The sequence below is a fragment of the Streptomyces cucumeris genome, from assembly GCF_024295805.1.
Classification (GTDB): domain Bacteria; phylum Actinomycetota; class Actinomycetes; order Streptomycetales; family Streptomycetaceae; genus Streptomyces; species Streptomyces cucumeris.
On record NZ_JANCLX010000022.1, the window covers coordinates 1 to 56,954 of the forward strand.

The 56,954-nt window shown below is 73.3% G+C and carries 48 protein-coding genes, 2 pseudogenes and 1 riboswitch (1 of these 51 running past the window's edge); of the genes and pseudogenes, 20 read left to right on the forward strand and 30 right to left on the reverse strand.

Annotated features, from left to right (window positions below):
- Positions 1–386: 386 nt before the first annotated feature.
- The gene (locus NMK44_RS27445; protein ID WP_254747929.1) at positions 387–857 is read right to left on the reverse strand and encodes a MarR family winged helix-turn-helix transcriptional regulator; all 471 of its coding nucleotides are present in this window, start codon (positions 855–857) and stop codon (positions 387–389) included.
- A 96-nt stretch (positions 858–953) separates the two neighbouring features.
- Here NMK44_RS27445 and NMK44_RS27450 point away from each other — a divergent pair, with 96 nt between their 5' ends.
- Positions 954–1,367 (forward strand): DUF1398 family protein, encoded by a 414-nt coding sequence (locus tag NMK44_RS27450; protein ID WP_254747931.1) that lies wholly within the window; start codon positions 954–956, stop codon positions 1,365–1,367.
- Positions 1,368–1,387: 20 nt separating this feature from the next.
- On the opposite strand, the gene NMK44_RS27455 is transcribed toward NMK44_RS27450, so the two are convergent.
- Together NMK44_RS27455 and NMK44_RS27460 are read right to left on the reverse strand one after the other, a co-directional pair.
- Positions 1,388–2,431, reverse strand: a complete 1,044-nt coding sequence (locus NMK44_RS27455) for a hypothetical protein (RefSeq protein ID WP_254747933.1) — start codon at positions 2,429–2,431, stop codon at positions 1,388–1,390.
- Positions 2,432–2,773: 342 nt separating this feature from the next.
- Complete coding sequence (locus NMK44_RS27460; protein ID WP_254747935.1) at positions 2,774–3,616, reverse strand: hypothetical protein; 843 nt, start codon at positions 3,614–3,616, stop codon at positions 2,774–2,776.
- Positions 3,617–4,272: 656 nt separating this feature from the next.
- Between NMK44_RS27460 and NMK44_RS27465 the strand changes: the two genes are divergently transcribed.
- Positions 4,273–5,604: a phosphatase PAP2 family protein gene (locus tag NMK44_RS27465; protein WP_254748135.1), complete on the forward strand. Its 1,332-nt coding sequence runs from the start codon at positions 4,273–4,275 to the stop codon at positions 5,602–5,604.
- 77 nt (positions 5,605–5,681) lie between these two features.
- On the opposite strand, the gene NMK44_RS27470 is transcribed toward NMK44_RS27465, so the two are convergent.
- From NMK44_RS27470 to NMK44_RS27490, 5 genes are all read right to left on the reverse strand, one after another.
- A complete protein-coding gene (locus NMK44_RS27470; protein ID WP_254747937.1) occupies positions 5,682–6,296 on the reverse strand; it encodes a hypothetical protein in 615 nt (204 codons plus the stop codon).
- 91 nt (positions 6,297–6,387) lie between these two features.
- Positions 6,388–6,993 (reverse strand): hypothetical protein, encoded by a 606-nt coding sequence (locus tag NMK44_RS27475; RefSeq protein ID WP_254747939.1) that lies wholly within the window; start codon positions 6,991–6,993, stop codon positions 6,388–6,390.
- A gap of 72 nt (positions 6,994–7,065) precedes the next feature.
- Positions 7,066–7,677, reverse strand: coding sequence for a hypothetical protein (locus NMK44_RS27480; RefSeq protein ID WP_254747941.1), 612 nt, complete (start codon positions 7,675–7,677; stop codon positions 7,066–7,068).
- A 298-nt stretch (positions 7,678–7,975) separates the two neighbouring features.
- Positions 7,976–8,914 (reverse strand): transketolase C-terminal domain-containing protein, encoded by a 939-nt coding sequence (locus NMK44_RS42460; protein ID WP_254747943.1) that lies wholly within the window; start codon positions 8,912–8,914, stop codon positions 7,976–7,978.
- Between the two features lie 14 nt (positions 8,915–8,928).
- Positions 8,929–9,939, reverse strand: coding sequence for a thiamine pyrophosphate-dependent enzyme (locus NMK44_RS27490; RefSeq protein ID WP_254747945.1), 1,011 nt, complete (start codon positions 9,937–9,939; stop codon positions 8,929–8,931).
- A gap of 251 nt (positions 9,940–10,190) precedes the next feature.
- On the opposite strand from NMK44_RS27490, the gene NMK44_RS27495 reads away from it, so the two are divergent.
- Positions 10,191–11,357 (forward strand): ROK family transcriptional regulator, encoded by a 1,167-nt coding sequence (locus NMK44_RS27495; RefSeq protein ID WP_254747948.1) that lies wholly within the window; start codon positions 10,191–10,193, stop codon positions 11,355–11,357.
- A 180-nt stretch (positions 11,358–11,537) separates the two neighbouring features.
- Complete coding sequence (locus NMK44_RS27500) at positions 11,538–12,887, forward strand: diacylglycerol/lipid kinase family protein (RefSeq protein ID WP_254747950.1); 1,350 nt, start codon at positions 11,538–11,540, stop codon at positions 12,885–12,887.
- Positions 12,888–12,950: 63 nt separating this feature from the next.
- Here the strand turns inward: NMK44_RS27500 and NMK44_RS27505 are convergent, their stop codons facing one another.
- Together NMK44_RS27505 and NMK44_RS27510 are read right to left on the reverse strand one after the other, a co-directional pair.
- On the reverse strand, positions 12,951–13,931 hold the full coding sequence (locus NMK44_RS27505) for an ADP-ribosylation family protein (protein WP_254747952.1): 981 nt from the start codon (positions 13,929–13,931) through the stop codon (positions 12,951–12,953).
- A 114-nt stretch (positions 13,932–14,045) separates the two neighbouring features.
- On the reverse strand, positions 14,046–15,080 hold the full coding sequence (locus tag NMK44_RS27510; RefSeq protein ID WP_254747954.1) for an aldo/keto reductase: 1,035 nt from the start codon (positions 15,078–15,080) through the stop codon (positions 14,046–14,048).
- A 148-nt stretch (positions 15,081–15,228) separates the two neighbouring features.
- On the opposite strand from NMK44_RS27510, the gene NMK44_RS27515 reads away from it, so the two are divergent.
- Both NMK44_RS27515 and NMK44_RS27520 read left to right on the forward strand, forming a co-directional pair.
- Entirely contained in the window at positions 15,229–16,110 is an 882-nt protein-coding gene (locus NMK44_RS27515) for a LysR family transcriptional regulator (RefSeq protein ID WP_254747956.1), read from the forward strand.
- Positions 16,111–16,192: 82 nt separating this feature from the next.
- Positions 16,193–16,672: a hypothetical protein gene (locus NMK44_RS27520; protein ID WP_254747958.1), complete on the forward strand. Its 480-nt coding sequence runs from the start codon at positions 16,193–16,195 to the stop codon at positions 16,670–16,672.
- Between the two features lie 21 nt (positions 16,673–16,693).
- Here NMK44_RS27520 and NMK44_RS27525 read toward each other — a convergent pair whose 3' ends face one another.
- From NMK44_RS27525 to NMK44_RS27540, 4 genes are all read right to left on the reverse strand, one after another.
- Positions 16,694–18,925: an ATP-binding SpoIIE family protein phosphatase gene (locus NMK44_RS27525; RefSeq protein WP_254747960.1), complete on the reverse strand. Its 2,232-nt coding sequence runs from the start codon at positions 18,923–18,925 to the stop codon at positions 16,694–16,696.
- A gap of 84 nt (positions 18,926–19,009) precedes the next feature.
- Entirely contained in the window at positions 19,010–19,549 is a 540-nt protein-coding gene (locus NMK44_RS27530) for a (2Fe-2S)-binding protein (protein ID WP_254747962.1), read from the reverse strand.
- Complete coding sequence (locus NMK44_RS27535; RefSeq protein WP_254747964.1) at positions 19,546–20,445, reverse strand: FAD binding domain-containing protein; 900 nt, start codon at positions 20,443–20,445, stop codon at positions 19,546–19,548. Before NMK44_RS27535 ends, NMK44_RS27530 begins: the two co-directional genes overlap by 4 nt.
- Complete coding sequence (locus NMK44_RS27540; protein ID WP_254747966.1) at positions 20,442–22,835, reverse strand: xanthine dehydrogenase family protein molybdopterin-binding subunit; 2,394 nt, start codon at positions 22,833–22,835, stop codon at positions 20,442–20,444. Before NMK44_RS27540 ends, NMK44_RS27535 begins: the two co-directional genes overlap by 4 nt.
- 325 nt (positions 22,836–23,160) lie before the next feature.
- On the opposite strand from NMK44_RS27540, the gene NMK44_RS27545 reads away from it, so the two are divergent.
- Positions 23,161–24,123: a DUF6194 family protein gene (locus NMK44_RS27545; protein ID WP_254747968.1), complete on the forward strand. Its 963-nt coding sequence runs from the start codon at positions 23,161–23,163 to the stop codon at positions 24,121–24,123.
- A gap of 20 nt (positions 24,124–24,143) precedes the next feature.
- On the opposite strand, the gene NMK44_RS27550 is transcribed toward NMK44_RS27545, so the two are convergent.
- The gene (locus NMK44_RS27550) at positions 24,144–24,374 is read right to left on the reverse strand and encodes a DUF5133 domain-containing protein (protein WP_254747970.1); all 231 of its coding nucleotides are present in this window, start codon (positions 24,372–24,374) and stop codon (positions 24,144–24,146) included.
- Between the two features lie 260 nt (positions 24,375–24,634).
- Here NMK44_RS27550 and NMK44_RS27555 point away from each other — a divergent pair, with 260 nt between their 5' ends.
- A complete protein-coding gene (locus NMK44_RS27555) occupies positions 24,635–25,441 on the forward strand; it encodes a crotonase/enoyl-CoA hydratase family protein (RefSeq protein WP_254747972.1) in 807 nt (268 codons plus the stop codon).
- A 57-nt stretch (positions 25,442–25,498) separates the two neighbouring features.
- Here the strand turns inward: NMK44_RS27555 and NMK44_RS27560 are convergent, their stop codons facing one another.
- Positions 25,499–27,061 (reverse strand): FAD-binding oxidoreductase, encoded by a 1,563-nt coding sequence (locus NMK44_RS27560; protein WP_308358582.1) that lies wholly within the window; start codon positions 27,059–27,061, stop codon positions 25,499–25,501.
- A 58-nt stretch (positions 27,062–27,119) separates the two neighbouring features.
- Between NMK44_RS27560 and NMK44_RS27565 the strand changes: the two genes are divergently transcribed.
- Complete coding sequence (locus NMK44_RS27565) at positions 27,120–27,794, forward strand: TetR/AcrR family transcriptional regulator (protein ID WP_254747975.1); 675 nt, start codon at positions 27,120–27,122, stop codon at positions 27,792–27,794.
- On the opposite strand, the gene NMK44_RS27570 is transcribed toward NMK44_RS27565, so the two are convergent.
- The gene (locus NMK44_RS27570) at positions 27,791–29,308 is read right to left on the reverse strand and encodes a sensor histidine kinase (protein WP_254747977.1); all 1,518 of its coding nucleotides are present in this window, start codon (positions 29,306–29,308) and stop codon (positions 27,791–27,793) included. The genes NMK44_RS27565 and NMK44_RS27570 overlap by 4 nt on opposite strands.
- Positions 29,305–30,090: a response regulator transcription factor gene (locus NMK44_RS27575; protein ID WP_302888715.1), complete on the reverse strand. Its 786-nt coding sequence runs from the start codon at positions 30,088–30,090 to the stop codon at positions 29,305–29,307. The genes NMK44_RS27570 and NMK44_RS27575 overlap by 4 nt, the downstream gene beginning before the upstream one ends.
- Positions 30,091–30,271: 181 nt before the next feature.
- Here NMK44_RS27575 and NMK44_RS27580 point away from each other — a divergent pair, with 181 nt between their 5' ends.
- The 3 genes from NMK44_RS27580 to NMK44_RS27590 are packed head-to-tail and all read left to right on the forward strand — an operon-like array spanning position 30,272 to position 32,910.
- On the forward strand, positions 30,272–31,639 hold the full coding sequence (locus tag NMK44_RS27580) for a ferredoxin reductase family protein (RefSeq protein WP_374215351.1): 1,368 nt from the start codon (positions 30,272–30,274) through the stop codon (positions 31,637–31,639).
- A 52-nt stretch (positions 31,640–31,691) separates the two neighbouring features.
- Positions 31,692–32,126, forward strand: a complete 435-nt coding sequence (locus tag NMK44_RS27585) for an FMN-binding protein (protein WP_254747978.1) — start codon at positions 31,692–31,694, stop codon at positions 32,124–32,126.
- Entirely contained in the window at positions 32,119–32,910 is a 792-nt protein-coding gene (locus NMK44_RS27590; RefSeq protein WP_254747979.1) for an FAD:protein FMN transferase, read from the forward strand. Before NMK44_RS27585 ends, NMK44_RS27590 begins: the two co-directional genes overlap by 8 nt.
- Here the strand turns inward: NMK44_RS27590 and NMK44_RS27595 are convergent.
- Entirely contained in the window at positions 32,882–34,096 is a 1,215-nt protein-coding gene (locus NMK44_RS27595) for a CaiB/BaiF CoA transferase family protein (RefSeq protein ID WP_254747981.1), read from the reverse strand. The genes NMK44_RS27590 and NMK44_RS27595 overlap by 29 nt on opposite strands.
- 232 nt (positions 34,097–34,328) lie before the next feature.
- Here NMK44_RS27595 and NMK44_RS27600 point away from each other — a divergent pair, with 232 nt between their 5' ends.
- The 3 genes and pseudogenes from NMK44_RS27600 to NMK44_RS42910 all read left to right on the forward strand — a co-directional run.
- The gene (locus NMK44_RS27600) at positions 34,329–36,470 is read left to right on the forward strand and encodes a SpoIIE family protein phosphatase (RefSeq protein WP_254747983.1); all 2,142 of its coding nucleotides are present in this window, start codon (positions 34,329–34,331) and stop codon (positions 36,468–36,470) included.
- Positions 36,471–36,742: 272 nt separating this feature from the next.
- Positions 36,743–37,354: pseudogene (locus NMK44_RS42905) on the forward strand (ATP-binding cassette domain-containing protein); the annotation flags it as partial.
- Between the two features lie 483 nt (positions 37,355–37,837).
- A pseudogene (locus NMK44_RS42910) lies at positions 37,838–38,219 on the forward strand (ATP-binding cassette domain-containing protein); the annotation flags it as partial.
- A gap of 181 nt (positions 38,220–38,400) precedes the next feature.
- Here NMK44_RS42910 and NMK44_RS27610 read toward each other — a convergent pair.
- From NMK44_RS27610 to NMK44_RS27625, 4 genes are all read right to left on the reverse strand, one after another.
- Positions 38,401–39,507 carry a PP2C family protein-serine/threonine phosphatase gene (locus NMK44_RS27610; RefSeq protein WP_254747987.1) on the reverse strand — a complete coding sequence of 369 codons (1,107 nt, stop codon included), beginning with the start codon at positions 39,505–39,507 and terminating at the stop codon, positions 38,401–38,403.
- A gap of 57 nt (positions 39,508–39,564) precedes the next feature.
- On the reverse strand, positions 39,565–41,361 hold the full coding sequence (locus tag NMK44_RS27615; protein ID WP_254747989.1) for a carbohydrate-binding protein: 1,797 nt from the start codon (positions 41,359–41,361) through the stop codon (positions 39,565–39,567).
- A gap of 213 nt (positions 41,362–41,574) precedes the next feature.
- Positions 41,575–42,198 carry a GOLPH3/VPS74 family protein gene (locus tag NMK44_RS27620; RefSeq protein ID WP_254747991.1) on the reverse strand — a complete coding sequence of 208 codons (624 nt, stop codon included), beginning with the start codon at positions 42,196–42,198 and terminating at the stop codon, positions 41,575–41,577.
- A 154-nt stretch (positions 42,199–42,352) separates the two neighbouring features.
- Positions 42,353–42,829, reverse strand: coding sequence for a hypothetical protein (locus tag NMK44_RS27625; RefSeq protein WP_254747992.1), 477 nt, complete (start codon positions 42,827–42,829; stop codon positions 42,353–42,355).
- Between the two features lie 155 nt (positions 42,830–42,984).
- Here NMK44_RS27625 and NMK44_RS27630 point away from each other — a divergent pair, with 155 nt between their 5' ends.
- From NMK44_RS27630 to NMK44_RS27645, 4 genes are all read left to right on the forward strand, one after another.
- Positions 42,985–43,341, forward strand: a complete 357-nt coding sequence (locus NMK44_RS27630) for a hypothetical protein (protein WP_254747994.1) — start codon at positions 42,985–42,987, stop codon at positions 43,339–43,341.
- Between the two features lie 181 nt (positions 43,342–43,522).
- Positions 43,523–44,737 (forward strand): lycopene cyclase family protein, encoded by a 1,215-nt coding sequence (locus NMK44_RS27635; protein WP_254747996.1) that lies wholly within the window; start codon positions 43,523–43,525, stop codon positions 44,735–44,737.
- Positions 44,734–45,489 (forward strand): class I SAM-dependent methyltransferase, encoded by a 756-nt coding sequence (locus NMK44_RS27640; protein ID WP_254747998.1) that lies wholly within the window; start codon positions 44,734–44,736, stop codon positions 45,487–45,489. Before NMK44_RS27635 ends, NMK44_RS27640 begins: the two co-directional genes overlap by 4 nt.
- Positions 45,486–47,057 (forward strand): FAD-dependent oxidoreductase, encoded by a 1,572-nt coding sequence (locus NMK44_RS27645; protein ID WP_254748000.1) that lies wholly within the window; start codon positions 45,486–45,488, stop codon positions 47,055–47,057. Before NMK44_RS27640 ends, NMK44_RS27645 begins: the two co-directional genes overlap by 4 nt.
- 50 nt (positions 47,058–47,107) lie before the next feature.
- Here the strand turns inward: NMK44_RS27645 and NMK44_RS27650 are convergent, their stop codons facing one another.
- The 7 genes from NMK44_RS27650 to NMK44_RS27680 all read right to left on the reverse strand — a co-directional run bounded on the left by NMK44_RS27650 (position 47,108) and on the right by NMK44_RS27680 (position 54,992).
- Complete coding sequence (locus tag NMK44_RS27650; RefSeq protein ID WP_254748002.1) at positions 47,108–48,127, reverse strand: Rieske (2Fe-2S) protein; 1,020 nt, start codon at positions 48,125–48,127, stop codon at positions 47,108–47,110.
- Entirely contained in the window at positions 48,124–49,146 is a 1,023-nt protein-coding gene (locus NMK44_RS27655) for a phytoene/squalene synthase family protein (RefSeq protein ID WP_254748004.1), read from the reverse strand. Before NMK44_RS27655 ends, NMK44_RS27650 begins: the two co-directional genes overlap by 4 nt.
- Positions 49,143–50,711 (reverse strand): phytoene desaturase family protein, encoded by a 1,569-nt coding sequence (gene crtI / locus NMK44_RS27660; RefSeq protein WP_254748006.1) that lies wholly within the window; start codon positions 50,709–50,711, stop codon positions 49,143–49,145. The genes NMK44_RS27655 and crtI overlap by 4 nt, the downstream gene beginning before the upstream one ends.
- A gap of 192 nt (positions 50,712–50,903) precedes the next feature.
- Complete coding sequence (gene thiE / locus NMK44_RS27665) at positions 50,904–51,650, reverse strand: thiamine phosphate synthase (protein WP_254748008.1); 747 nt, start codon at positions 51,648–51,650, stop codon at positions 50,904–50,906.
- Positions 51,647–52,459, reverse strand: coding sequence for a hydroxyethylthiazole kinase (gene thiM, locus NMK44_RS27670; RefSeq protein WP_254748010.1), 813 nt, complete (start codon positions 52,457–52,459; stop codon positions 51,647–51,649). The genes thiE and thiM overlap by 4 nt, the downstream gene beginning before the upstream one ends.
- Positions 52,460–52,503: 44 nt before the next feature.
- Positions 52,504–53,943 carry a purine-cytosine permease family protein gene (locus tag NMK44_RS27675; RefSeq protein WP_254748012.1) on the reverse strand — a complete coding sequence of 480 codons (1,440 nt, stop codon included), beginning with the start codon at positions 53,941–53,943 and terminating at the stop codon, positions 52,504–52,506.
- Positions 53,935–54,028, reverse strand: a riboswitch (TPP riboswitch). (Overlaps the previous gene by 9 nt.)
- 88 nt (positions 54,029–54,116) lie before the next feature.
- Positions 54,117–54,992, reverse strand: coding sequence for a YwqG family protein (locus tag NMK44_RS27680; protein ID WP_254748014.1), 876 nt, complete (start codon positions 54,990–54,992; stop codon positions 54,117–54,119).
- 252 nt (positions 54,993–55,244) lie between these two features.
- Here NMK44_RS27680 and NMK44_RS27685 point away from each other — a divergent pair, with 252 nt between their 5' ends.
- On the forward strand, positions 55,245–56,954 hold the 5' portion of the coding sequence (locus NMK44_RS27685) for an MXAN_6230/SCO0854 family RING domain-containing protein (protein WP_254748016.1). Its footprint extends 909 nt past the window's final position; only the first 1,710 of its 2,619 coding nucleotides appear in the window; it begins with the start codon at positions 55,245–55,247; its stop codon lies beyond the right edge, outside the window.

The following is a 56,954-nucleotide window of genomic DNA, read 5'->3' on the forward strand; positions in this document are numbered from 1 at the left end:
GGTCAGCCGGGCATTACGGTGGGACACGAAGACCTCCGTGCGGTGTGTTCCTAGACAGCTCCACCACATCGGAGGTCTTCGCCATGTTCAAGGCCCGCCAGTGTCAACAACGCTCGTGATCAATACACCTAGGGCGTGTCCGCAATGTCGCGTCGGATCAGCCTGCGGCGTCAGGGGGCACCTCCCGGCGGTAGCCGGGGGAGCGTGCGATCGCAAGGCGGAGGGTCGTCCTCGCGGGGGTACCCCCGGACGGAGTCTGGGGGCGGGCCTACTCGGATGATCCCGACAACGCAGCGAGCATGCGTGCCAGGCGTCGCGGGCCCGGCGGGACTTTGCGGACACGCCCTAGTGACCGGCGGTGTGACACCGCGCGGCTCGCGCTCCGGTCAGCGGGCCTCCCGCGCCTCCTCGTGGCCGCGCACCCGGTCGATGACACGGCGCAGCAGTTCCCGGGCCGCGCCGATCTCGTCCGGCCGGATGTCCCCGGCCAGCTCCTCGTGGACCGCGGTGGCCCGCGCCGTGATCCTCTCCAGGGTGTGCCGTCCGGCGGGGGTGAGGACCAGCAGCGGTGAGCCCTTGTGGTCCGGATTGGCCTCGAAGGCCGCCAGCTCCTCGCCGACCAGGTCATGGGCGACCCGCTGCACCCCCTGCCGGGCGATGCCCAGCCGGCGGGCGGCCTGGGGCACGGTCAGCGGTTCTCCGGAGGCCACGCTGAGCAGTTGCCAGCGCGCCTGGGTCTGCCCCTCGGTCGCGGCGATCGCCTCGCCGCTCCGCCGCAGCAGCCCCGCGGCCTCGTAGACGTCCGCGACCAGCAGGGCCATCTCGTCGGACATGCCGTCCTCCTCGATTCTCTTCATTGACAACACGTTGTCTGTGTGTAAATCTGTTGTCATCCTAGCCGGGGCGTATCCGCTCCGCATCCACCCCACCCCATGCCACAGGAGAGAAGAGCGATGAGCACGGCCGTCAGCACCCTCCACGCCGCCCTGGAGCGCGGCGCCGCCCTCCGTCCCCGCGTCGGCGGCTTCCCCTACCTCGCCGAATCCCTGCGCCGGGCCGGGGTGTCCCGGTGCCGGATGGCGGTGCCGTCCAACGCGATGCTGTACCTCACCGACGCCGGAAACGTGGTCGTCCAGGGTGAGCCGCTGCTCACCGGCACCGCCGATGTGGCCCCCTTCGACCGCGAGGCGCTGATCGCAGCCCTCCGCGCCGACCAGGCGGGGGAGACCACGTTCCCCGAGTTCGTCCAGGGGTGCTGGCGCGCCGGTGTGGTCTGGTACGACGTGGATCTGCCCGGGCGGAGCTGTGTGTACTACGGCGCCGACGGCGACTCGTACACCGAGGACTACCCGGCCGTCGAGATCTGACCGCCGCCGGCGCCCGGTCCCTACTGGATGCTCCAGCGGTGCGGATGGCCGGGATCGCCGGGACAGGCGAAGATGTTCAGCTCACCCCACCGGCCCACGGTCACCTCGGTCGGCGTCGCCGACCGCGACCCCCGGGGGAGCTCGTGCTCCTCCAGCGGGATCCAGCTCCGGCTGCCGCCGTCCCATTCCGAACTGTCGACGGTCAGCAGCAGCTCCATCGGTGTCGCACAGGACGCGCAGTCCATCCGGGCGGGGTCCGTCAGATGCCAGGACGCGAACCCTCCGGCGCGCCAGCCGGGAGGTATCGACAGGTCGTACTGGTACCCGGGCTCGTCGACCGGCTCCTCGCCGGTCTCCTCGTACGCCGCCTCCGCCGCCTCCTCCAGGGCCTCCTCGGCGGCGTCGATCCGGGCGCACAGCTCCTCGGGCAGCGTTCCGGCGAACGGGTAGGTGACCACCTGCTCGGGATGCAGGACACACGGCTCCGCCACATACCCCTCGTACCCCACCACCTCCGGCCGGGGCGGTGTGCTCAGCACCTCGGTGACCTCCCACGACCGCCGCCACACCAGCCGCACCGACATGCCGTACCCGGTGCGGCCATGACGGTCGAACGGGCACCAGAACACCTGGAGCAGATCGTGGTCCTCCGGACCCGGGCGCAGATCGGGGACATCCCGCCGGTACAGCTGTGCCACGCCCAGCATCGGCAGCGGATCGGTGTCGGCGAGATCCGCGACGCGGTGCTCGCGTTCGAGCTCCGTCAGCAACTCCCGCTCCTCGTCCGTGGGTCCGGAAGCGGGGTCGCGCGCCCACGCGTCCCCGAGGATCCGCCGTGCGCGGTGGATGTCCACCGGGCGCCTGCCGTGCGCCCGGGGGTGCGGTTCGGTGCACACCGGCCACGGCTCGTCCACCGGCCACAGCAGCGGCCCGCCCACGGAACTGTCCGCCACCCCCGGTGTGCCGGGCCGTGGATGCAGCCGGGTGGTCGTACCGCGATGGGCGGCCAGCCCGGGGTACAGCTTCGCGACATCGAGCGGGCGTGGCGGGGTGGTTCTCGTCATACGGGAACCCTAGGCGGGCCGGTCCCGCCGTGGGGCGCGCCGGACCCGGGGTGACTAGGGACAGTCACTGATGTCCGGAATGTTCGGATTGGACATGCTGATGAGTGTGCGGGACGCATCTCCGGGAGAAAGGGTGGTGAGCCGCGATGCTGCGCCTCGGGCTGATCGCCGGGCTCATCGCCGAACTGGTTCTCTTCGGTGTGTTCGTCGTGATCCATCTGTGGAACGACTAGGAGTCCCGGCAGCACGAAGGCGCCCCACCGGTCCGTGCCGGCGAGGCGCCCCGCGCACGCCCGGATGCCGTCGCGCATCGGGGCGGGCTCCGGTGGGCTGCCCGGCGCCTCAGCCGGTGGAGGGGTAGGGGCCCTCGACCTTGGAGACATCGATCGACTCCGCCGCCGAGGGGGGCTTCACGGTGAAGTGCACGCCGAAGCCCGACAGTTCCAGGCGGCCCTGGAGGCCGTTCTTGTCGGTCAGGCTCACCGGGTAGGGCTTGCCCTCGGTGGCGATGTGAACGGTGGACGGCTTCTCACCGGACATGGCGAACGTGATCGGCACGACCTTCTTCCCGCCGACGGTGGTCGGTGCCCCCTTGGTCACCTGCTTCGCGGAGAGCAGGCTCTTGGACATCGTGTCCGGCTGGGCCTGGCAGAGCGCGGCCGTCAGCCCCAGGGTGAGGGAGGACTTGAGCTCGCCCTGGAAGTACTTGCCCTTGGCCCGTGGTTCCTTGGCGAGCACCTGCTTTCCCTCCTGGTCGGTCCAGTAGGCGTCCCCGGGCTTCACCCAGACCTGCTCGCCCTTCTTGATGATGCGGAAATCGAGGCCCTTGAGGCTGCTCGTGCCCAGGCAGTTGCCCGAGGTGTCCGTCATCAGGTCGGTCGAGCCCTGCTCCTCGGCGCCGACGGTCTTGAGACGCATCGACCTCACCGACGAGAGGGCCTCACCGCTCTTCCGTGCGATCTCCGGTCCGCTCAGCTTCTCGATGCCGTTGGGGGCGCCGGTGCCGCCGCCCCCGTCCTCCTTGTCGCCACCGCCGCCATTGCCCTTGTCGCCGGCGGATGTCTTGTCGGACGCGACCTTGTCGTCCTTCTTGCTGTCGTCACCGCTGTCACTGCTGCAGGCGGAGAGGCCCATCGCGGCCACCGCGATCACCGCGGCCGTTCCGATGCCGAATTTCCGTGCCATGAGTCACTACCGCCTATTCGTTGAAAACATTTCAGGTGAAAACGAGAAGGTATCCGTGTCGCATCGGTGCCGCGTCATGAAAGGCATCCGGGAAGCGGATTCGCATCACACCGGGAATGCGCACACTGACGTGGTCCACGGACTCGAGGGTGAGAGCAACCCTGCCACAGGGAAAGGGCGGGTGTCGACGCAAGGGTTCGCTAGGGATTTCCCCTAGCGCAGAAAAGAACGGCCCGGCGGAGTGCGAAGAGAAATGACCGTCCCGGGGTTTTTCGCCGGTTCCGTTTTCGCCAGGTCCGCGTCAAGGGCAGCCGGGTCGGCGCGACCGTGTGCACCGGCGGGGGATGCCGGGGCGCACGCCAACCCCCGGAAGAGTGAGTGGTATAGCTCACATGGGCAACTCGCCCGCGCTCCCGTGCGTCCTCATATATGCACGCCGGGCTTCGGTGGGCCGGTAACGCATGCCCGCCGGGCGTCGAGAGTCCCGTACCACTCCGATAGCATGATCGAAGCTACGACGAGCGCCCTCATCGACGCCCTTCACCGGAAATCCGCACCATCCGGCACGAAGAGTGACCTATTTAGACATCCCTAACAAATCGGCCAAACAATTGATATCTAGAGCATCGCGGGTGTTTTCGCGAATTAATGGCAGAATGACGTTCGCCGCATGGCGCCGACCACGAGTCATACTGTGGACCGCGGCGAGTGTGGTGTTCCTCGGGTTCCTCATCGCGCTGGAGATCACCGCGCGCCGCCTCGGTGTGACGGGGCCGCTCGTCAGTCAGGTGCGAGAGGTGATATTCCCGCCCAAGTCGGGCTTCCTGCTGTACGGCGGGATGGCGCTGATGATGGTGGTGCTCACCTGGCGGCAACGGCTCATCGGTGCGGGTGTCGCGGTCGGGATCGATGCCGTCATCCTGCTGGTGCGGTGGGTGCTCGACGCACCGGCGACCGGCGGACACCCCTTCGGGACCGGTGCGCTGTGGGTGATGCTGGGCTGTGCGGTCATCGCCGTCACCCGTCGCACGGGTGCGGAACGCGCCCTGCTGCTCAAGGGCGTCGGGCTGGGCCTGGCGCTGGTGGCCGGCCGCAAGATCGGCGACATCTGGCTGTTCATCACCGCGAAGACCCGTCCCATGGTGCTCGATCAGTACGTGGCGACCGCCGATCACGCGCTGGGCAACCCGTCGTGGGTGGTGGGCCGGATCGTCGAGGCTTCGGGGCCGGTCGGCAATCATGTGCTCGACGTCATCTACGCCCAGCTCGCGGTGGCCGCGGTAGCCGTCGCGATGTACCAGCTCCGCCATGTGGCGACCGAGCGCCGCTTCCCGGTCCATCATCTGGTGCGCACGTTCCTGGTGATCGGTCTCCTGGGGCCGGCCGTCTACATGATCTTCCCGGTGGTCGGACCGGTCTTCGCCTACGGTCCGGGTGCCTCCGGTACCGGCGGCCCGGAGTGGGCGCTGCTCAATCTGTGGCCGAACACACCGCCGCCGGTGAATGTCCCGCACTCGATGATCTACGACGGAATCACCCCTCGTAACTGCATGCCCAGCCTGCACACGGCCTGGGCCACCGCGATTTTCATCCATTCCCGCAAGGGCCCGCGGGCGCTGCGTATCGCGGGGACGTTCTGGCTGATCGCGACGCTCACCGCGACGCTGGGATTCGGGTACCACTACGGCGTCGATCTTGTTGCGGGAGTGGTGTTCACACTCACGATCGAAGCGGCGCTGCGTGCGTTCGACCGCGGCTGGGACCGGTCGGCAATCCAGTTGGTCGTCCACGGCGCGGCGGTATTCGCCGCACTCCTGGTGGCGTACCGCTTTCTGCCGCTGGAGATGGCCAGGCATCCGTGGGTGTTCGGGCCGCTTCTCATCCTGGCGATGCTCTCCGTGATCCACGGCTATATACGGACCACCAGACAATGGGAACCGAAGGCCGCGCCGGCGCTGCAACCGGAACCGCAGCCCGAAATGGTCTGAGCACATACGAGGTCCTGCCCGTCATTCGGTGACGGGCAGGACCATCGTCATTTCAGAACCATCTTCTTTGCAGGGTGCTACCCGCAGTTCTCGGCCTTTTCCCGCGCGGTCATCCTGCGGGTGTGCTGTGTCCTGGAGCTTGGCATGTCCGCTACGGGGCCGGTGGCCTCGAAGGGGACGTACCAGTAGTAGTGGCCCTTGTACCGCTTCTTGAAGACCAGCTCGTAGGTTCCCTTCACCCGCTGCATCTGCGGTTCACGGGTGACCCAGCCGACCTCGCCGGGCGGGACGTCCACCATCGTGGTCGCCGTCTCGGAGTGCTCACTGGTCCAGGTGTGCTTGAAGGAGGTCTCCACACTGCCCGTGAAGACCTCAGCGAACTTGTACTCCGCGCGGATGGCGACCCCGACGGAGTTGCTCGACCCCGTGGTGTCCGTCCATGTGATGCTGGACAGCTGGGGGTCCTTGGTGCAGTTGTAGGCGAAGTCGCCCACGTGCTGTCTGTCCCCGGGGAAGATGTCGGGCTGTCCGCCGGGGTGGAACACACAGGACCTCGTGCCGTTGTTGCACTGGTCGAGCAGTTCCTTGTCGCTCGGCCGGTCATCGGCCCGGGCGGTGGGCATGGCCGTCAGGCTGCCCACGGCGGCTGCCACCGCCAGGAAACCGGCCCCGCGGGCCCGGTTGCGGAACATGGTTGGTGTTCTCCTTCATGGGTGCGGAGTCGATCGGTGCGGCCTCGTGGCCGCCGCGCTGGTCTCCGCCCGTCCGGGCGGTCCGCCCGCGTCACCCGTCGCAGTACCTGGCCTTCTCCTTGGCCGTCATGGGCCGGGTGAGCTGCGACTTGTTGCTGACCCCCGTGGGGCCGGTGGCCGTGAACGGGACGTACCAGTAGTAGTGGCCCTTGTACCGCTTCTTGAAGACCAGCTCGTAGGTGCCCTCGACCGACTGCATCCTGGGCGCGCGGGTGATCCAGCCCACCTCACCGGGGCGGACGTCCACGTTGGTGGTCTGGGTCTCGGTGTGCGAGCTCATCCAGGCGTGTTCGAAGGACGTGGTCACCGTCGTCTTGAAGATGATGCCGAACGTCGCGCTCATGGAGAGCCCGACGCTGTTGGTCTCCCCGGTGGTGTCGGACCAGGAGAGGCTCGACCGCTGTTTGCGGCTGGTGCAGTTGTAGGCGAAGTCACCCACCTGATGCCGTTTCCCGGTGAACTCGTCGGGCTGTCCGCCGGGGTGGAAGACGCAGGTCTTGGTGCCGTTGCCGCACTTCTCCAGGAGTTCCTGGTCGGACGGCCGTTCATCGGCCTGCGCGGTCGGCATACCGGTCAGGCTGCCCACCACGGCCGCCGCCGCCAGGAATCCGGCGGCGCGGGCACGGTTGCGGAACATCGTGCGTTGATCTCCTATCCGGGAGCGCCGGGGCGATCCCGCGGACCCCGGCCGGGGGCCGCGGACATCCGGCTACCTGAAGCTGACCGACTGGGCCCGGTTGTCGGCCGAGGCGCCCACATCGATGGTGTTCTCCGTGTACGGTCCCTCGACCCCACCGGCGAGATCGGGCTGCGGGTGGAGCTGGATCCGGCAGTTGGCCCAGGGCTGCACGGAGGAGATCTTGTTCTTCCACTTGTCGTCGAGGTTCCAGTAGAAGACCTCCTTGTCGTGGTCCCCGCACGGACGGGCGCCCCAGAGGGTGAGCGAGGCGCCTCCGTAGCGCTTCTGTGTGAAGAACGTCCCGATGACGACATCGCTGGGCTGGACGACCCGGTTGGTGGCCGCCTCGGGCAGCTCCTCCCCGTCGGCGTTCACCTTCTTCTGGAAGGCCGCGGAGCGTACGGCGGTCGCCGGATCGGCGGGCGCGTCGGTGACGCGGCCCCCCGTGGCGTGCTCCATCACCTCGGCGAAGGTGGCGAAGCACCGCAACCGGCCGTCGTCCGCGTCGGCCAGGCAGTGCCGGCCGGCGGAACCGGAGGACTCACCGGCCATGGCGGCCGGAGCCCCCGCGGTGCACATCACCCCGGCGATCCCGGCCGCCGCGGCCACCGCGATCCGGCCACGTCGTGCTCGTGCGGTCATAGGAACCTCTCCTGTACGAGGGCAACTTCGGTGCTCGCTCCCGGCGCTCCGGGCCGCGCTCCTGCGTACGGTCGGGCCGAGGAAACGCACGGCTGCGACGGCAGCGGGAGAATAATGATGCACTCCAGTGGAACTGGACACCAGTGACGGCCGGGGCGTGCTCTCCCGGCCGTTGTGAGTGGCACCGTCAGAAACGACCCAATTGCCCTGGCTCGCGACACCTATTCACGTCGAGTTTTTGTGATTCGGTACCGGCGTCACGGTGGCGGAGAGTGCCTGCCCCGGAGGTGAAAAGCCCTCAACCGGCGTGCAGGGTCAGCCGGATGGCCGCCCGGACGTCCCACTCCGTCACCGCGTCGTTCCCCTCGGCGTCGCCCCCCAGGGGCTCCCCGCGGGTGAGCCGCAGTGGTGGCGCCTTCAGCGCGGAGTGCACCACGGTGGCGGCGGCGACGATCTCACCGGCCACCGAGCCCGGCGCGGGCGCGTCGTCGCACACCACCAGACGGCCGGTGCGGACGGCCGAACCCAGTACGGTGTCCAGGTCGAGCGGCACCACGGTGCGCGGATCGACCACCTCCACCGACACGCCCTCCTCGGCCAGACGGGCCGCCGCCCGCAGCGCCACCGGGACGAGCGGACCGACCGCCACCACGGACACGTCCGTCCCCGCACGCCGCACCGCGGCGACCCCCAGCGGAATCTCCGCCGCGGGGCCCGCCCGTGACGGCACGTGGTCCGCGGCCGCGCTCCGCGCCACCACCACCGGCCCCGGGGACCGTACGGCGGCGAGCGTCAGCCCCGCGGCGTCATGGCCGTCCGAGGGCAGGACCGTGGTGAGCCCGGTCATCGGGGCCAGCAGCGAGTGCAGCGGCTGCGACCCGGGCGGTCCGCCCCAGTCGTCCACCACGAACACCACCGGCGGTGCGGCGGCGGAGGCGGCACTCACCGCCGCGGTATGGGCCAGCGGCCCCAGGACGGCGGTGGATTCATGGCCGGTGAGGTCCAGCACCGGGCGCAGCCCGGCCGCCGCGGCGGCGGCGCACACCGCGGCCACCGTCCCGGCCGGGCCCGGCAGGACCCGGACCCGCCGCGTGCCGACCACCTCGGCCAGGGCCCGCAAGCCCGGGTCCCCGGTGGCGCCCGGTGAGAGAGCCGCCGGGCGGACGGCCACGACGGAGGGATCGTCGGCCATCGCGGCGCGCAGCCCCTCCCACACCCCCGCGGGGGGAGGGAACACCTCTCCGGCCGCTCTCACCGCGCTCGTCCGACATCCCCCGGCGGGGCGGTGGAACCGGTGACCGGGGTGCCGGGGCGGGAGCCGGTGTCCCCGTCGGACCGGTGGCCGGTGTCGTTCCCGCCCAGCCAGCCGTCCACGGTGGCCGCCTCCTCGCCCCGCAGCCGTTCCACATCGGAGCGGGTCAGCACCCCTTCGCCGATCAACTGCCGCGCCAGTTCGGCGATCGGATCCCGGACGAGGGGGTCATCGGCGGCCGGTGCGCCGTCGCCGCTCACGGCCGGCCCGCCGGCCGGCGAGCGGTCCGCGGTCGGGAGGTGGACTTCCAGCAGCCCCGGCCCCTCGCCACCGCGCACCCGCCGCACCGCGCTCTCGGCCGCCCGGTGCACCTCCAGGACATCGCCCGCGTCCACCGGCCCGTCCCGCATCGCCCGCAGCCCGCCGTACGACGCCGGTCCGGGCGTGTTCGGCGCGCCCGCACCGGCGGGCCGGTGCTGCCGGACGAAGAGGACCGGCAGCCGCATCTCCTGGGCCATCAGGGTCGCCTCGTACCAGCCGGGGGAGAGATGGGTGTCGCACAGGACCACGGTGATGTGGTCGCGGTCCGCCTCCTGGTCGGCCCAGGCGGTGCCGACCGCCGTCACCAGCGCCTGTTCGGCGAGTCCGTTGGCGCCCACCAGGCCGTGGCTGGTGTCGAAGAAGTGGGCCAGCAGCCCGTGGCCCCGCGCGCAGCCCGCCGGGCGGCCCAGGACTCCGGCCCACAGCCGGTCCGGGCGTGTGTTCTTGGCGATCAGCGCGGCGTGGCCGGAGGACACCGAGGTCACCCTGTCCTCGTCGCGCATCGCCGCGATGACCCCCACCACCACCGACTCCCCGCAGTGGGGGAGGGGTTCGAGTGCGGGTGCCAGCCCCCGGTCCCGCAGTGCCGCGGCCTTCGCCTCGTACAGCCGGACCCGCATCATCAGGCGCAGCAGGGGGAGTCGTCGCTCGAGGGCGCGGCTCGGGCCGCGGCCGGAAGCTGTCTGCACGTGGTTGCCACTCTCTTCGCCTGGCGGACGGTCTCCCTGGCGGACGGTCGGGTGGACCTGCCGCGAACGCGCCCGCCGGAACGGGGCGCGGCCACGGATCGCGTTGAGCATTCCAGAAGATCGGTGGGTGGGCCCCGATGGATTTCCCTAGTTGTCGGCGGCGGCCGCTCCGTGCTCCGCGGGCGGTCGCGGCGCTGCGGGCCGTCGCGCTCGACTACTATCGATCTCTCGATACCGACCGGTAGGGGAACATGGCCGAGGAAGCGCGCGGGGGTGATCTGTCCCGGCTCCGTCAGCTGAACGCGCGTGCCGTCGTACGTGTACTGCGCGGTGAACCGCCGCTGACCCTGACGGAGATCTCCCGCCGCACCGGCCTCTCCCGCGCCTCCACCGACGACGTCGTACGGCAACTGACCGAACAGGGCTGGGTGGCCGAGGCCGAGCGCACCGCAGGGACGGTCGGCCGTCCCGCCCGCCGCTACCGCTTCCGCGCCGACGCCGGACGGGTGCTGGGCGTGGAGGTGGGCGAACGGCACGTGGCCGCGATGGTGGCCGACCTCGACGGCACCGTGGCGCACAGCGCGCGGGTCGCGGTCGATGCCGCAGCGGACCGCGCCGCCCGGCTGGCCGCCGTCGACGAGGTGACACGGCAGGCGAGGGCCGCGGCCACCACGGAGCTGGGACCCGGTGCCATCTGGGCCACCGGGGTGGCCACCCCGGGACTCGTCGGCACCGACGGACAGGTGTCCGTCTGCGATGAACTGCCGGACTGGACGGGCGTCGATCTGCGCGCCCACCTCGAACGCACGGTTCCCGGCACCGTTCTGGTGGACACCCTGGGCAACCTGGCCGCCCTGGCCGAGGGCTGGCGCGGCGCGGCACACCACGCGCAGCACGCCGTCTGTCTGTACGCGGGATCCACCACCGGGGCGGGGCTGATCATCGGCGGTGCGGTGCACCGTGGCTTCGGCAACGCGGCCGGACAGATCGGCGCGCTGCCCGCCGCGGGCTGGGAGCGGGCACGGCGCCGGGTGCGGGAGTGGCGCCCCGCGGTGCCGGACACCACCGCGGGCGAGCCGGTGGATGTGTTCACCGCCGCCCGCGCGGGGGACCGTTCCGCGGTGGACACGGTGCGCGCCTACGCCCGGCACCTGGGCATCGGCACCGCGGCCCTGGTGCTCACCCTCGATCCGCAGCTCCTCGTGCTGACCGGCGGCTTCGCCGGCCAGCCGGAGACGGTGACCGCCCCGCTGCGGCGTGAGCTCACCCGGCGCGCCCTGCGCGCCCCGGAGATCCTGGTCTCGCCGCTGGGCGAGCGGGCGGTGGTGCTGGGCGCGGTCCGCCTCGCCCTGGACCACGTCCGCGACCTCGGGGTCGGCGGACCGCTGGCCTCACGGCCACCCTCCGCACCCGGCTGAGCCACGCGGACGTCCTCGCGCCGCCGGAACGGGCCGGGCACCCGGAAATGATGCGCGTCCCCGGCACCGGGTGTGTGCTGGGAGGAGCGGCACCTCGGCTTCCGGGCGCATGCCGTACGGGCGTACCTCGCCCGGGGCGCCGTACCGGGATGTGCCGGGGCGGGCCGCCCGGGAGGTCCGATGGACATGGCTGTGGGCGCGGGAGGTCCGGTGGCCCCGCGCTGGAGCGCGCGGTTGGCGGTGGTGGCGGGCGCGGCGGCGGTGCTGGTCCTCCTGCTCTTCGCCGGACTCAGCAGTGTGCTCCTGATCGCGGTGGGTGTGGCCGGGATGGTGCTCACCGCCGCCGGTGTGTGGTGGGCCCTGGTGCACCGCGCGCTGCTGCGGGTGCTCGCCCTCGCGCTGGCCGTCGCCGCCCCGGTGACGGTCGTCGTCCTCTACGCGCTCGCCGGACTGCTGTGGGTGGTGCTCGTCTCGCTCGCGCTGTGGGCGGTGGCCGTGTCCACCGGCCGGGCCGCGCTCGCCGCGGACAGCGGGCCGGACCGCGGCGCGGAACGCCGGGCCGCTCCGCCGGCGCGGCCCTTCCTCATCATGAACCCGCGTTCGGGTGGCGGGAAGGTGGCCGCCTTCCACCTGGTGGAGAAGGCGGAGGCGCTGGGCGCCGACGTGATGGTCCTGGACCCGGACCAGCCGAGCGATGTGGCCGAACTGGCGCGGCGGGCCGCCGACGCGGGCGCCGATCTGCTCGGAGTGGCGGCAGGGGACGGCACCCAGGCGCTGGTGGCGGGGGTGGCGGCGGAGCGCGGACTCCCCTTCGTGGTGATCTCCGCCGGGACCCGCAACCACTTCGCCATGGACCTCGGACTGGACCGGGACGACCCCGCCGCATGTCTGGACGCGCTCACCGACGGGGTGGAACTCCGCGCCGACCTGGGCTTCATCGGGGACCGCCCGTTCGTGAACAACGCTTCCTTCGGCGCCTACGCCTCCGTGGTCCAGAGCCCCGCCTACCGTGACGACAAGCTCCGCACCACCCTCGATCTGCTGCCGGACCTGCTCACCCATGACACCGGGCCGCGGCTGACCGTCCGGGTGCGGGACCGGTCCGTCGAGGGGCCACAGGCCGTGCTGGTGAGCAACAATCCGTACCGGATGGGCGATCCGGCGGGGCTCGGGCGCCGGGAGCGGCTGGACTCCGGTGCGCTGGGGGTGCTGGCCGTCACCGTGGACACCGCGGCACAGGCGGCCGGGATGCTGCGCGGCCGCCACGCCCCCGGGCTGGCCTCGCTGACCGCCCATGAGGTGGTCGTGGACGCCGATGCCCCCACCGTCCAGGTCGGGGTGGACGGTGAGGCGCTGACGCTGCCGGCCCCCGTGCGGTGCCGTGTGGCACCGCGCGCCCTGCGTCTGCGGCTGCCCCGCCACCGCCCCGGCACCCCGTCCGGCAAGCCGCCGATGGACTGGCGGCGGGTGCGGCATCTGGCGCTGACCATGGGGCGGACCGCGGCCGCGCACGGCGGCGCCCACCGCTGAACCGGCGGCCGGACCACCGTATGCGGTGGCCGTGTCCCTGACCGCACCTCCGACGCCGTGCCCTCACACCCCGCCGGTGTCCAGCACGTCCACGCGCGGCAGGTCCCGGTGGCGGTGGTGTGCTTCGGCGATCTCCAGCAGTGAGGTGCGGCCCAGCGCGCGGTACGCGGCCACCAGGAGGGTGTTCGCCTGTGCCTCCCGGACCCGGTCCCCGGCCGAGGCCCAGTGCAGGTCCCGGCCCAGCACCAGCGCCTCCGCCGGATCGCCGTCCGCGCACCACCGCAGCGCGTCCGCCACGCAGTCCGCCACCGCCGCGGCATCGTCGAACAGTCCGTACACATAGCGTGCGAACCGGTACTCGTCGGCGCCCCCGTGGGGTGGCCGGTCCAGTGCGGTCCGGCCCGCCACCAGCGCGCCCCCGGAGTCCAGAGTGGTGATCCGGTCCGGATCCTCCGGTGGCGGACCGCTGTCATGGGCGTCGCTGTACGCGAGACCCACCTCGCGGCGGTCCCCGGTCTCCAGGGCGGTCAGCGCGTCCCGCAGCCGCTCCAGCCCCGTCCTCCGCGCGGCCAGGTACTCCGGCTCCGCGTCGTCGTCCTCCAGGTCCCGCCAGTGGCGTTCGAGCCGGGCGCGCAGCGCCTCCAGCGGGGTCCGCCACCTGCGGTCGATCCCGCCGCCGTCGTGGGTGTAGTAGGAGGCGACGCCGTCGCAGGCGCGGCCGTCGTCGGACCACAGCCCGTAGTGGAGTCCGTCCGAGCCGCCGTGCAGGAAGGTGAGGAACTCCGGAGGGTCGCGGTAGTAGCGCCCGTGCACCCGTACATCCACACCGTCGCGCGGCGGGAGCCCCGGATCGGCGCACAGGTCGGTCACCCCGGCCACCGCCAGGTCCAGGTCCGCGAACGCCTGCCGCTCGACGGGTCCGAGCCCTTCCAGGAACGTCCAGAACCGGAAGAAGGACTCGGGCAGGGTGAGTCCCCACTCCCGCAGCACCCGGTCGGCGACGGCCGTCCGCCGCCGCTCGTACGGCATCCGCTCCCCGGACATCGGTCAACCCCCGCATGCATCGACAACCGGCGCCACCGACGGGCGCCGGCGACGCCGGACGAGGCTAGCGGACCGGTCCCGAGGGCCGGTCCGCAGGCCCCGGTCCGGCGGGTGTCAACGGGTGCCCGCCACCGCGCGGCTGCGCTGCTCCACCCCCGGGGCGCCGTACGGATAGTCCGCCGCGCCCGGGTCGCTGACCTCGTCGAGACGTGCCAACTCGCCCTCGGATAGCTGGAGTCCGGCGGCGCCGAGGTTGTCCTCGAGCTGCTCCAGGGTGCGTGCGCCCAGGATCACCGAGCTCACCCCGGGACGGGCCAGTACCCAGGCCAGGGCCACCTGCGCCATCGAGACGTCCCGCTCCTCGGCCACCGCCCGCACCGTGTGCACCACGTCCCAGGTGCGGTCGACCCGGCTGCGCCGGTCGTACGCCTCGGTGCCCCGCTCGGGGTTCTCGCCCAGCCGGGTGGCCCCGCTGGGGCGGGTGTCGCGGCGGTACTTGCCGGTCAGCCAGCCGCCGCCGAGCGGACTCCACGGCAGCAGGCCCAGCCCCTCGGACGCACAGGCCGGGGTGATCTCCCATTCGATCTCCCGGGAGAGCAGGCTGTACTGCGGCTGGAGGGTCACCGGCCGGGTCAGCCCCCGGAAGTCGGCCACGTCCACGGCCTTCTGGAGCTGCCAGCCGGTGAAGTTGGACAGCCCCACGTAGTGGATCCGGCCCTGCCGTACGGCGTCGTCCAGGAAGCGCAGTGTCTCCTCGACCGGCGTCAGCGGGTCCCAGGAGTGCACCTGGTACAGATCGACGGTCTCGACGCCGAGGCGGCGCAGCGAGGCGTTGAGGGCGCGGTCCAGATGGCCGCGGGACAGCCCCGCGTCATTGGGGCCGGTGCCCATCGGGAAACGCCCCTTGGTGGCGATGGTGACCCGGTCGCGGATATCGGCGGGACGGGCGGCCAGCCAGCGGCCGATGATCTCCTCGGCCGCGCCCGCGGTGTAGACGTCGGCGGTGTCGATGAGCGTGCCGCCGGCTTCCACGAAGCGGTCGAGCTGGGCGAAGGCGCAGGACTCGTCGGACTCGGCGCCGAAGGTCATGGTGCCGAGCGCGAGCGTCGAGACACTGCAACCACTGCGGCCGAGGGTGCGGTACTCCACGGTCGGTACTCCTTGGATGAGAGATGAGCTGAGGTGGGCTGAGCGGGGGCGCGGCCGGGCCCGGCGGCCGGGTTCCATGCTGGGCCGTACCCCACCCATCTGTCCAAGAGAAGAAAGCGGACGGATTAAGCGACTACACTTCTCAATCATGGAACTCCGGCAGCTCGAGTACTTCGTGGCCGTCGCCGAGGAGCGGCATTTCACCAAGGCGGCCCACCGGATGATGGTCTCCCAGTCGGGGCTCTCGGCCTCGGTGCGCGCGCTGGAGCGGGAGCTCGGCGCTCCGCTGTTCGTCCGCACCACCCGCAGCGTGGAGCTCACCGGAGCCGGGCGCGCCCTGCTGGTGGAGGCCACCCGCACGCTGGCCGGGGCACGGGCCGCCCGGGAGGCGGTGGCCGAGGTGCAGGGGTTGCTGCGGGGCAGTCTGGCGGTCGGGGTCGAGCAGTGCGTCACGGTCGACGTCGGAGCGCTGCTGGCGCGCTTCCGCGCCCAGCACGCCGATGTGGAGGTCCGGCTGCGCCAGGCGGGCTCGGCCCTGCTGATGGACGACGTGGTCGACGGACGGCTGGACATGGCCTTCGTGACCCTTCCCGGCCCGCCCCCGGACGGCGCCCGTCTGCTGCCGCTGGACAGTGAGCCGATGGTGCTGCTCTGCGATCCGGGCCACCGGCTGGCGGGTGCCTCCCGGGTGAAGTGGGACGAGCTGGCGGACGAGACCTTCGTGGACTTCCACCCCGACTGGGGCGCCCGGCGGCTGACCGACCGGGCCTTCGCCGACTGCCGCACACCGCGCCGGGTCGCCCTGGAGGTGTACGACGTGCACACCCTCATCGAGCTGGTGGGCCACGGGCTCGGGATCGCGGTCGTCCCTCGGCCGATCGCCCGCAAGGAACAGGCGGCGGAGCTGTGCGCGGTACCGGTGGACGAGGGGCCCGACGCGGCATGGCGCTGGCAGGTGTCCGTGGCCGTCCCCGCCGGTGACCGGCCGAGCCCGGCCGCGCGTGAGCTGCTGACCTACCTGGGCCGCTGACGCTCCGTCGACGGCGCCGGATTGATGGACAGTCAGGAGATCCGCTCGCACACTGTCCACAACTCCCCTTCCAGGAGGCGTCGTGGCCGTGCGGATCTGTTCGCTGATCGTCGATGTGCCGCAACTCGTTCCCGCCGACGGCAGGTACCACATGGTGCGGTTCCCCTACGGCCGCGAGGAGTCCCACGACCCGGACAATATGCATCCGGCCCGGCAGCCGGACGGGTACACGGTGAGCAAGTGGCGCTCCGACGACCGCTCGGGGCTCATCTGGCCGTCGGCGGACGGCTGGGGCGCGCTGACCGCCATGATCCAGTGGGAGAAGGGGCGGTACGGCGAGCTGCGGGACCGCTTCGTCCGCGATCCGCTGAACCTGTCGACGGGCGCCGATTCGACGGCCACCGACCACCGGCCGCCGAGCCCCGGGATGCAGTGCTTCACCAAACACCATGAGATCTTCGTCCATCCTGGGGTCCCGCTCGCCCTGATGGTCGGGCATGATGACCGCACCGCGCGCAGGCTGGTGTTCGCCGAGTTCAAACTCGCCCTGCACACCACCTGACGGGCGACCGCGGCGCCGGGCTCATACGCCGGCGGGCGGCCGGGTCCCGCCGGGGAGGGGCAGTTCGAACCACACCGACTTGCCGCGGCCACTGGGGCTGTTGCCCCACGCGGCGGCCAGGGCCTCCACGATCACCAGACCGCGCCCGTGCTCGGAGCTGTCCTGCACGGAGTCCGAGACGGTGATCGGCGCGGGCATCGGCGGCCGGGGATCGGAATCCAGCACCTCCACCCGCAGCCGGTCGGAGTACTCGCGCAGCCGTACGTCCACCTCGCTGTCCGCGTGCATCAGGGCGTTGGTGACCACCTCGGTGGCGATCAGCTCCAGATCCGCCGTGATCTCGTCCCAGCCCCTGCTGTGGGCGTAGTGGCGCAGGAACTCCCGGACGTTGCCCACCGAGCGGAGGTCGTGCCGCTGGACGAAGACCCGGCTGACGTGCTGGCGTGAACCGGGCAGCACCCCCGCGTAACGGGCCAGCAGCAGCGCCGCGTCGTCACCGCGCGCCCGATGGGCCTCGGTGCTCTCGATGACGCGGGTGGCCAGGTCCTCCAGCCGCTCGTCCCCGGTGGCCGCCAGGGTCTCGCCGAGCACCTCACCGGCGTTGCCGAGGTCCACGGTCCGGGAGTGCACCAGTCCGTCGGTGTACAGCGCCAGCAGGGTGCCGTCCGGCAGCGGTTGTTCCATCGACTGGTAGACGGTGTCGGGCGCGACCCCCAGCGGCAGCCCGACCGACATCTCGGGCACCACCACGCCGTGGTCCGGATGGCACAGCAGCGGCGCCGGATGGCCCGCGCTGGAGATCTCGGCCGTGCCCACGTCCAGGTCGAGCCAGACGCAGCAGCAGGTGGCGAACAGCTCGGTGTCCAGCTCGGTGAGGATCCGGTTGGTGCGCTCCAGCAGGGCCGCGGGACGGTGGCCCTCGGCCGCGTACGCGCGCACCGCGCTGCGCAACTGGCCCATGCACGCCGCCGCGTTGGGGTTGTGACCCTCGACGTCCCCCATGACCAGCCCCACGTTGCCGTCGGGGAGGGTCAGCACGTCGTACCAGTCGCCGCCCACCGCGGTGCCCGCGGTGGCCGTCACGTACCGGGTGGCGATGTCGAGGTCCTCGCGGTGGGGGAGCCGGGCGGGCAGCAGCCCCTGTTGCAGTTCGCGGGCGAGCCGGTGCTCGTTCTCGAAGTGGACCGCGCGCTCCACGGCCTGGGCCACCAGATCCGCCATCGTGACCAGGGTCGACCGCTCCTCGGCCGAGAAGTGGCGGGGGCCGTCGAAGCCCAGTGCCAGGGTGCCCGCGCGCAGACCACCGCTGATCAGAGGGAGCAGGGCGCACGCCCGGACGTCCTGGGAGGCACCGTCGAACCGGGCCGCCACCAGGGCCCGTTCGGACTCCAGGAACGTCGGGGCCGTCACGGACAGCGGGTTCATCCCGGGGGTGTCGTCATCGGGCGAGGGCGGCGGGGCTCCCGCCAGCGCGTGCGCGACGGTCCGCGGATAGCCGCTGTAGCCCAGCAGGGTGGCCTGACCGTCCTGTTCGACCGAGACGGCCATCCCACGGGCACCGAAGGGCTCCATGATCCGGGACGCCACGACATCCAGCACCTGCTGGCCGCGCACCGCGCGGTTGAGCCAGGACGCCAGCTTGTAGATCTGGTACAGGAAGGTGATGTTGGCGGACTCCGGCGCCCACTCCTGGCCCACCCGGTCCGGCAGGGCCTGGAGGAACTGGGGCATCGGCAGGGCGGTGCGCGGCGGGGAGGCGAACCCGGACTGCGCCAGCTCCCGCGCCAGATCATCGGCGATCTTCTCGCAGCGGTCCAGTTCATCGGGCTGCAGCGTCCGCGGCCCGAGCGGGGGAGCCCAGATGACGGTCAGCACCCCGTACCCGATGTCCGGGGACCGGATCGGGGTGGAGGCCACCGTGTACGGGAACGGCATCGTGACGTCGAACCGGGACGGGGCCGCGCTGTCGAACTCGGTGAACGTGGACACGTACTGGCGGCCGGTGCGGTGAGCGGTGGCGGAGGCCAGGCGGGCGGTCACCGGCATCCGCTCGATGGTGGTGAAGATCGACAGAGGGCGGCCCACCACCACCGCCGAGGCCAGACTGCGCCCGTCGTCGACGGGGAGCACCACGATCGCCGCGGTGGCCCTCAGCTCGCGGGCCGCCTGCTGGAGCGCCTGGGCGAACACCGATGTGACGCGACCGGTGTCGGACCCGGTCGCCTCTGGTCGGCTGTGGTGGCGCTCCTGCATCGTGGCACTCGACGATTCCTGGCGGTCTCCCGGAACATTTGCCCGCTGTGGCGAATACTGTCCTCTTTACAGGTATACAGCGGGTCACGCGCGGTCGCGGGGGTGGGACTCCCCGGTCCTCGTCCCCGGCTCCGCACCGCCCCGCGTCCCCGGCTCCCCGGCGCTCTCTCCCGCGGCCGAGGCGATGGCGCGCACGAGGGCCTGGTAGCCGGTGCAGCGGCAGAGATTGCCGCCGAGGCCGGCGCGGATCTCCTCCGGGGAGCCCGCCGCCCGGCGGCGCACCAGGTCGTACGCCGTGATCAGCATCCCCGGTGTGCAGAAACCGCACTGAAGGGCCCCTTCGCGGGAGAACGCGGCCCGCAGCCGGTCGGCGTCCGCCCCGGTCAGCCCCTCGACGGTGACCACCTCGGCCCCGTCGCAGGTCGCCGCCAGGGTCAGACAGCCCCGTACGGGCAGCCCGTCGACCAGTACGGTGCACGCCCCGCACACCCCCTCCTCGCAGCCGAGGTGGGTGCCGGTCAGTCCCAGGCGGTCGCGCAGCAGATCGGCGAGGCTGGTCCGCGCGGGAACGGTCACGGTGTGCTCGGCACCGTTGACCCTCAGCCGCGGAGACACCTCGTTCACGGTGCACCCGCCCCCTCGCCGGCGGCCGCGCTGACCACCGGCGCGGCGCGGGCCAGCGCCCGGCACACCGTGGCCGCGTGGACGCGCAAGCCGTGGCGGGCCGCGTCGTCCGGCGCCGCGTCGACGGTGCCGAGGTCCTGGGCGACGCCGGGCAGGACCGCCGCCACATCCAGCCCCGCCGCGGACCGTCCGGTGAGCAGCAGCTCGGTGGCGGGCAGCCGGACGGGTGTCTCCCGCGCCGCGCCGAGCCAGAGCGCCACCTGCTCCAGCCTCCCGCGCGCGTCGGTGTCGAACAGGACCACCGCGAGCGAGGAGGCGTACGCACCTGCCGTACCGGCCGTCTTGTGCAGCCCCCACCAGCGTCCCTGCGGCAGGCTGCGCACCTCGACGGCCACGACGATCTCGTCGGTCGCCAGACCGCTGCGGAACGCGCCCCGCGGCAGCTCACGGGCGGGAAGCGAGCGGACACCCCGTGCTCCGCACACCTCCACGGTGGCGTCCAGCGCGGCGAACACCACGGGCCACTCGGCCGCCGGATCCGCGTACGCGAGGCTGCCGCCCAGGGTGCCGCGGGTGCGCACGGCCCGGTGGCCGATGCCCGCCGCGGCCCGGGCGAGCAGTCCGCCGCCCGCGTCGGGGACCAGTCCGTCCTCGACCATCCGATGGGTGGTGGCCGCCCCGTAGCGCACACCCCCGGCGACCCGCCGGGCGCCGCGCAGGGAGCCGATACCGGTGATGTCCACCAGGTGCACCGGGGTGATCCGCCGGGCGTTCAGCTCCGGCATCAGGCTCTGTCCGCCGCCCAGCACCCGGGCGCCGTCGCCCAGACCGGCCAGCAGCGCCACCGCCTCGGACACCTCACACGGCCGGTGGTAGCCGAACTCCGCCGGTTTCATCGGGGTACCGCCCCGCCACCGGGAGCGTCCGTCCGCGCCCCGGCGACGGCCGGTGCGCGCGACGGTCCGGACGCCGCCGCCCGGTCGAGGGCGGCCCACACCCGGGCGGCCGTCATCGGGGTCCGGTCCATCCGCGCGCCGAACTCCCGCAGCGCGTCGGTGATCGCGTTGCCGATCGCGGCGGGGGGCGGGATGGCCCCGCTCTCGCCCACGCCCTTCATCCCGAGGACGGTGTGCGGCGACGGGGTGTGCAGCTGCTCGATCCGGATCCGGGGCACATCGGGCGCCCGGGGCACGCGATAGGCGCCGAGCGTGGTCACGGCGGGTAGGCCGCCGCTGTCGCGGGGGAGCTCCTCCATGAGCGCGGTGCCGATCCCCTGTACGGTGCCACCGATGGTCTGCCCCTCGACGACCAGCGGATTGACCACCGTGCCGCAGTCCTCCACGACGGCGTAGTCGAGCAGTTCCACCTCGCCGGTGTCCAGGTCCACCCGCACCACGGCGGCGTGCGTACCGTAGGTGAACGCACCGGTCTGCACCTCGGGGCGGTAGGTGAAGGTGACGTCGAGGCCGCCGTCGGCACCCGGGACGTGGTCGGGCGTCAGACAGAACTCCCGGGCCAGTGCCGTCAGGGTGCGACCGCCGCGGTCCCCCACGATCGAGCCGCCCTCGAAGCGCAGCCGGTCCGGCGGTTCGTCCAGCAGCACCGCCGCGACGCTCCGGAGCCGCTGTGCCAGCAGGTTCGCGGCCCCGTACGCCGCCCCGCCCGCCATCACCATCGTGCGCGAGGCGAAGGTGCCGTCCCCGCGCGGCAGGTACGCGGTGTCGCCCTGGCGCACCGCGACCCGCTCCGGTGCGATGTCCAGCACCTCGGCCACCACCTGCGCCAGGGTGGTCTCGTGCCCCTGGCCCTGGGACTGCACCCCGACGCCCAGCGTCAGACTGCCCGTGGCGTCCATGACCAGCCGGGCGCTCTCTACACCGAAGGTGACCGCGAGACCTCGGGAGGCCCACTCCAGACAGCCGTGTGCGGTCTGCTCGGTGAACGAGCCGTACCCCACACCGATCCGGGTGCGTGAGCCGGGATCCGTGGCCCGCTGCCGCGCCCGCACCTCCTGGTGGCCGATGAGCCGGCTCACCCGGCGCACCGCCTCGGGGTAGTCGCCGCTGTCGTACACCTTGTGGGCGACCGACGTGTACGGCATGGACCGCGGTCCCACCATGGCGCGGGTCCGCATCACATACGGCTCGATCCCCAGCTCATGGGCCAGATCGTCGATCAGGCGCTCGATGCCGAAGCAGGCGGCCGGACGGGCCACCCCGCGGCACGGCCCCAGCGGGGTGGAGTGGGTGGCCACGCTGCGCGCGGTACAGCGGTAGTCGCGCACCCGGTACGGCCCGGGGATCATCGCCGAGGCCATCGAGGCGTCCATGGTGGCCGTCCACGGGTGCACCGAGTACGCCCCGGCGTCGACCACGATGTCGGCCTCGAGCGCGAGCAGTTCGCCGTCGGCCGCCGCGTGTCCGGTGAGCCGGTAGTGGTGGTCCCGGCCCTGGGTGGTGGCCACCATCGCCTCCGCGCGGTCCTCGACCCAGCGGACCGGGTGGTCCAGCCGGGTCGCCACGGCCGCGAGCGCGATCTCCTCCGGGTAGACCGTGCACTTCGCCCCGAACCCGCCGCCGACGTCCGGCACGATGACCCGTACCCGGTTGCCCGGCAGGCCGAGCAGCTCGGCGATGGCGTCCCGGACCAGATCCGGTGTCTGGGTGGACGTCCACACCACCAACTGGTCCTCCGCGCGGTCGTGGTGGGCGAGCACCCCCCGGGTCTCCAGCGGCAGCGGCGACTGACGGCCCACGGTGTACTCGCGGGTGAGCGAGACCGCCGCCCGCCGCGCCGCGGCGTCCACATCACCCGCTGTGACGGAGGTGGTGGCATAGATGTTGTCCGGCCACTCCCGGTGTACCCGTGGAGCGCCCTCGGCCAGCGCGGCCCGATGGCCGACCACCGGGGGCAACTCCTCGATGTCCACGGTGATCCGCCGGGCGAGGTCCTCCGCCTCGGCCCGGGTGTCGCCGAGCGCCAGCGCGATCGGCTCACCGACGTAGCGCACGGTGTCCACGGCGAGGAGCGGCAGGGGAGCGGTCCGGAAACCGGGCAGCGCGGCGGTGGCCACCAGCGGTCGCGCCAGCGGGGCCAGATCGGCGGCGGTCCACACATCGGTGCCGGACACCCCGTCCGGCGCGCGCACCGAGCGCAGCGCACCGTGCGGCACCGGGCTGCGCACCACCGCCACGTTCCGCGTCCCGGGGAGGGCCACATCGGCGAGGAAGCGCCCGTGTCCCGCGAGGTGGCGGGCATCCTCCCGCCGCGGGCGACCGGCACCCACGCCGCACCCGGTGTCCCGGTGGGGAGGCTTCGCCTTCATCTCGTACCGCCTGCACCTCTGGAATCCCAGGCTATGACACTCCACGGCGCCGTGGCTTCCGGAGAAATAGTGTGCCAAGCGATGATGGCTCCGGGTGCGTAACGGACCACCGAGCGTGGCGCCGGGTGCGGGCAACGGCTCTTCAGGGCTGAAACCGGCTGCTTGAGACCAGCGGCGGACCTTCGCCCGCGGATACCGGCCCGTGCTGCGCCGGATGGCGTGAGAACTCTCAACTCACCACTTCAATGAGACGCTTGAAGAGTTGTTTTTCCTGATGGGAGGGGCCATGGCCATGGACATCGGTGATGTGGAGCGCTATCTGCGTGACACCTTCGTGGGGATCAACGCCGTGGAGAACTCCGGGGACACGTTCGTCATGTACGACCCGGACGCCGACCTCCCGGCTCATCGCCAGTTCCCCTTCGTCACCCTCGTCACGGGCGACACCTACGACCAGGTGTCCGACCTGAACCGCACGGGCGCCTACCGGCTCAACATCGGGCTGCCGAAGGCCGCGTACACCGCGCGGTTCGGCGCCGCCCCCACCCGGCGTGCCGAGAACGGCGTCCTGGACACCGGATACGACTACGCGCGGCGGGATGCGCTCATGCCGCACCCGGTCTACGCGGCGCAGTACTGGATGTGCGTGGTGGAGCCGGGCGAGGCCACCTTCGAGGAGGTGAAACCGCTGCTGGCCGAGGCGCACGCGTTCGCCGCCCGCAAGTACCGCAACGAGCGGGCCCGCTCGTTGCGGTCACTGGTGGAGGAACACTTCCGGGCCTTCGTGGGCGAGGCCCACGGGCAGGAGCTGGAGGCGGCGCGTCTGCTCGCCCAGGACCGCGCGTACGAGGACGGCCGGTCCCGGGAGGAGCGGCTGCGGTGGGCGGCGGTGTCGCTGGAGGCGAGCCGGCGGCAGGCGACCGGCGGGCCCTCGCACCGGGCGCGGTCCCGCACCCAGGAATTCCTGCTCCGGATGTGGGTCATCGAGCGTCTCGGCCCCGATGACCGTGGTGGCGACTGGAACCCCGAGACCCTGGCGGGCGACACCCTCGACGCGCTCGAGCTGGGTCCGGCCGAGGCCAGCGCGCTGGCCGCGCACGGAACGGACCTCGGGATCGAGCGGATGAGGGAGCTGCGCCGGCACAAGAACATGACGGCCCATCTGGAGGAGCTGATCGGCCATATGCGGCCGGGACCGGTCCGGGACCGGCTCCGCGCCTGGGCGGCGGTGCGCCCGCTGCTGCCCTGATCCGCCCGGACCGGGGCAGCTCAGGTGGCGACGACGGCCGAATCGTCCTCCACCCGGGCTCCGGGCAGTTGATGGCGGGCCGCGATCAGTGCGGCGTCCACATCACGGGTGCCGGTGGAGACGCAGAGGGTGTAGGCGAGGTCGTCCATCCGCTGCCGTACATCGCTGCCGCCTTGTTCTGCGTGCAGCATCCGGAGGGTCTCGTACTGCCCGATGAGCCGGTGGAGCACGACGGGGTGGGCCATCAGCACGGAAGGGGTCCTTCCTGTCGACAGGGGTGGTGCGTTCGGTGCGGGGGCGGTGCGGGAGCCCGTGTGCCGGGCGCCGCCCTTCCTCGCCACGGCTCGCGTACCCCGGTGTGGAGCCGGTATGCCGGGCTGATCACCGAGCTGCTCATGACCGCGCCGGTTCCGGCCATCCGGCCTCGCCGCCCTTGACTGGTGATTATGCTCTGCACCATAGTTACTCACTGGTAGATACGGGAACGCCACGAAGGGACAGGGGCCGGCTGATGACGGAGCACGACGCGGACAACGCACCCGTGGTGACGGAGGAGTTGCGCGGCCATGTCCTGCTGATAGGACTGAACCGCCCGGACAAGCGCAACGCGTGCAACCTGGAGATGCTCCAGGCCTTGGCCCGCGCCTACCAGCGGCTCGAGGACGACCCCGAGGCATGGGTCGGTGTGCTGTTCGCCCACGGTGACCACTTCACCGCCGGACTGGACCTGGCGGACGTGGCGCCCCGGATCGCCGAAGGCGCCGAGTTCCTCACGGAGGGCGACGGGGTCGACCCGTGGGGACTGGTCGGCCGGGACCGCACCAAGCCGGTGGTCGCGGCCGTCCAGGGGCGCTGCCTCACCCTCGGGATCGAACTGCTGCTGGCGTCCGACATCCGTATCGCCGCCGCCGACACCCGCTTCTCCCAACTCGAGGTGCAGCGTGGCATCTACCCGTTCGGCGGGGCCACCATCCGCTTCCCCCAGGACGCCGGATGGGGCAACGCGATGCGCTGGCTGCTGACCGGGGACGAGTTCGACGCCGCGGAGGCACTGCGGATCGGACTGGTCCAGGAGGTCGTGGACCCCGGCACCCAGCGGGACCGCGCGGTGGAGCTGGCCGAGCACATCGCCCGCCGCGCCGCCCCGCTGGCCGTGCGAGCCACGCTGGCCTCGGCCCGCCGGGCCCGGGTCGAGGGCCATCGGCCCGCCGCCGAGCGGCTCACCCAGGGCGTGGCCGACCTGTTCCGCACCGAGGACGCCGCCGAGGGGGTCGCGTCCTTCCTGGAGCGCAGGCCGGCGGAGTTCCAGGGACGTTGACCGTGGGTGCCGCCGGGAGCCGTTCCCGGCGGCGCCTGTGGGTCCTGGCAAGGGCGGTCAGCGCACCAGCACCCCCGGGTTGAGCACACCGCGGGGGTCGAGGGCGCGTTTGGCCGCGTCGAGGGCGAGCGCGAACGGCTCGGGCCGCTGGCGGTCGTAGCCCGGGCGGTGGTCACGCCCGACTGCGTGGTGATGGGTGATGGTGGCGCCATGGGCATCCAGCACCTCGCAGGCCACCTGTTTGATGTCGTCCCACATCGCCACCTCCGAACCGGGGCGCCCCGCCGCGATCACCGTGATGTAGGGGGCGGGTCCGTCCGGATAGACGTGGGTGAACCGGCAGGTGATCCTGGCGGGTGTACCGGTGACCTTCGCCACCGCGGCACCGACCTCGCGGTGGATCGCCTCGTACAGCTCCGGCGCCCGGTCCCAGGTGCACGCGGTCTCGAACGTCTCCACGATCGCGCCCATCCGCGCCAGCCCGTCCCGGATGTAGGGCATCCGCAGGAAGGCCGACCGCCACGCCGCCACCGAGTCATCGGCGCCGCCCTCGCTCCGCCGGACGGTGCCGCCGTGCGCGCGGGCCGTCTCCAGGGCCGTCTCCAGAGGGCCGTCCACGGGGTGGTGCGCCGATTCGAAGCCGAGGACGAGCACACTGCGTCCGCCCTGATCCGCTCCGGACAGCTCGGCCTCCCCCGGATCCAGCAGCCGGCAGTTGGCCGGGTGCAGTCCGGACTGGGCCAACTGCCGTACGCATTCCATGGCGTGGCCGAAGTCCTCGAAGGTGACGGACGCGGACGCCTTGTGGCGCGGCGGGGCCTGGAGGCGCATCCACGCCTCGGTGATGACGCCGAGGGTGCCCTCGGAGCCGAGGAAGAGTCCGTCCGGCGAGGGGCCGGCGCCCGATCCCGGGAGCCGTCGTGAGGCGCTGATGCCGACGGGGGTGACCACCCGCAGCGACTCGGTGAAGTCGTCGATGCGGGTGTGCAGGGTGGCGTAGTGGCCACCGGCGCGGGTGGCCAGCCAGCCGCCGAGGGTGGAGAACTCGAAGCTCTGCGGATAGTGCCGCAGCGTCAGGTCATGGGCGCGCAGCTGCCCTTCGAGGACCGGCCCGAGGGCGCCCGCCTGGATGCGCGCCGCGCGGCTGACCGGGTCGACCTCCAGGACGCGGTTCATCCGGGTCAGATCCAGGGACAGTACGGCGGGGTGGTCCTCACCCCGGTACTCCACCCCGCCGACGACGGAGCTTCCGCCGCCGAAGGGGATGACCGCGATCCCTTCCCCGCAGGCCCAGTCGAGGAGGTCGACCACCTCCCCCTCCGCCTCGGGGAACGCCACCAGGTCGGGCGCCCGGCCCGGCCGGCCGCGCAGCGCCCGGACGACATCGCGGTACGCCTTGCCCATGGTGTGCGCCACGCGGTCGGCGGGGTCGGCGGACATGATCCCGGCGAGCGAGGCGGGGGCGGTGAGCCGGGGCGCGGGCGGTGCCGCATCGGCGAGGGCGGGCACCGGGAGCGGCACCGCCGAGGTGCCGGGCACCAGCGCACCGAGGTCCGCGCATTCGGCGTCGGTGAGGGCCTCCTGCTCCCAGCCCCAGCCCCACCACGATCTGGTCTTCATGGACGCGCCTCCCAGGAATTTACCCATCGGTATATTACCTCAAGGTAAGATCGAGCCCATGGCGAGCACAAGAGGGCGACCGGTACGGGGATCGACGGCGGAGGGCACGGGCCCCGCCAAGGCGGGTTCCAAGGGTGTGCCCCGGCACCGGCGGGAGGAGCAGATCCTCGCCGCCGCGATCGAGGAGTTCGGCACCCGTGGCTATGCACAGGTCTCGATGGCCGACCTCGCCGGTGTCATCGGGGTGACCAAACCCCTGCTCTACCAGTACTTCGGCTCCAAGGACGGTCTCTATCTGGCGGCCCTGCGGCGTATCGGCGACCGGCTGAGCACGGCCATCGCGGAGGCGATGGACGGTGCCACCACCTCCGACACCCCGGTGGCGGTGCTGCGCGCGGTCTTCGAGGCCCTGGAGGGGCAGCGCCAGGGGTGGTTCCTGCTGTACGACCCCACGCTTCCGGACACCGGGGAACCGGCGGAGACCGCGCACCGGTACCGCGCGGCCATCGACGGTATGGCGGCGCGCGGCACGGAGGACCTGCTGAACACCCGGGGCTTCGACGACCCCCGGGACGCGGCCGCCCTCAAGCACGTGTGGACCGGGGTGGTCGGCTCACTGGTGGTCTGGTGGACCCGCCACCCCGGTGAATCGGCCCGGGACATGGCCGAGCGGTGCGAGCGGCTGTTCCTGGCGGCGCTCGGCGCGGGCCGCGCGGCGGAGCGGGACTCCTAGAGTGCGTCCGCCGCGCCGTCCGCGGACCCCGGCAGCCGCACCCGGAAGACCGTGTGGCCCGGGTGGCTGACGAGGTCCACCCGGCCACCGTGGGCGGTGGTCACGGCATGGGTGATGGCCAGACCCAGACCGGTGCCGCCGCCGGTGCGGCTCCGCCCGTCACCGGCCCGTACGAAACGGTCGAAGACGGTGGCCTGCTGGGCGGGCGGCACACCGGGGCCGTCGTCCTCCACCATGAACTCCACCCCGTCGTCCCGGTACACCAGACGTACGGTCACGGTGGTGCCCGCCGGGGTGTGGGTGCGGGCGTTGGCCAGCAGATTGGTCAGCACCTGCTGGAGTCCGCGGCCGTCCCCGCTCACCACCACCGGTTCCTCGGGGAGTTCGAGCACCCAGCGGTGGTCCGGTCCGGCGGCGCGGGCGTCGCTGACCGCGTCCAGCACCAGCCGGGTCAGATCCACCGGTTCCGCGGCGAGCGGGCGTCCCGCGTCAAGACGGGCGAGCAGCAGCAGGTCATCGACCAGCTCGCCCATCCGCACCGATTCGCACCGGACCCGGTCCAGCGCCTGGCGCACCTTGTCCGGCATGGGATCGGGGTGGCGCAGGGCCAGTTCGGCATGGCCGCGGATGGAGGCCACCGGGGTGCGGAGCTCATGGCTGGCGTCCGCGGCGAACCGGCGCAGCCGTTCCTCGCTGGCGTGCCGACGGGCGAGGGCGTCCTCCACGTGCTGGAGCATCCGGTTGAACGCCGAGCCGACCTTGCCGACCTCGGTGCGCGGATCGGTGTCCGGCACCCGCTGGGTCACCGCCACCTCACCGCCCGCCAGCGGCAGCCGGGCCACTCCGGAGGCGGTGGCCGCCACCCGGCGCAGCGGGCGCAGCGAGAGCCGGACGCCCACCGCGCCGGCGACTCCGGTGGCCAGCAGGGCCGCCCCGAACACCACGCCCTCGACCAGGCGCAGCCGCTCGACGGTCTCCTCGACCGGCTCCAGCGGCAGTCCGGTGATTAGCACATCCCCCTTGCCGTGGGCCGCCATCACCCGGTACTCGCGCAGGGAGGACAGGGTGACGCTGTGGCCGCGCCCGTCCACCGGCACGTCGGCCAGGGTGCGCCGGTCGGCGTCGCTGAGCCGTACGGAGGTCTCGGTGCGGTCGCCGACGACGGCGGCCTGGGTCACCGTTCCGTTCAGGACACAGGCGCCGAAGGTGCCCGAGGCCTGGCCGCGGGTGTCCGGACCGGCGGGGTCCGCGGGGTCGGTGGAGCCGGAGCGGCCGGCACCGGAACGGTCCTGGGTGACATCGCTCCGCGCCGCCACCGGGACGGGGTTCAGACTGGCGGGGAAGTGGCCGCCCACCGCGTTGAGCTGCTGGTCCAGGCGTTGCAGCAGAAACCCCTCGAGGGCGGCGGAGGTGGCGATCCCGACCGCGACGCACGCCACCGCCAGCAGCGCCACCACCCCCGCGGTGAGCCGGGCGCGCAGACTGCGCGGGACCAGGGCGGAGGGGACTCTCATCGCGGGTCCGGTCCGTGTTCGGGGCGGACGTCGGACCGGGGATCCGGTTTGAGGACGTAGCCGACCCCGCGCACGGTGTGGATCAGCGGACTGCGACCGGCGTCGATCTTCTTGCGCAGATAGCTGATGTAGAGCTCGACCACATGTGCCTGGCCGCCGAAGTCATAGCTCCACACCCGGTCGAGGATCTGGGCCTTGCTGAGCACCCGCCGGGGATTGCGCAGCAGGAACCGCAGCAGCTCGAACTCGGTGGGCGTCAGGTCCACCACCTGTCCGCCGCGCGAGACCTCGCAGGCGTCCTCGTCCATCACCAGGTCCCCGAAGGTCAGCAGTTGCGCGGAGTGCGTCGCGCGGGCCATCCCCGCCCGGCGCAGCAGCCCGCGCAGCCGGGCGAGCACCTCCTCGAGGCTGAAGGGTTTGGTCACGTAGTCGTCGCCGCCCGCGGTGATCCCGGCGATGCGGTCCTCCACCGCGTCCCGCGCGGTGAGGAACAGCACACAGACCCCGGGCGACTCGGCGCGCAGCCGCCGCAGCACCTGGAGGCCGTCGATGTCGGGGAGCATCACATCGAGCACCACCGCGTCGGGACGGAAGTCACGGGCGGCGGTGAGCGCGTCCTCGCCGCTGCCCGCGGTGCGCACCTGCCAGCCCTCGTAGCGCAGCACATCGGACAGGATGCCGGCCAGATCGGGTTCGTCGTCCACGACCAGCACCCGCACCGGGGTGCCGTCGGTGCGGTGCAGTCCGGCCGGTGCCGCCGCGGGGGTGTCGAGATTCTCCATGGTGCCCGCAGTCTCCCGTGCCAACCTCTGTGTTTCCTCTGAATCCGGCGTCCCGAGCATGCCAGGGCCCGTTCTCAGAGGAAACCCAGAGGAACGGTTGCCACGGTGTCCGCCACCGGTGGTGCCGCGGTCCGCAGCCGCGCCCCACCGGTGTCGTGTCCGCCCGTGGAGGGAGATCACCGTGACCGCCATCGAGCACACCGGCTGCAGCCGCCGGCTGCCGCGTTCCGCACCGCCCCCGGTCAGCCGCGGGCTGCCCCCGGCCGTGGTGCTGACCCTGATCCACGCGGGGGCCGCCGCCGTTCTCGTCCTGTGGTGGCGCAACACCCCCGCGGTCGTCGGACTGGACGGCTGGCTGACCGGTGCGGGGCGGCTCACCGGACTGCTGGCCGGTTACGCGTGTGCCGTGCTGCTCGCGCTGATGGCGCGGATACCGGCGCTGGACCGGGGGGTGGGCAGCGACCGGCTGGCACGGTGGCATGCGATGGGCGGCCGGTACACGGTCTTCCTGGCCCTGGCGCACACCATGCTGATCATCTGGGGCTATGCGGTGGTGTCCCGCACGGACGTGATCGACCAGACCACCACCCTGGTGTTCCACTACGAGGACATGCTGATGGCCACGGCCGGGATGGTGCTGCTGGTGGCCACCGGGGTGGTATCCGCCCGTGCCGCGCGCCGCCGGCTGAGCTATGAGACCTGGCACTACCTGCACTTCTGCACCTATCTCGCGGTCTTCCTCGCCTTCTTCCACCAGTTGTCCAACGGTTCGGACTTCCTCGGCTCATCGGCGGCGCGCACCGCCTGGTACGCCCTCTACCTCGGGGTGGCCGCCCTGCTGCTGTGGTTCCGCTTCATCACCCCGGTCCGGCGGGCGCTGCGCCACCGGCTGCGGGTGGCCGAGATCCATCCGGAGGCCCCGGGTGTGGTGTCGGTGTACCTCACCGGTGAGCGGCTCGGTGCGCTGGGCGCGCGGCCCGGCCAGTTCTTCCGCTGGCGCTTCCTGGCGCGGGGCATGTGGTGGACGGCCAATCCCTTCTCGCTCTCCGCGCCGCCCGACTCCCGCCACTTGCGCATCACGGTCAAGGAGGCCGGCGGCCATTCCCGCGCGGTGGCCCGGCTGCGGCCCGGCACCCGGGTGTGGGCGGAGGGCCCCTACGGAGGGTTCACGGCCGCCCGGGCCCGCGGTGAGCGGACCCTGCTCCTGGCAGGCGGGGTGGGCATCACCCCGCTGCGCACCCTGTTCGAGACGCTGCCCGGCGAGGTGGTGCTCGTGTACTTCGCCCGCAGTCCCGAACATCTCGCGCTGCGCCGTGAGCTCGATGACATCGCCGCCGCGCGCGGTGCCCGGGTGCACTACGCCGTCGGCGCGCCCGGTGGCCAGGCGCCGCCGCTGACGACGGAGGCGCTGACCGCGCTGGTGCCCGGGCTGGCCTCCCACGACGCCTTCGTGTGCGGACCGCCGGGGATGACGGCGGCGGCCGTGCGGGCCCTGCGGGGCGCCGGGGTGCCCCGGCGCCGTATCCACCACGAGTCGTTCGCCTTCTGACCCCCGCCGCCCCACCCGCCGTACCCGTACCCGAAGTCGAGGAGCCACTGCCATGAAGCGTCCCGTCCTGGTCACCGCCACCACCGTGCTGGGGCTGTTCCTGGTGCTGTACGCGAAGCCGCACCAGGAACCCGATCGGCCCGCCCCCGCCGCCGCGCCCTCGTCGCGCCCGTCCGCCGACGGCTCCGCCGACACCTCCACCGGCGCGTCACCGGACGCGGTGTCCGGCCGCTTCACCGGTGATGTCGTCGAGACCCGGCGGGGCCCGGTGCAGGTCCGGATCACCCTGGCGAAGTCCAGGCTCACCGAGGTGGACGTCCTGGAAGGCGTCCATGACGAGGGCCCCAGCGCGGGGGCCGTCCCGCAGCTCACCCAGCGGGCGCTGGACGCCCAGAGCGCGGACATCGACGCCGTCTCGGGGGCCACCTACACCAGCCAGGGCTATATCTCCTCCCTGCAGAGCGCCCTGGACCGGGCCGATGTCTGAACGCCACCGGCTGTGCCACACCGAGGAGGTCATGGGGACGGTGTTCTCCTTCGACATCCGTGACCCGGCCACATCCGCGATCGAGAGCGCCCTCGGTGACGCCGTGTGCTGGCTGCACCGGGTGGACGCGATCTTCTCCACGTACCGGCCCGGCAGCCAGATCAGCCGGCTGGCGAGAGGGGAGTTGACGGTCGCGGAGTGCGATGCCGAGGTGGCCGAGGTGCTGCGGCTGTGCCGCGGTGCCGGTCACCGCAGCGGCGGGGCGTTCACCGCGTCCCCGGGCGGGCGGCTCGATCCGTCGGGGATGGTGAAGGGGTGGGCGACCGAGCGCGCCTCCCGGATGCTGTACGCGGCCGGGTCCCGCCACCATCTGGTCAACGGCGGCGGTGACATCCAGGCGCGCGGCGGTTCCGCACCCGGCCGCCCCTGGCGGTGCGGGATCGCCGACCCGTGGCGCGGTGGTGAGGTGGCGGCCGTGGTGTCGGGCCGGGACTTGGCCGTCGCCACCTCCGGTACCGCCGAACGCGGTCACCACATCCTCGACCCCGCGACCGGCGCACCGCCCACCGCCCTGGTCTCGATCACCCTGGTCGGTCGTCATCTGACCGAGGTGGACGCCCTGGCCACCGCCGCGTTCGTCAAGGGGGAGCGGGCCCGTGACTGGGTGGCGTCCCTGCCGGGTGTCGAGGCGTTCGCGCTGACCGCGGACGGCCGCACCTGGTGGACACCGGGGTTCGCCGCGCTGGGCGGGACTGTCAACGACCGGGCGGGGGCGGCTCGGTGAGCCGCCGGATCTCCTCGGCGTCGTAACCGAGCGCGGAGAGCACCTCGTGGTTGTGCTCACCGAGCAGCGGTGGCGCGGTGCGCACCGGCGGCCGTACACCGCGGTAGCTCACCGGGAACCCCACCTGGTCCAGTGTCCCGACGACGGGGTGCGCCACCTGCTGGACGATGCCGAGCGCGGCGGTCTGCTCGGAGCCGTAGACCTCGTCGAGCGTCCGGATCGGGGTGACGGGGACACCGCCCGCCTTGAGGGTGGCGCACCAGTGCTCCACGGTCCGGCCGCGCAGGGTCGTCTCCAGCGCGGCGTTGAGCTCGGCGCGGTGGACCACCCGGTCCCGGTTGGTGCTGAACCGGGGGTCGTCCCCGAGGTCGGGGCGGTTGATCAGGGCGCAGAGGCGTTGCCACAGCGCGTCGTTGCCGACCGCGATGACGAAGTGGCCGTCCGACGCCGGATACGCCTGGTAGGGGACCAGGCTCGGATGCCCCGAACCCAGCCGGGTCGGGGTCTGTCCGGTGGCGAAGTAACTGGTGGCCCAGTTGATGTGCAGGGCGAGCTGGGATTCGTACAGCGAGGTGGTGAGGTACTGGCCGTGGCCGGTCCGGGCGCGTTCGACGAGGGCCGAGGCCACTCCGATGGTGCCGAAGAGCGCGGCCCCCAGGTCGCCCATCGCGTATCCGGCCTTGACCGGTGGGCCCTGTGGTTCACCGGTCAGGGACATCAGTCCGGCGGCGGCCTGCGCGACCATGTCGTAGCCCGGTTCGGAGCGCAGCGGGCCGGTCTCGCCGAACGCGGAGATATGCAGGACCACCAGCCGCGGATGGGCCTCGCTGAGCCGGTCGTAGCGGAACTCCTCCTGGAGGCTGCTCCCGGGGCGGAAGTTCTCCACGACGACATCGGCGTCGGCGATCAGCCGGTGGGCCGCCTCCTGCCCGGCCGGGGACTTCAGATCGAGCGTCACCGAGCGTTTGCCGCGGTTGGCGGCCAGGTAGTACGCCGCGTCGGGACCGTTGAAGGGCGGGCCCCACCGCCGGGTGGGATCGCCGCCGTCCGGGTGCTCGACCTTGATGACATCGGCGCCGAGATCGGCCAGCGACATGGTCACATACGGTCCGGCCAGGATCTTGGACAGGTCGACCACGCGGATTCCCGCGAGCGGGGCCGCGCCATGGGGTGCGGGGCTGGTCATGGGCCACCTTCGGTACGCGTCGGACACGGGCTGTCGGGTGCGGCAAGGGTACGAGCCCGGCGGCCCGTACGGCCTCCCTCCCGCCCCGTCGGCGCCATTTGCGGAACGTGTCCGAACGGGCACCCTCCGTGCTCCCTTTCGGCGCGTGGGCGAAGGGCGCAGACTGGATCGGGAGGCCCCCTCTTCGAGGGCGACCGGGTCACTGCGTTTCACGAGCGCGGAGGGATGACCGGTGCCAGCAGACCGGCAGAGCGACGAGGCGGGGCGAGGGCCGCTCTGGTCGGAGCCGGGCACCCTGCTGGAGCGGGTGGCGGTGGCCGTCTTCGCGGTGGATGAGTCCGACCGCGTCTGCTACTGGGGGCCGGGCGCGCAGGACCTCTTCGGCTACCGCTCCCAGGAGGCGCTGTCGCAGCCCGGCGAGATGCTCTTCACCGGTCCGTCCGACGGGGTGGCCGGATCGTGGACCCGGCTGGTGGAGCGGGGGCGTACCCAGGGCTACTGGCGCGGCCGGGTGCGCGCCCGCCACCGGGACGGCAGTGACCTCGACGCGGCGTTCCGGGTCTTCCCGGTGGCCGGTGTGGGCGGCCGGACGGTGGTGCTCGCCCTGGGCAGCAGAGGCGATGAACTGGACCGGGTGAAGACCAACCTGGCCTTCCTCGACGTGCTCTTCCAGAGCTGCCCCATCGGTCTGGTGATGTTCGACGAGGACCTGCGCTACGCCCACGTCAACCAGACCCTCGCCGACATGGACGGACTCCCCGTCGAAGCCCATCTGGGGCGCCATGTCGACGAGGTCGTGATCGCCTCGGACAACGGCGAGTACGCGGCCATGCTGAGCGCCGTGGCCGAGGTGGGACGGCCGATCGTGGGCACCCTGGTGGGAGTGCGCACCAAGGGGCACCCGGACACCGACCAGGTGTGGTCGGTGTCCCTCTTCCCGCTCTCGCGCCCCGGCGGCATCCGTTTCTTCGGGGTGGGCGGGGTGATGGTCGATGTGACCGACCGGGAACAGGCCCTGGTCGAGGCGTCCGCCGCCCGGCAGCGGCTGGCCCTGCTGGACCGGGCGGCCGCCCGGATCGGCACCACCCTGGACACCAGGATCACCGGGCAGGAGGTCGTCGACGTCACCGTCCCGGACTTCTGCGACGGCGCGGTGGTGGAGGTGATGCGATCCCCGGAGGAAGGGCTGGACTTCGACCCGGACCGGCCCCTGGTCACCCGGCGGATCGCCGCCGAGACCATCCTGCCGCCGCCCGCCACCGAACTGGTCGGCGGGCTCGATGTGGTGACGTATCCGACCGGGTCGATCATCCACGAGGTGCTGCGGACGGGACGGCCGACGCTGGCCCGGGTGGACGACGACTTCCTGAACCGCACCGTGCTCACCGAGGAGCGGGCCCGGCTGCTGCACGACAGCGGTCTGTCCAGTCTGCTCTTCGCGCCCCTCATCGCCCGCAAGACCGTCCAGGGCATCGCCGTCTTCGGGCGGTCCTCGTCCCGGCCGGGCTTCACCGAGCAGGACCGCGGCCTGGCCGGGGAACTGGCCTCCCGGGCCGCGCTGTGCCTGGACAACGCCCGGCTGTACAACCAGGAGCGGGACATCGCGCTCCGGCTCCAGCGCGCGCTGCTGCCCAACTCCCTGGCGAACAGCCCGTATGTGCACATCGCCCACCGCTATCTGCCCGGCGGGCGCATCACCGAGGTGGGCGGCGACTGGTACGACGTGATCGGGCTGCCCGCCCACCGCGTCGCCCTGGTGGTGGGCGACGTCATGGGCCACGGGATCCCCGCCGCCACCGCCATGGGGCGATTGCGCATCACCGCCAGCGCACTGGCGCGCCACGATCCCGAACCCAGTGAACTCCTCGCCGAACTCGACCAGTTCGCCCGGGAGTCCAACATCGAACTGGCCACCTGTCTGTACGCCGTCTACGACCCCACCACCGGACATCTGCGCCTCGCCAGCGCAGGACACCCACCGCCCCTGGTGCTGCGCCCGGACCACCGGGTCGACCTGCTGGACGAAGTGCTGGGCGTGCCGCTGGGCATCGGCGGCTGCCGGTTCCGCACCGCCGACGCCGAACTGCCCGAGGACTCGGTCTTCGTGCTGTACACCGACGGGCTGATCGAGGGCCGCACCCATGACGTGGGGAAGGGGCTCGACGCGCTCCGCTCCCAGGTGCACCTGGCCCCCGACGGGCTGGAGGCCGCCGCCGACCGCATCCTGGACCATATGGTGCCCGGGGACCCGGCCGACGACACCGTCCTGGTCCTGGCCCGGGTGCACCGGACACCCCGGCGCGCGGACCCGGTCGCCCGGCGCTGGTCGCGCTTCCGGACCCCGCACCGCATGTCGCACCGCACCTCGCACTGAGCGCGGCTGCGGTACAGTGACAGCGTCCTGTTGTCTCCGATAGAGGTGGACGTTGCGCATCTGAGGTCCGCGATCACCGCGCGGTACGGCACCCGCCGTACGCCCGTCACCCCGCGGCCGGTTTCTCCGGCCCCGTGACCCTCCGCGTGGATCCGACCTCGGTGCCCCAGCCGTCCCTCGTCCTTCGCAGGGCAGCCCCTTCCCATGGCTCGGCCGCCGCGTGGTGCTCGCACACCAAGCCCCCTTTCCGCGCTGACGACTGCGAGAACCACATGGCCCACACCACCGTGCCCGGCACCTCCGTGACCTGCTCCGCACTGAGCTTCCAGTGGCCCGACGGCACCCCGGTCTTCGACGGACTCTCCCTGACCATCGGCCGCGGCCGCACCGGCCTGGTCGGCACCAACGGCACCGGCAAATCCACCCTGCTGAGGCTGCTCGCCGGGCGGCTGCGACCCGCCCGGGGGACGGTGACCGTCGGCGGCACCCTGGCCCACCTCCCGCAGAACCTCACCCTCGACACCACACTCCGCGTCGACCAGGCCCTCGGTATCGCCCGGCGCCGCGCCGCGCTGCGCGCCATCGAGGCCGGGGAGGTGGACGAGGCGCACTTCGAGGCCCTCGGCGACGACTGGGACGTCGAGGAACGCGCCCTCGCCACCCTGGGCTCCCTTGGGCTCGACGGCATCGGACTCGACCGTGCCGTCGGCGAGATGTCCGGCGGGGAGACCGTCCTGCTGCGCCTGGCCGCGCTGCTGCTGGAGCGCCCCGATGTGCTGCTGCTCGACGAACCCACCAACAACCTCGACCTGTTCGCGCGTCGCCGCCTCTACGAGGCCGTGGACTCCTGGCGCTCCGGGGTGCTGGTCGTGGTCAGCCACGACCGCGAACTGCTGGAGCGGGTGGACCGGGTGGCCGAACTCCGCTCCGGCGCGGTGAGCTGGTACGGCGGTGGCTGGTCCGCCTACCAGGAGGCCGTGGCCACCCAGCAGGAGGCGGCCGCCCGCACCCTGCGTGCCGCCGAGGCCGACGTCCGCCGCCAGAAGCGCGAACTGGAGGAGACCCACATCAAAGTGGCCCGCCGTCAGCGCCAGAGCAAGAAACTGGACGCCCAGCGCAGGGCACCGAGGATCGTCGCCGGAGAACGCAAACGGTCCGCCCAGGAGTCCGGCGACAAGCTCCGCGGACTCCACGAGGGCCGGCTCGAGGAGGCGCGTGAACGCCGGGAGGAGGCCGCGGACGCCATCCGCGACGACGCCGAGATCCGGGTGTCCCTGCCGCACACCGCCGTACCCGCGGGGCGCACCGTGCTGAGCCTGGACGGACTGCGCCTCCGCCACGGCAGGCTGCGCGAGGGCACCCTGAAGGTGCACGGTCCCGAACGCATCGCGCTGGTCGGCCGCAACGGAGCGGGCAAGACCACCCTGCTGCGCACCCTGACCGGCGAACTCGCCCCGCTGTCCGGCGAGGCCAGGGCATGGGTGCCGCTGCGCTTCCTGCCCCAGCGCCTCGATGTGCTGGACGGAGAACTGAGCGTGGCGGCCAATGTGGCCCGGACCGCACCCGGGGTGACGGACCAGCACATCCGCGCGCAGCTCGCGCGGTTCCTGTTCAAGGGGGCGCGGGCGGAACAGCGGGCGGCCACCCTCTCCGGAGGGGAGCGCTTCCGCGCCGCCCTCGCGGCGACCATGCTCGCCGCCCCGGCCCCCCAGTTGCTGATGCTGGACGAACCCACCAACAACCTGGACACGGCCAGTGTCCGCCAGCTGACCGGCGCGCTCGACTCCTTTCAGGGCGCCCTGCTCATCGCCTCGCACGACCTGCCGTTTCTGCGCTCGGTCGGCATCACCCGCTGGCTGCTCCTCGGGGAGGAACTCCAGGAGACCAGCGCCGAGGAGGTGGAGGAACTGCTCGCGGCGCCGGATGCCGTCTAGCCCCGCCGGACGGCCACCACGGCGGCATCGTCGCCGAGGTGGCCGTCGATGTGCGCGATGAGGTCCTCGCGCAGCCGGCGCACCACCGCGTCGGGACGGCGCTGGGTCCAGCCGGCGGCCCGTTCGGCCAGCGGGTAGAAGACGCCCTCGGCGTCGCGGGCCTCGACCACCCCGTCGGTGTAGAGCAGCAGTTGCTCACCGCGCTCGAAGGGGAACGTCTCGGCCTGGTAGTCGGACGTCCCGTTGAGTCCGCCCAGCCCCAGCGGCAGGTGGTGGGCGCCGGGGTGGAGCGCGCTGACACCGTCCCGGCCGAGCCGCAGGGCCGGGGGATGGCCGCAGCTGATGACGTGGACGACCGGCTCCTCGTCGGGGATGTCCAGCAGCATGGCGGTGGCGAAGGACTCCTCGGTGTCCGCGTCGTCCCGGGCCCGCCACTGCGCGCTGTCCCAGCGCATCGCGCCGTCCAGATGGACGGCGAGGTTGCGCAGGGTGGCCTGGCGGTGGGCGGCCGCGCGGAAGGCGCCCAGCAGCAGCGCGGCGTGGCTGATCGCGGCCAGTCCCTTGCCCCGGACGTCCGCGATCAGCAGCCGGGTGCTGTGCGCGGTGCGGGCCGCCGCGTACAGATCGCCGCCCATCTCGGCCTCCGCCTCCGCGGGCAGATAGAGGTGCGCGATCTCCAGCGGGCCGCTGCGGTTCGGCAGCGGGCGCAGCAGGACGTGCTGGGCGGCCTCCGCCACCGAGGTCATCCGGTGCAGTTTCCGCTCCCGGCGGTCCCGGACCAGGCAGAACCCCACGAGCAGGGTGGACACCAGGAGCAGCGCGCCGATCTGCGCCTGGATGTTGGCGGTGTCGAGCACTCCCCGCTCCACCCCGATCGCCACCTGGGTGGCCACCGCGAGGGCCCCGATCAGGGCGGTCAGCCGGGCACCGGCGAAGGCCACGGTGATCGCGGGTGCCGCGACCAGCAGCGGTCCGAGGTGGATATGGGACGGCGACAGGATGTCCACCACGAACACCACGGCGATCAGCCCGAGCGGCAGCACCACCGTCGTACAGCCCGGCTGCCAGCAACGGCGGAGGGAGGTCAGCGGCCGGAGGGGCATGACTCCAGCATGCCCGCCCGGCCCGCACCGCGTCGCAGGGCCCGGCGACCGGGACCGTCAGCGCACCGGGAAGGTGAACCAGTGCAGCCCCACGAAGGGCGGGCGGCCGGTGGCGTCCGAGGAGAACCGGAGGTAGACGGTGTGCACCCCCGTGGTGCGGGTGATGTTCGTCGGGACTGTGCGCCAGGCGGTCCGGCCGCCGGTGGTGTCCACCGTGAAGGTGCCGATGGGGGAGCTGGAGGGGGTGTCGAGGTGGACGGCGACCAGCCCGCTCACCCCGTTCGCGGCGTCGGAGGCGACCCGGGCCCGGAACTGGCTCGACCCGTCGCCGAAGTCCACGTCGTCGTAGCGCAGATACGCGCCGTCGGCCAGCTCGGCGACCTGGCGGCCGCCTCCTCCGGAGCCGGTGTCCCCGGTGGCCGGGCCGACCTCCGCGTCGCCCAGGGAAGCCGCGTCGAAGGTGTCCGCCGCGATGACCGAGGTGGCGGAGACGGTGTCCGGCACGGGCCGGGCGGGGGCCGTGGTGTGCCGGGCGCGGGTCGCCGGGGCGGTGGGTGCGGACGTGGCGGAGCCGTCGGACGGCCCGGATGTCGGGGTGGTGCCCCGGGCGGGCTCCGAGGGGGACACCCCGCCGGTGGCGGGCGGGGTGAGGGGCGCGGGGGTGTCCCGCCGCGCACCGGAGTCCGTGGTGGTGCCGGGGGACACCAGCAGTACGGCGACCGTGGCCACCACGGCGGAAGTCGTCAGCGTCGCGGCCAGCGCCCGCGTCACGGGGATCCGCCGGGTGGACACCCCGGTACCGGGACCGTCCGTGCCCCGCGGGGTGTCCGGGCCGGCCGGGGGAGTGGCGGGGCCACCGCCGTCCCCGTCCCCGGCCCCGGCCCCGGCCCCGGGGGCGTCGGCGAGGCGCACGGTGGCCGGCCGGGCGGACGGAACGCCTGTGGCGGCTTCGGTGGCCTCCTGTCCGCCGGGGGCCGGACGGGAGGCGAGATAGGCGAGCCCGCCCCACGGCAGCAGACCTTCGGCGAGCACCTGCGCCGGGCGCTCGCCCAGCCCGACCAGCACGTTCAGCACCCGGGAACACTGGGAGCAGCGGGCCAGATGGCCTTCCAGATCGCCGCTGCGGTGCACTCCGGCGCGGCGCGCTGCCGCGTCCAGCAGACCGCAGAACCGCCCGCAGTCGTCCTCCGCGGCCTGGGCCGCGTACGCCCAGAAGTACGCGTCGCGGTAGGACCGCAGCGCGCGCTTGCGCAGGGAGGGCAGCCGTTCCGGCTCCACCCCCAGCAGCAGTGCCGTCGGTGCGCCGGTCTCCCCGTCGACGGCCGTGTGCCAGAGAACGGCCTGGGTGCGGCCCGGGAGGTTGCGGAAACCGCGCAGCATCAGCGACCGGTTCTCCAGCAGCCGTGCGGTGGGTGCCGGGTCGGACAGGGCCGCGAGGGAGGTGTCCAGCCAGGCCGCGAAGTCCGGTGCCACATCGGTGCGGCGACGGGTGGCGGCCCAGGCGGCGGCCGTGCGGTAGCCGAGGATCAGCAGGTGGTGGCGCCATGCCTCGCGCGGCTCCCGGGAGGTCCGCACGGTGTGCCGGGCCTGTTCGAAGACCTCGTCGGCCAGTTCCTCGGCCGTGAGGCGGTCGCGGCAGCAGATGCGGGCGTAGGACCGGACGGCGGCGAGGTGGCGGCGCCGGAACTCCTCGGCCGCCTCCTCCGCCGCCGGTGCGGGGGAGGGCGGGTCGTCGGGTGTGTCGGTGGTGTCCTCTAAGGGGCGGCCACCGGCGATCAGCCGTATGAGATCGGTGTCGGACCGGGGACTGCCGGTGGGGCGTACCGATGGTTCACAAGCGTCGAGCTGCGACACGTCTCCGACTCCCTCGTCCGGGCGGGCCCGATTCCCCGGTGTACCGCACTCCGGGCCGCGCTGGCCTGGGGAAGTTAGCAGAGCGGATCGGTGGTCAAAAAGACTTCGGAACAGGCTTACGGCGCACGCGAGTTGGCGCGCGCCCCCTTGTGCGCCGTAGGTCTGGACCACGCGGCGAACCGTGGTGGTGTCCGGTGCCGGTGCCGGGCGGTGTCAGTAGCCGCGGCGCACGTTGTCGGCGGTGGCGGCGTCGCGCCGCTCCGCCCGGCGCTGCCGTTCCACGGCCAGCTCGCCCAGCGCGTCGTCCACGGCCGTGAGCACGGTGGCCGTCGCCACGTCGTCCACCCGTGTCACGGTGGGCGAGCCGGGTCCGGCCGGGTCGTCGATCCCGACCGCCGCGGCGAGTGTCGCGAGGACGGGTTCGTCCGAGCGCAGCCGGTGCTCCGCGCGACGGCGGGCGGTGGAGTCGACGAGCACCAGCTCGTCGGTGTGGAAGACCACCCATCGGCGGTGCCGCTCCCGGACCGCGTCCCCGTCCGCCTCCAGCGTGCCCAGATACGCCTCCGGCAGCCCGCGGCCCCTGCGCCACAGCCATTCGCCGACCGGTTCGTACGGCGGTTCCCGGGTGAGGGAGGCGGCGGCCTGGTCCAGCATCCGGTCCGCCAGGGGCAGTGGCGGGCCCGGCACGATGCGCTCGCCGTCCAGCCCGATGGCCCGGGCGTCCAGGAGATCGATGGCCTCGGCGCCCGCCAGCGCGAGCGACAGGTCGCCGCGGTCGACGGACCGGCTGGACGCCATGTCCATGGCCATGATCAGCAGATCCCGTGGTGTGGTCATGGACGGCTCCCCGGCACCGGCCGCCCACCGCGGGGGGCGGCCGGACGGACGGTGGCGTGCGGACGCTCGGCCATGTGTCCAGCGTGCGACCGTGGCCGTGGCCGCGCAAACCACGGGCCGGAGGCGGGCGCGCCCGTTTCCCCGCCGGCGCCGGTCAGACCAGGGCTTCCACCTCGAGGAAGCGCCGGCCGCGCGGCCCGCGGTACTCCAGCGCCTCCCAGCCCAGCCGCCCCAGGACCGCGGCGCACTCCCGCAGCGCCTCCTGCGCGGCGTACCCGGCGCCGCTGCCGGACGGGCCCAGCCACTCGACCCGCACCACCCCGGACCGGTCCGCCGCGCACACCCGGTAGCCGGTCGTGACGCGGTGGCCGCCGGCGTCCACCGCCGAGGGACGCACACCGGCGGCCTCCAGGGCGAGCGACACCGCGCGCACCGGCTGGTGCCGCTCCCACGCGGCGGGCAGCGCTCCGGGGTCGGCGGAACCGGAGTTCATCAACCGCCGGATCTGCAGCAGCCCTTCGAACGCGGTCCGTACCGCGGCTTCCCGGCCGTCCTCGTCCCGGGCCCGTCCGTCGCCGGTGGCCACCTCGAAACCGTCGGACGGACGGCCGCTGTCGTCCACGCCTCCCACCCCGTCATCCTGTCAGACGCGCGCCCCGTGGCCGAGGGCCGTGACCGGAGTCCGAGGAGCGCATCTCCGGGGCGCCATCGGCTGATTACCGATGGAACAGACGGATGTGGCCGTTATGCCCTCGGGGACTCCTGAATGTCGCTACTGTGAGCCGCATGGATGCCGGGAACGAGCACCCCGACGACGAATGGCCGCTCCCTCCTTCCTGGATGTGGGGCTGCGGGGAGTGCATCGAGCTGTACAAGGCGATGAAGCTGGCTCCCGAGGTCGTGGAGGCGGCGCTGGAGGAATTCGGGCCGGGGGTGGACTGCGATCCCAGCGACAGTGTGGTGACCACCCAGATCCGGCTGGCCCGGCATATCGCCGTGGAGCACGAGGAATTCCTCCCCGACGCCGACGAGTCGTGTGAGAAGTGCATGTCCGACCTGCGACGGCGCCTTCCGGAGCTGCTGGTCCTCGAGCACCGGGCGCGCCATGTCTTCGCGCCACCACGTATCGTCGGCCTGCTCTGACACCGTGGAGCGGTGCGGTGACCCGCTGATGGGGCGTCATCGGCGGTGGACCCGGGCGACACGTCCACCGCCGTACCTCCGTACCGGCCGCGCATAGGGAACAGTGGAGCCGCGGTGCCGCGGGGCGAGAGCCCCGGGGTGCCGTGGTCCAGGGCCCTTGTGCGCGGAAGGAGGCGCCGCCGTGCGGGACGGGGACATCCACGGGGACATCGTCATCGTGGGCGCGGGCGCGGCCGGGCTCTCGCTCGCGTACCGGCTGTGCGCGCAACCATGGAACGCGCCTTCGCCCCAGGTCACCCTGGTCGACGCCCCGCCCGGTCCGCTGCGCCCGCCCGAGCGCACCTGGTGCTACTGGGAGCCGCCCGGCGGTGAGTTCGACGAGGTGCTCACCGCGTCCTGGGAGCGGCTCCGGGTGCGTGGCCCCGGTGGCGAGACGGTGCAGGGACGGCCGGCCGGACTGCGCTACAAGATGCTCCGATCCGGTGACTTCGAGGCGTTCGTGGCCCGGCGCACCGGGCGGTGTCCCGGATTCCGGCGGGTGGCGGCCGCCGTGCACACCGTCACCGACGCACCGGGCGGCGCCGAGGTACGGGGGACGGGCCCCGCGGGAGAGCCCGTCGTACTGCGGGCCCGCTGGGCGTTCGACTCCCGGCCGCCCCGGCCGCTGCCACCGGCCCGCACCACACTCCTCCAGCACTTCCGCGGCTGGTTCATCCGGACCCCGCTGCCCCGCTTCGACCCGGCGGTGGCGGACCTCATGGACTTCCGCACCCCACAGCCGCCGCGCGGACTGTCCTTCGGCTACATCCTGCCGTTCGGCCCGTGCGAAGCGCTCGTGGAGTACACCGAGTTCTCCCCTGCCGTCCTCGGCGACACCGGGTACGACCGCGCCCTCACCCACTACGCACGGCAGGTGCTCGGCCTGGACCGCTTCGAGGTGACCGCCGTCGAGCAGGGGGTCATCCCGATGACCGACGCACGCTTCCCCCGGCGGACCGGCGCCGCGGTGTTCCGCATCGGCACCGCCGGCGGCGCCACCCGTCCGTCCACCGGCTACACCTTCGCCACCGTGCAACGGCAGAGCCGGGCGGCCGCGGAGGCGTGGCGGCGCGGGCGGCCCCCGGTGCCGCCCCGGCCCCACCGCCCGCGGGCGCGGGCGATGGACGCGGTACTGCTGCGGGCCCTGGCGGCCGGTCGGGTGGACGGCGCGGCGTTCTTCACCGGACTGTTCCGGCAGGTGCCGATGGAACGGCTGCTGCGCTTCCTCGACGGACGCACCCGGGCGGCCGAGGACTTCGCCATCGGGCTGCGCACCCCCGTGCCCGCCATGCTGCGCACCGTCGCCGAACTGCCCTGGCTGCGACGCCACACCCCGGCCCCCGTGGAGGCGGTATGACACCACATCGCACACCGGCCCTGCTGCGCGACGCGGAACTGGCCGCCGCTTTCGACCGCGCGGCATCCGGCTACGACCGGCTGATCGCCCTCAACCCCGGCTACCACGGCCATCTGCGCCGCTCCGCCCGGCGCCTGGGACTGCCCGCGCACGGCGCCGGGCTGCGGCTGCTCGACCTCGGCTGCGGTACCGGGGCCTCCACCGCCGCACTGCTCAAGGCCGCGCCCGAGGCGGAGATCGTGGCCGTGGACGCCTCGGTGGGCATGCTGGAGCGGGCCACCGCCAAGCGCTGGCCGTCCCGGGTCCGCTTCGTGCACACCCCTGCCGAGCGGCTCTCCGCCACCTGGGGCGCGGGGTCGTTCGACGCGGTCTTCGCCGCCTATCTGTTCCGCAACGTCACCGACCCGGACACGCTGCTCGGCACCGTCCGGGCGCTGCTCGTGCCCCACGGCCGGCTGGCGGTGCACGACTACCTGCTCAGCGGCAACCCCCTGCACCGGGCGGTGTGGACCGCGGTGTGCCGCGCCATCGTCCAGCCCGCCGGAACCCTCACCGGGGACCGGGCCCTCTACCGCCACCTCCGCCGCAGCGTCGCGGAGTTCGACACCGCGGACGCCTTCCGCGAACGGATGCGGCGGGCCGGCTTCGACCAGGTCAGGGTGGTGCCGATGCCCGGCTGGCAGACCGGGGTGGTGCACACCGTCGTGGGCGGCGCGGCCACCGGCGTACCCGGCCACCGGACCACCTGGTGACCGCCGTGGGACGGCGCTGCGCGGTCGACGGCGCCGTACCGCGCCGGGGCCGCGACCGCCGCGCCCGGGTGCTGCCGCCGCCGGCGGGACGGCCCCGGATCACCGGGGACGCACCGAGCGTGGCGGTGGCCGGTGGCGGTGTCGCCGGACTCGCCGCCGCCACCTGCCTGGCCGAACGCGGTGTCCACGTCACCCTGTACGAGCGGGAGGCACACCTCGGCGGACGGCTCGCGGGCTGGCCGGTACGGCTGGACGACGGCTCACAGGTCACCATGAGCCGCGGCTTCCACGCCTTCTTCCGGCAGTACTACAACCTCCGCGGACTGCTGCGGCGGACCGACCCCGGACTGCGGACGCTCACCGGACTGCCGGACTACCCACTGCGGCACAGCCGGGGCACGTACGACAGCTTCGCCCGGGTGCCCCGCACCCCGCCGCTGAGCGCCCTGGGTTTCGTGGCGCTGAGCCCCAGCTTCGGTGTGCGGGACCTGCTGCGGATGCGTCCGGCCGCCGCGCTGCCCCTCTTGGACGTCCGGGTGCCGGAGGTGTACGAGCGGCTGGACGGCATCAGCGCACGGGACTTCCTCACCCGGATCCGCTTCCCCGAGGCCGCGCGGCATCTGGCGTTCGAAGTGTTCTCGCGCAGTTTCTTCGCCGACCCGGGCGAACTCTCCGCCGCCGAGCTGGCGTTGATGTTCCACATCTACTTCCTCGGCTCCGCGGAGGGACTGCTCTTCGACGTGCCCCGGGAGCCGTTCCCGCAGGCCTTGTGGGAACCGCTGGGCCGCTATCTGACCGGCCACGGCGCACGGCTGCGGACGGGGAGCCCGGTGGAGCGCCTGGAGCCGGAACCGGGCGGCGGGGTACGGCTCACCGCGGACGGCGCCACCCGGCGCCATGACGCGGCCGTGCTGGCACTGGACACCGACGGGCTGCGCCGGGTGGTGGCGGACTCACCGCGGCTGGGCACCGGACGGTGGCGGGCCGGGATCGAACGGCTGCGCACGGCGCCGCCGTTCCTGGTGTCCCGGCTGTGGCTGGACCGTCCGGTGCGCGCCGACCGCCCCGGTTTCCTCGGCACCAGTGGCTACGGCGCGCTGGACAACGTCAGCGTGCTGGAGCGCTGGGAGGGCGAGGCGGCCCGGTGGGCCGCCCGCACCGGCGGTTCGGTGGTCGAACTGCATGCCTACGCCGTCGCCCCGGACCTCGACCGCGAGGCCGGACAGGAGGCGTTGATCGCCCAGTTGCACCAGGTCTACCCGGAGACGCGGGAGGCACGGATCATTGCGCGGTGCCATGAGTGGCGGGCGGACTGCCCGCTGTTCCCGGTCGGCGGGTTCGGCGGCCGTCCCACGGTGCGCACCCCCGATCCCTCCGTCGTGCTGGCGGGCGATCTGGTGCGCACCGCCCTGCCGGTGGCGCTGATGGAACGCGCGGCGACCACCGGTTTCCTCGCCGCGAACGCCCTGCTGGAGCGGTGGGGCGTCCGGGGACAGACGCTGTGGACGGTGCCGCCGAAGGGCCGTTCGGCGGCGCTGCGCGCGCTGGCCGGGCTGGGCGGCGGCTGACGGGCGGCGACTGATGGGCGGCGACTGATGGGCGGGAGTGCGGCGGGTGGTCAGCCCGGGAACCTGCCCGCGCTCCGCAGGGCCCAGCGTCGCTCCGCGTACGCCAGGTCGTCACGCCACAGCCGGGCGGCCGCCGCGCGGATCAGCGGGCGCAGCGCCGGGGCCGCGGCGCGCGCCACGCCGAACCCCGGCCGGTCCGACACCGCGACCACCGCCTCGATCACCGCCGTACGGGGCCGCCCCGCCGCGTCCGGGGTCAGGGGCGTGGCATGGGTTTCGACCACGGACCCCTGCCCCTCGCCCGCCACGATGCGCATCACGACGGTCCGTGGACCGGGCGCGGTGAACTCCGCCCGGACCGGGACCGTCGCCCGCCCCGCCACCTTGAACGCGACCTCCACCACGAAGGCGTCGCCTTCCGGGTCCGCGGTGTCATCCCCGGCGGGTGCCTTCACCACCGTCAGATCGACGAACGAGTACGGGTGGAGCCATGCGCCGTGCCATGGATCGAGCCGGTTGGCCACCACATCCTGCGGTTCGCAGCGGCCGACACCGGTGTACACGGCGCTCAGCGCGCGGACCGGATCGGGCCGGACCGGGACGGCCGGCCGCTCCAGGGGGCGTTCACCACCGGTCCGGTCCAGCCGTACCCAGACCAGTACCCCGTCGTCGTACGCCGGGAAGGGGTCCCAGCCCGCGAACGGCCCGCCGTCCAGGGCGAGTCCGTGCCAGCGGCAGATCAGGGTGCCGCAGCGCACCGGGCTGTCCTTGAGCGGGGCGCCGAGGTGCGGACACGCCCCGGGCCCGGCGCGCAGCGCCCCGTCGGCGCCCCGCCACACCACTACCTCGACACCTGCGACGGTGCGGCCGAACGGCCGCCCCGGCCGGACGTCCCGCGAGGCGGCCAGGACGAACCAGTTGCCGCAGGGCCGGGCCCGCGCGCGGGCCAGCGCGTCGGCGATGAGCGCGGGACGGGCCTCCCGCCAGGTGGGCGGCTGCCGTTCCCACGGCACGGAACCGCGGCGCAGCCGCAGGGCGTACCGGCCGCGCCGGGCATGGAGGAAGGTCATACGGAGCCCTCCCGTGCGAAGGCCCCGCGGTGTGCTGGCGCGGGGCCGGACACCCCATCGGGTTCCGGTCCCCGGGCCCGGCCGGTGCGGTCCCGGAGCCGGGCGGCCGCGACCCGGCCCAGCCCGTCCACCGCCACCGCGGCACGGCGGCGGCGCGGAACGGCCGAACGCCGGTGCACCACGCGGTAGTCGTCCGCCGCGATGGCGTCCAGGATGCCGCCGTAGAGCACACAGGCCGTACGGATGCACGGCCGGGACACCGGATCGAGTATGGCCAGCCCGGGGGTCGCCTCGCGGTACACCCCGAGGGTGAGCCCGGCCGCGGCCCGCAGCGCGGCCACGATCCGCCGGTCGTGGACCCCGGTGGCGCGGCTCCACTCCAGCAGCTCCCGGTCCACCCCGTGTGCCGCCAGAAGGTCACGGGGCAGATAGACCCGGCCGCGCTCCAGATCCTCGCCCACGTCCCGCAGGAAGTTGGTGAGCTGGAAGGCGACACCCAGCGCGGCGGCGTGCGGAGCGGCCTCCGCGCGCGGGACGACGGTGCCGAGCACGGGGAGCATCTGCAACCCGATGACGGCCGCGGAGCCGTGCATATAGGCGCGCAGGTCGTCGTAGGTGGCGTAGTCGGTGACCGCCAGATCGCTGCGCATGGAGGCCATGAAGTCGGTGAAGTGGCGGTGGTCGATGCCGTACACGGCGGCGGTGTGCGCCAGGGCCCGGACCACCGGATCGTCACTGGTGCCGGTGCGCAGCCCGGTGGTCAGCCGGGTCCGGAGCGCGTCGAGCGCCGCGCCGCGCTCGGCCGGACCGGCCCGGCTCACCAGGTCGTCCACGATGTCATCGGCCCAGCGGGCGAAACCGTACAGGGCGTGCACCGCGGGGCGGCGGGCCACCGGCAGCAGCCGGGTGGCCAGGAAGTACGTCTTGCCGTGGCGTGCGTTGAGCGCCCGGCAGCGGGTGTACGCGGCGCGCAGCGCCGGGTCGGTGATCCCCGCCGCGTCCAGCTCCCGGGCGGTCATGGGCCGACGCCTTTTCCTGCGGGTTCCGCATCGGTCAGAGCGGGGGGCCGGGCGGTGGCGCGGGACGGCGGCCGTCCGGCGCCGGAGGGCTGTCCGGTGATCCGCAGCGCGGCCAGCTTGCCGGAGAGCAGCACCGTCGGCACCCCGACACCGGGTGTGGTGCCACATCCGGCCAGCACCGCGTTCGCCACTCCGCGCACCAGGTTGCGCGGCCGGAACGGGCCGGTCTGCGCGAAGGTGTGCGCGGCGGAGAACGGAGTGCCCGCCGCATGCCCCTCGGCCGTCCAGTCGGCCGGGGTGACCAGGCACTCCTCCTCGATGGCGGCACCGATCCCGGTCAGTCCGCGGCGCTCCAGCTCGGTCAGCAGACCGTCCCGGTAGCGGGGCGCCAGCTCCCGCCACGCCCGCGGACCGGGCCCGATCTCGGTGTTGGGGCAGGGCGCGAGGATGTAGTGCAGATGGCGGCCGGGCGGGGCGAGACCGGGATCGTGGGTGGTCGGGCGGGTGATCAGCAGGGACGGATCGGTCATCGTCCGCCCCGTGCGGGTGAGTTCGTCGAAGGTGCCGCGCCACGCGGCACCGAAGGAGAGGGTGTGGTGCGCCAGATCAGGCCAGGTGCGGTCGGTGCCCGCGTGCAGCACCACCGCCGACGGGGCGTGGCGCAGCCGCAGCGGACGGCGTGGCCGCCGCCCCAACAGCCCGTAGGAGACCGGCAGATCGGGGGTGAGGACCACCGCGTCACAGGGGATGCGGCCCTGGTCGGTCAGGACGGCGGTCACACGGTCCCCGGTGCGCTCCAGCCGGGTGACCCGGTGGCGGTAGCGCAGTTCGGCACCCGCGTCGGCGGCGGCGCCGGCCAGCGCGGTCGGCAGGGCGTGCACACCGCCGCGCGGGAAGTACACCCCGGCCACCGTGTCCATGTACGCGATGACCGCGTACGCGGCCAGTGCCCGCGCGGGCGGCACCCCGACGTAGAGCGCCTGGAAGCTGAACACCCGGCGCACCCGCTCGTCCTGGAGGAAGCGGCCGAGCCGCGCGTCGAGCCGTCCGAACCCGCCGAGGGCGGCGAGCCGGGCCAGATCGGGGTGGAGGAGCTGCCAGGGGGAGTCGTAGTTGGTGTCGATGAATCGGCGCATCTGGACCGCGTAGAGCCGTTCCAGCCACGTCCGCAGCCGCCGGTAGCCCCGCGCCTCACGGGCGCCCGCGAACCGGCGGACCTCCGCCTCCATGGCGTCGGCGCCGGTGTGGACGTCGAGGTGCTCACCGTCGGCGAAACGGGCGCGGTAGGCCGGATGCAGCCCGATCAGCTCCAGTCGGCCGGCGAGCCGGTCGCCGACGGCGGCGAGCGCCTCCTCGATCAGATGCGGCATGGTCAGCACGGTCGGGCCGGTGTCCATCCGGTAGCCGCCGCGCTCGGTGCGCCCGGCCCGTCCGCCGGGCAGGGCCGCCCGTTCCACCACGGTCACCCGGCGTCCGGCGCCCAGCAGATGGAGCGTGGCCGCGAGCCCCGAAAGACCCGCGCCGACCACCACGACGTGGTCGGTGCGTCCGTCGACGGTCCTCATCGGCCGCCGTCTCCGGGCGCGGCCACCTCCGCGTCCACGGCGGTGGCCGGACTCCGTTCTCCCGCGGTGCGGCGCATGGCGCTTCCTCTCTGAGCGGCCCGGTGGCGGCAGCCGCCCCGGGCGGTCCGCCACATCCGACACCTCCGACGGGCGCACCGTCCGGCGCGCCGTCGCATCAGGAGGGGTGCCCGCTCAGCGGGTGTCCGTGTCGCCCCGGCACTCCTTCGGCCCAACCGGTGTGGTGTTCCGCCACGCCTGGGCGTAGGCCGCCGCGGCCGAACGGGGGTCCTCGGCCGCGCACACCCCGGAGACCACGGCGGCCCCCGCCGCCCCGGCGGTCCGCAGCCGCGGCAGATCGGCGGGGGTGACTCCGCCGATGGCCACGGCGGGCAGCGGACCGAGCCGGACCAGCCGCGCGAAGCCGTCGTGGCCGAGGGCGGGCGGCGCGTCGGTCTTGGTACGGGTGGCGCGCAGGGCGCCGATGCCCAGGTGGTCGACGCGTGCGGGCTCCCCGGCCGCTGCCCGCACCTCCTCGGGCGTGGCCGTGCTCAGCCCGAGCACCGCCTCCTCGCCGATCAACTCCCGTACGGCGGCGACGGGCAGGTCCGACTGGCCCACGTGGACACCGGTCACCCGGGCCCCGGCGGCCCGTGCGGCCAGGAACACATCCACACGGTCGTTGACCATCAGCGCCACCGGCTCGGGGAGGACGGCGGCCACCTCCAGCACCGTGCGCAGGAAGTCCCCGCCGTCCGCGGCCTTCTCCCGCACCTGCACCGCGGTGACACCCCCGGCCACGGCATGTGCCACGGTCTCGGCCACGCTGCGGCCGCGGGCCGCGCACTGGGCGGTGTCGGTGACCAGATACACCGACAGATCCACCGGCGGTGCCCCGGCGGACGGATCCGCCCCGGAAGACGGATTCCAGGAGGAGCTCATGAGATCGCCGCCTGTGCGGTGAGCTCCGACGGCTCCAGCGCGGCCAGGGCGTCCAGGAACGCCACCGCGAAGCTCCCCGGGCCGGACGACTCCCGGGCGGCGCGCTCGGCGGCGACGGTGTACGCGGCCACCGCCGCCACTGTGGTGGCGAACCGGTCCCCGTCCACCGCCGCGAACGCCGCCAGCACCGCGCCCAGCGCACAGCCGCCGCCGGTCACCCGGGTCAGCAGCGCGTCCCCGTTGGCGATCCGGGCGTGCCGGGTGCCGTCGGTGACCACGTCCACCGGACCGGACACCGCGACCACTCCACCGGTGGCGCGGGCCAGTTCCCCGGCGGCCCGCCGGGCGGCCTCCACCTCGTGTGCGGAGTCCACCCCGCGGCCGCCGCCACCGCCGTCCGCCAGGGCGATGATCTCGGAGGCGTTGCCCCGGATCACGGTGGGCCGCAAGCCCAGCAGCCGCCGCGCCAGTTCGGTGCGCACCGGCAGTACGCCGACGGCCACCGGATCCAGCACCCATGGGGTCCCGGCCGCTGCGGCCGCCCGCGCCGCCTCGGTCATGGCGGTGCGCTGCTCGGCGTGCGGGGTACCCAGGTTGACCAGCACCCCCGAGGCGATCCCGGCGAACGGACCGGCCTCCCCGGGGATGTCCACCATGGCGGGGGAGGCACCGAGGGCCAGCAGCGCGTTCGCGGTGAAACCGGTGACGACCGCGTTGGTCAGACACTGCACCAGCGGGGTGGTCTCCCGCACCCGGGCGAGGGCGTGCGCGGCGAAGGCGGTGTGCTCGGGGACGGTGGAAGGGGCCATGGGGGAACGCTCCGGAAACGGGGTCGGGACGGGGCGGCGCGGGCTCACTCCGGTATCGGGCCGGGTTGGCGGGAGGCCGGTGCGGGCGCGAGGCGGCGCAGTCTGAGCGGTGCGTAGACCAGGAGTGCCGCGAGGAAGGCCGTGTAGTAGGCGAGGTCGGCGCCGTGCAGCGCCTCGGCCACCGGACCCGTGTACAGGGTGGTGTCCATGAACGGTACCGCCGCGGCGAAAGCGGCGGCGAACGCCAGGACCGCGGGCCACCAGGGCTGCGGCCGGGCGCTTTCGGCGGCCAGGTCGACGGGGGCGCCACCGCGGGCCCGCGACCGGGCGAACCAGTCGACGGTCACCACGGCGACGAAGCCGGGGATCCAGTAGCCGACGAACAGCAGCACGTTCTGGAAGCGGGCGGTGGTGTCCGCGGCGTGCATCCACAGCACCAGCGGAAAGCCCAGTACGGCGGCGAGGGCGGCCGCGAGCGGACGCGGGATCCGCACCCCGACGGTCTGCAGTGCCAGCGAGCCGCTGTAGTCGTTCATGGCGTTGCTGCACAGCGCGGCCAGCGCCACGGCCAGCAGTCCGAGCGCGCCCGGTGTGCCACCGCCCAGCGCCTCGTCCACACCCCGGGCCGTCTGGTCGGTGAGCACCGAGGCGCCCCACAGTCCCAGCGCCTGCACCGCCACGAAGGAGAGGGTGACCCCGAGGAGGGTGCACCAGAACATCCGCGCCCGTGAGGTGGCGCGCGGCAGATAGCGGCTGAAGTCACTGGCGTACGGCGCCCACGACAGTGCGAGACTCAGGGCGATCGTGCTGGTCAGGACGAACGCACCGGCGCGGTCCGCACCCTGGGCGGCACCGGCGGTGACCGGGTCCGCGCTGTCCGCCAGCTTCACCGCGAGCGCCAGGAAGGCGGCGGCGAGCACGAACGTCATCACCGTCTGCATCCGGTGGATGGCCTCGTAGCCCAACACCCCGAGCGCTCCCTGGGCGGCCATCATCACCAGCACACCCAGCCAGAACGGCCAGCCGCACAGCCGGGCCAGCGCGTCCCCGCCGAACAGGCCGATGAGCGCGTCCCAGGCGACCGAGGAGAGCCACTGGAGGACACCGGGCACCGCGACGGCCCGGCCGAAGGCCAGCCGTGCCAGCGGGAGCTGTCCGGCCCCGGTCCGGCTGCCCCAGGTCCCCAGGTACGCGGTGGGCAGGGCGCCCAGGAGGGTGCCCAGCACCACCGCGGTGAGCGCGGTGGCGAAGTCCAGGCCCAGGGCGATACCGACGGTGCCGGTGAACACACCGGTCATGGTCAGGTTCGGGGCGAACCACACGGTGAACAGCCGCCCCGGCCCGCCGTAGCGGTGGGTCTCGGGCACGGGCGCGATACCGCGGGCCTCGACCCGCAGATCGCCGGGTGCGGCGGGCATCCGTCCGTCGTGGACGGAGACGGGGCCGGATACGGCCGGCTCGCCGGGGGCATGCGGCAGTGACATGGGTGACATCCCTCCGCCAGTGCTAACTGGTTCAGGTTCGACGGGTGTGATCTCAGCCCCCGCAGGGGCACCCCGTGTCCGGGTAAGGCGGCCCCAGCGTAACCCCTCACCCGGCGACCCCCGTCCCGAGGCCGCACGTCAGCGGTCCGCGAACCGTCCGGTACGGCGGCGCGTCAGCCGCACTGCCAGGTGAACATCGCCCGGTCGAAACGGCCCGCGGCGAGGTCCTCGGGACGGATCAGCCAGTACAGGACACCGGCGTCGGCCCACATCATCCCGGTGTCCTCGTCGGAGTCGAACTGGGCCAGCAGCACCCATCGCGCCGACTCCTCCTCCACGCGCGGATCCTCCCAGTCGACGCCGTCGCCCAGCACCGCCTTGGCCACCGTGATCTCCACGGCACCCTGGACGCACTGGGCGTGCCCGCCGATCTGGTGCGCGGCGCCGCTCCGGTGGTCCCACAGCGCCTCCATGAAGGCGTCATCGCGCACCGGGTGGCCGTAGCGCTCCATGACGGACAGCGCGCCGAGCCCGAACTCCCGGCTCAGCACGGTCGATTCGGAGTCCGGGGGGCTCGGCGCCACCCGGACGGTCAGGGGTACGGCCGGGTACGGAGTGAGCCCCTCGGGAGCGGGCCGCTCGGGGAAACCGTCGGCCCCCGGCGGCAGATGCAGCAGCCGCGCACCCGCCCAGGTGTCCGGATCACAGGTGTCCACCACCGCCTCGCACTCCTCGTCCTCGAGGTAGAAGAAGGCCAGGCTGCCCTCGGGGCGCAGCGGAATGTCCAGGTCATCCACGGGCAGTGCGGCACAGTCGACCACGGCCACGAACGACAGCGGACCGTAGCCTTCCCAGACGGGCCACTCGATGTCCTCGGGCAGCCGGGGCAGACCGCCGAGCCGGCCGACCACCGGATCGCCCGGACCGGCCGCCACCAGGTGTGCGGCGGGGCGCAGCAGTCCCGTCCAGCGGTCGGCCAGCTCCGGGGGCAGATGGGTGCGGGCCAGCCTGCGCAGGGCGTCGGGCGCGGTGTTCTCCTGGGTGTCCATGCGCACCATGGTGACCGGGGACACCGGCAGACCCGCACCGGGCCCCTGGAAAAGATCTGCGAACCGCCCACCGGGCTTGGTACGTTCTGGATCAGCGGGCGGCTCTCAGGTGTGCTTCCTTCTCACTCGATTACTACGACAACGAGCGCACCGAACTTCCGCCCGCTCCAAGGCTTCACGCCGCGCCCGCCCCGACCGGCGGGCGCGGCTGTTTTTCCGGCGGCGGTGGCCGTCGGACAAGGGGGATTCAGCATGACCACCACCACCCGGACCACAGGTGCCCGGACCGGACTCCGCAGCGTCGCCGAGGTGCTGCTCACCCGGCGCGGCGCGGTGTACCTGCCCGCCCGTGACGGCTCGGGACCGGTGTCCCCGGACGTCCTCGCCGGTGTGACCCTGCTCGAGGCCGACCTCCTGGACCGCGGCTATGTGCTGTCCGCGCCGCTGCGCGAGGCCCTGACCGCGGGCGGACCGACGGCGATGGCCGTCGCCGGACGCACCCTGCTCGCCGATATCGACCGGGCGCTGGGCGCCGACCGCGAGCACACCCCGCTCTTCCGGAAGTTCCCCGACTCCACCCCGTATGACACCACGGAATTCTACGTGGAGCGGGTGCTGGCCCTGCTGACACAGCATCCGCGGCAGCCGTGCGTCCTGTGCGAAGGCGAGTCCACCGTCCACGCCGTCTCACCGTGTGCGCATCTGGTGTGCCGCCGGTGCTTCGACGGCTCGGACTTCGCCGCCTGCCCGATCTGCCACCGCGCCCTCTGCGCCGACGATCCGTTCCTGCTCCCGGCCCCGCCGCGGGCCGGGGCCGGACGCCACCGCGCGCTGCCCGAGCGGCTGCGCGTCCTGGCCCTCGGCGGCGATATGGCGGACCGTCGGCGCGCCGTCCGTGAGGAGACCGGCCGGCTGCTGGGCCGTACCGCCGCGCTGTCCCCGCAGGACGCCGATGACCTGGAGGCGCTGCTCGAGGTCTGCGGCCGGGCGGACCTGGACTGGCTGCCCGCCGCGCTGCCCGGTCGCGAGACCAAGGCGCGGGTCCTGGCGTGGCTGCTGCGCGCACCGGGGACGCGCGCGGCGGTGCTGCCCGAGGTGGCGGCCCGGCTGGACACCGCCACCGACATCCTGCGGCTGCTCATCGTGTGGTCCGGCGGTGACCCCGGTCTGGTGGAGGTACCGCGGCTGGCCCCGGTGCCCCGGCCGGTGCGCCGGGCCCTGCTGGGCGCGCTGGACGCGCTCGACCCCGCCCTCGCCGTGGCCGACATGCGGCGCCACCGTGCGCTGTGGATCCCCGCGGCCCATGCGCTGCACCCCTTCGAGTACGCGGACCGCTTCCCGCGCGCCGCGCTCGCGGTGGCGGCCCTGCGGAACACCCGGCTGTCCCATGACCGGTTCGGCGACGCCCTGCGCACCGCCGCAGAGCCCCTGACCACGGTCGACACCGGTGGCGACCGGCCGCGGGTGCGCACCTGGGGCGGGCGGGTGGAGACCGCGCTCGCCGAGGGTGACCACCGCCGCGCCACCGCACTGCTCACCCAGCGCCCCGGCGAACTGCTGCGCCGGCTGGACCACCTGCTGCGGCTGGCCGGTGAGGACACCGGACCGGTGCTGTCCGCGCTGCCCACGGCGGCCACCCGGGTCTCGCCCGCGGTGCTGCTGTCCGCGCTCGGCGCGCTGCGCTCCCGGCGGCAGCCCACCGGCGAGCGGGTGTTCTTCCCCAAGGGTCCCCAGGCCAAGGCGTATCTTGCCGATGACGAGCGGGACATACCGGCCGGTCACGCCGTCGAGGCGGCCATCACCGCGCTGACCGAGGAGGTGCTGCGCCGCGCCGCCGCCCTCGGCCCGCTCGACGTGGCCGTCGTCGACGCCGATCTGGACGGCATCGTGGCGCCGTTCGCCGAGCGGACCGCCTCGCGCGCCCTGGTGACCCTGCCGCGCGGCAGCGAGCGTCCGCTCACC

Bases quoted from the DNA above. Each gene is read 5' to 3' on its own strand.
- NMK44_RS27465 (WP_254748135.1), top strand. From the start codon at position 4,273: ATGACGTTCGCCGCATGGCGCCGACCACGAGTCATACTGTGGACCGCG.
- NMK44_RS27500 (WP_254747950.1), top strand. From the start codon at position 11,538: ATGGACATGGCTGTGGGCGCGGGAGGTCCGGTGGCCCCGCGCTGGAGC.
- NMK44_RS27610 (WP_254747987.1), bottom strand. From the start codon at position 39,507: ATGCCCCTCCGGCCGCTGACCTCCCTCCGCCGTTGCTGGCAGCCGGGC.
- NMK44_RS27650 (WP_254748002.1), bottom strand. From the start codon at position 48,127: ATGACCTTCCTCCATGCCCGGCGCGGCCGGTACGCCCTGCGGCTGCGC.
- NMK44_RS27620 (WP_254747991.1), bottom strand. From the start codon at position 42,198: ATGACCACACCACGGGATCTGCTGATCATGGCCATGGACATGGCGTCC.
- crtI (WP_254748006.1), bottom strand. From the start codon at position 50,711: ATGAGGACCGTCGACGGACGCACCGACCACGTCGTGGTGGTCGGCGCG.
- NMK44_RS27555 (WP_254747972.1), top strand. From the start codon at position 24,635: ATGACGGAGCACGACGCGGACAACGCACCCGTGGTGACGGAGGAGTTG.
- NMK44_RS27525 (WP_254747960.1), bottom strand. From the start codon at position 18,925: ATGCAGGAGCGCCACCACAGCCGACCAGAGGCGACCGGGTCCGACACC.
- NMK44_RS27495 (WP_254747948.1), top strand. From the start codon at position 10,191: ATGGCCGAGGAAGCGCGCGGGGGTGATCTGTCCCGGCTCCGTCAGCTG.
- NMK44_RS27455 (WP_254747933.1), bottom strand. From the start codon at position 2,431: ATGACGAGAACCACCCCGCCACGCCCGCTCGATGTCGCGAAGCTGTAC.
- NMK44_RS27460 (WP_254747935.1), bottom strand. From the start codon at position 3,616: ATGGCACGGAAATTCGGCATCGGAACGGCCGCGGTGATCGCGGTGGCC.
- NMK44_RS27565 (WP_254747975.1), top strand. From the start codon at position 27,120: ATGGCGAGCACAAGAGGGCGACCGGTACGGGGATCGACGGCGGAGGGC.
- NMK44_RS27560 (WP_308358582.1), bottom strand. From the start codon at position 27,061: ATGAAGACCAGATCGTGGTGGGGCTGGGGCTGGGAGCAGGAGGCCCTC.
- NMK44_RS27445 (WP_254747929.1), bottom strand. From the start codon at position 857: ATGAAGAGAATCGAGGAGGACGGCATGTCCGACGAGATGGCCCTGCTG.
- NMK44_RS27475 (WP_254747939.1), bottom strand. From the start codon at position 6,993: ATGTTCCGCAACCGTGCCCGCGCCGCCGGATTCCTGGCGGCGGCGGCC.
- NMK44_RS27680 (WP_254748014.1), bottom strand. From the start codon at position 54,992: ATGGACACCCAGGAGAACACCGCGCCCGACGCCCTGCGCAGGCTGGCC.
- NMK44_RS27505 (WP_254747952.1), bottom strand. From the start codon at position 13,931: ATGTCCGGGGAGCGGATGCCGTACGAGCGGCGGCGGACGGCCGTCGCC.
- NMK44_RS27590 (WP_254747979.1), top strand. From the start codon at position 32,119: ATGTCTGAACGCCACCGGCTGTGCCACACCGAGGAGGTCATGGGGACG.
- NMK44_RS27595 (WP_254747981.1), bottom strand. From the start codon at position 34,096: ATGACCAGCCCCGCACCCCATGGCGCGGCCCCGCTCGCGGGAATCCGC.
- NMK44_RS27470 (WP_254747937.1), bottom strand. From the start codon at position 6,296: ATGTTCCGCAACCGGGCCCGCGGGGCCGGTTTCCTGGCGGTGGCAGCC.
- NMK44_RS27585 (WP_254747978.1), top strand. From the start codon at position 31,692: ATGAAGCGTCCCGTCCTGGTCACCGCCACCACCGTGCTGGGGCTGTTC.
- NMK44_RS27450 (WP_254747931.1), top strand. From the start codon at position 954: ATGAGCACGGCCGTCAGCACCCTCCACGCCGCCCTGGAGCGCGGCGCC.
- NMK44_RS27655 (WP_254748004.1), bottom strand. From the start codon at position 49,146: ATGACCGCCCGGGAGCTGGACGCGGCGGGGATCACCGACCCGGCGCTG.
- NMK44_RS27480 (WP_254747941.1), bottom strand. From the start codon at position 7,677: ATGACCGCACGAGCACGACGTGGCCGGATCGCGGTGGCCGCGGCGGCC.
- NMK44_RS27545 (WP_254747968.1), top strand. From the start codon at position 23,161: ATGGCCATGGACATCGGTGATGTGGAGCGCTATCTGCGTGACACCTTC.
- NMK44_RS27535 (WP_254747964.1), bottom strand. From the start codon at position 20,445: ATGAAACCGGCGGAGTTCGGCTACCACCGGCCGTGTGAGGTGTCCGAG.
- NMK44_RS27675 (WP_254748012.1), bottom strand. From the start codon at position 53,943: ATGTCACTGCCGCATGCCCCCGGCGAGCCGGCCGTATCCGGCCCCGTC.
- NMK44_RS27575 (WP_302888715.1), bottom strand. From the start codon at position 30,090: ATGGAGAATCTCGACACCCCCGCGGCGGCACCGGCCGGACTGCACCGC.
- NMK44_RS27570 (WP_254747977.1), bottom strand. From the start codon at position 29,308: ATGAGAGTCCCCTCCGCCCTGGTCCCGCGCAGTCTGCGCGCCCGGCTC.
- NMK44_RS27630 (WP_254747994.1), top strand. From the start codon at position 42,985: ATGGATGCCGGGAACGAGCACCCCGACGACGAATGGCCGCTCCCTCCT.
- NMK44_RS27515 (WP_254747956.1), top strand. From the start codon at position 15,229: ATGGAACTCCGGCAGCTCGAGTACTTCGTGGCCGTCGCCGAGGAGCGG.
- thiM (WP_254748010.1), bottom strand. From the start codon at position 52,459: ATGGCCCCTTCCACCGTCCCCGAGCACACCGCCTTCGCCGCGCACGCC.
- NMK44_RS27640 (WP_254747998.1), top strand. From the start codon at position 44,734: ATGACACCACATCGCACACCGGCCCTGCTGCGCGACGCGGAACTGGCC.
- thiE (WP_254748008.1), bottom strand. From the start codon at position 51,650: ATGAGCTCCTCCTGGAATCCGTCTTCCGGGGCGGATCCGTCCGCCGGG.